A 55490-nucleotide genomic window follows, 5' to 3' on the forward strand; every position below is an offset into this window, starting at 1 on the left:
TGGAGCGGCTGAACCGTCATTTCCACCGCACCCTCAACCGCGCGGGAGACTCCCCCAAGCTCAGCTGGTTCCTCGCCCAGTCAGTCCGCTATGCACCGAGCCGCTTCTACCATCGGATCGGCGGCTGGGCACAGTCCTCTGTGAACGATCACTGGCCGATCCTGGAGGCGCTGAAGGCCCGCGACCCTGAGGCGGCCCGGGAGGCAATGCGCAACCACATCGTGAACGCGGGCGATCTGCTCGGCCGCCATGTCGACGACCTGCCGGGGGGAAACCACCGTACAGATCGGTGAGGTTCCGTGATCGGCCTCGCGCAGTCGCCTCCCTGGCACCGAAACGGAACACCGGATAGTGGGTTCACCCGTTGGTGGATCCAGTGACATCCTGCGGATGCCTCGCCAAGGCATGGTCACCTCCTGACATTGGACATTACGGTCGTGGAGGATGCGATGCCCGCAGTCAGTGGAGACACCGGTAGCCAGTTCGGTCGCAGACGCTTTCTGGAACTCGGTGGAGTGAGCGCGGCCGCGCTCCTGGTGGGCACCGGTGCGATGCACAGCGGCAGCGCCCGCGCGGTGCCCCCGGCTCTCGGTGAGTTGTTCACACTCGGCGTGGCCTCCGGGGACCCGCTTCCGGACGGGGTCGTGCTGTGGACACGGCTGGCACCGGACCCACTGGCCGCCGACGGCAGCGGAGGTATGCCTGCCGAGCCGTTCGCGGTGCGGTTCGAGGTCGCCGAGGACGAACGGTTCGATCGGATCGTCCGGCGCGGGGCCGTCGAAGCCACCCCCGAACTGGGGCACAGCGTGCATCCCGAGGTCTCCGGGCTGCGGCCGGGCCGCGAGTACTTCTACCGCTTCAAGGCCGGCTCCGCGGTCAGCCCGGTCGGGCGGACCAGGACCGCACCCGCCGCGGGCGCTCGGGTGGACAAGATCACCTTCGGCCTCGCGTCGTGTCAGGCGTGGACCGGTGGCAGGTACGCGGCCTATCGGCACATGGCCGCCGACGACCTCGATTTCGTCGTCCACGTCGGTGACTACATCTATGAGGGAGGCGGCACCCGCTCGCTTGCCGACTTCCGGGTGCTGCACGCCCGGTACAAGTCCTCCCCGGACCTTCGCGCCGCGCACGAGGCCTTCCCGTTCGTCATGACCTTCGACGACCACGAGGTGGACAACAACTGGGCGGGCGACGTGCCCCAGGACTCCACCCCGAGTTTCCTCGAACTGCGGGCGAACGCGTTCCAGGCCTACTACGAGCATCTCCCGCTGCGCATCGGCGCCCGGCCCTCCAGTGCGGACATGGCACTGCACCGGTCACTGACCTTCGGCGACCTGCTCTCGCTCACCGTGCTGGACACTCGCCAGTACCGCAGCGACCAGGCCGAGGGCCGCTTCATCGCGCCACGCGACCCGGGGGCGCTCGACCCGGCTCAGACGATGACCGGTCCGGAGCAGGAACGCTGGCTGTTCGACACGCTCGCCGGGTCGAAGACACGGTGGAACGTCGTCGCCCAGCAGACGATCATGGCCTTCTACGACTACGACACCGGCGACGGCGTCAGCATCAACCACGACCAGTGGGACGGCTACGCCGCCGCCCGCGACCGGCTGTTCGATTTCATCTCCGCGAAACGTCCGTCCAATGTGGTGGTCGTGTCCGGTGACTGGCATTCTTCGTGGGTCAACGACCTCAAGGCCGACTTCACGAACCCGGCGTCGGAGACCCTGGCCACCGAGTTCGTCGGCACATCGATCAGTTCCGGGTGCGGCTGGCGGGACAGTGTGGCCGCGGCACTCGACGTCAACCCGCACGTGAAGTTCTTCGACGGGGATTTTCGCGGCTACACCCGCTGCACGGTGACCCCCCAGGAGTGGCGTACCGACATCCGGGTGGTGAACGCACCGGGCGATCCTGCTGGGCCCGCCTTCACCCTGGCGTCGTTCGCCGTCGCCGACGGAGTCGCTGGAGCGCGCAGGATCGACGACGCGGGTGACGGGGTCGCGGGCAGGGTCACCGACGGTACAGACGGTGCGCCGCTGGCGAACGTCGTGGTTGAGGCGCGTTCCACGGACGGCAGGGTCGTCAGCGGCCGCACCACCAACGCGGACGGCGAGTACCGGCTGCTCGTAGAACCAGGCACGTACGACGTGATCGCGACCGCGGGTTGCTACCAGAACTCGAAGCGGAATGTCACGACCCGGGCAGGAGAGCAGTCGCGGATCGAGTTCGCGCTACCCCGGATCACCGGCGCCGCGGCGGGAACAGGTAAGCGGCTCGCCGGCTCGCTGGCCCAGGCCAGCGCCTCGGACATCGTGATCGAGAACGCGGCGCTGGCTCTGGCGGTGGCGGCGGTGACCGAGGACGGACAACTTCTGGGCACCACGCGCGGCAAGGTCCTCGATATGGCGATCCGCGGGCAGGCCGACCAGCTCGACTGGATCAATCTGACCTACGCCTCGGCGGCGCAACCCGCTGGCACCGAGGCCTGGCAACAGGTCACCGTCCTCAACGACAGTGTCAGCGTGGTCGAGAAGGGCCCGCAGCGCGCTGTGGTTCGCGCGAGCGGGTCCTCCACCGACTTTCCGGCACTGACCGTGACCACGACCTACACCCTCGAGCCGGACAAGCCGTGGGTCATGGCCGAGTCGGTCTTCCGCAACACGGGTACCGACACGATCTCGGCCTGGCTCGGTGACGCCATCGACCATGACGGCGGCGGGCAACGCAGCGGGATCGCCGGACACGGCACGATCACCACGTCGTACGGCAACCCCCGGCAGTACACACCGACCGAACCGTGGATCGGGATGACCGGAACCGATCCGCAGACCTATGGCCTCATCTACGACGCGAACCCGTCCGGTCTGGTGGCCCTCGCGACAGGAAACTGGGTGATGAGCGCACTCCCAGCCGAGCTGGCGCCGGGCGCCGAGCTGGCCCTCAACCGCAGAATCGTCGCGGTGGACAACGGCGGAGCAGCTGATCCGTTCGCCGCCCTGTCGCAGCTCTACCGCGAAGGCCGGTGATCTCCGGCCGGTCCGGCTGACCATCCGCGTTTTCCCGGGAAAGCGCGTCCCCGCGCCAGGTCTCGCACTTTCCCGGGAAAGTGCGAGACCTGGCGCGGCTGGTCAGGACCTCTGCCCGCCGCCCGCGCCGGGCAGCAGAACCTCAGCGCGCACCGGAAGGTGGTCGGAGCCGTCACTGGTCACGACGGTGGCAGACCGCGTACCGATATCGGCTGACGTCAGGATGTAGTCGATACGACGGTCCGGCGCCTGGCTGGGATACGTCCATCCCTCGCCACTGCCACCCGCTTCCCAGGTGTCCACCAGCCCTTCGAGGAGCGTGCGAATCTCGGGGGCGTCCGGCAGGGCGTTGAGGTCGCCGAGCAAGATGGCGGGCTCGTCTCGCTCCGCGATCAGCTGCTTGATCGCCTGTGCCTGCTCGAGGCGTTCGGCCGCGTCGTTGTGCTGCAGGTGCGTGTTGTAGATCTGGGCGACAGTGCCCCGGACGACGATTCGCGCACGCAGGAGGCCCCGTTGCTCGTGGCCCTCGTACTTCGGCAGCGAGATGTTCTCGGAATCGAGGATCGGCACGGCGCTGAGGATCGCGGTGCCGTACTGCCGTCGAGGCTGGCCCGCTTCGACCGGGTCGCGGTCGAGGTTCGCGCCGTAGACGGCGTGCATGTCCAACGCGTCGGCGAGCCAGGCGGCCTGATCGACGAACTCACTGCGCTCCGACCAGTGCCGGTCGACCTCCTGCAGTGCGAGGACGTCCACGCGCGCGGTCTTGACCACGTCGGCGATCCGGCGGAGATCGAGGCGGCCGTCGACGCCGGCACCGTGATGGATGTTGAAGCTCATAACGGTCAGGTCGCGTTCAGGAGATGATCCCGATGCCGTAGCGGCACCGATCACCCCACTCAGGGCGAATATTGCGACGGCCAGAACACTCGCGATTCGACGGAGGCGCACAGCTACGTTCCCTTCGGTGACACCAGCGGGTCCGCCGATCCTCATCCGGGAGAATGACCGCCGGATGAATTCACGCCGATCGCCTCCGCAACATTGACGAAGCGTGCGAGTAACTCCGTGCGCGGCCCCGCCGCCGGAAAGACGAGCCTCGGGTGAGGGATTCGATCCTGACCGATAGACGCGTAGCGTGTCCGATATGGCTGAACTGCTGCAGACCGATCGTGTCAGTGTGCGGGACTGGACGCCTGACGATGCCGAAGCCGCGTTCGCTGTCTACGGGGACACACAGGTCACTCACTGGCTCACCCCTGCGATGCACCAGGTACACGATATCGCCGCGATGCGCTCAGTGCTGCAGGCGTGGGCCGAGGCGCAGCCGAACCTGCTCCCGCCGCGCGGGCGGTGGGCGATCGAACGGCGTACCGACGGACAGGTCATCGGCGGTCTGGGGATTCGGCTGCTGCCACCCTACGAGGAAGACCTCGAGCTGAGCTGGCAATTGCGTGCCGACGCCTGGGGGCAGGGTTATGCCACGGAATCGAGTATCGCACTCGTTCGCTGGGCGTTCACCCAGGACGTCGACGAGCTGTTCGCGGTGGCACGGCCGAGCAATGAGCGTGCTATCGCGACCGCGAAACGCATCGGGATGAGCTGGGTCGGCGAGACCACCAAGTACTACAACCTGAGACTGCAGGTTTTCCGGATCCGCCACAGCGATTTCGACTGACCGATCGGCAGCCCAGAGGGGTGCGGATCTCACCGTTGCCGTCCGGCTGGCAGCCGCGGGCCGCCACACGGCCCCGGCTGCTCACGGCCGTGGCAGAAGCGCGGCGATCTCGGCCACCGTGTCGAGGTCATCCGCGCTGAACTCCCCCGTCAGCGTCTCGGTCTCGGCGACGGTTAGCACGGTCCGGGTCCGGTCCAGCCGGGAGTCGTAGTTGTGCCCGCTGAACTGGATGCCGGCCGCGCCGATGAGTTCGCCACCCAGCGGCGCGATGTCCCCGGTCGCGTGCACGTCCATGAGGTCCTGGAACTGTCTGGTCTGCGCCCGAGTACGAAAGGCGACCCAGGCCACCGAAACCACCACCGAGGCTTTTCCGTCACCAATCGTGAACAGCATCCGATTCAGGGATGTACAACGGGTGCGGACGAGGAACCGCCGCACATCGCCGAACGAATGGCTGACACATTCCGCGTGCTCCCTGGCCGTCTTTCTCAGGGTGCGCATACCCAGGCGACTCCATGCCTCTTCGGGCCTCCCGGCGCGGGCCGACCTCTTGCTGTCGGCCTTGCGCGCCATCAGATTCTTGCCCACGCTCGAGCTCGTGCCGCTGCCCAGCGAACCGGCCGTACCCCCGACACCACCAGTGGTCGCGCCGAAGGCGACCACTCCGGCCGTGGCAACCGCCGCCAAGCCCTTTTTCGAAGTGAATCGGCCCTTTTTGTCACGCGGCTGACTGTTCCCCGCCATTCTTGACGTCCCTCCCCAGATTCGCCCCCTCGATGATCACAGTCGCGGGCGAGAAAAGTCGTCGTCCGGTCAGAGACCCCCTATATGGACCAACCGCCGCGCCGGCAGCGGAATCGCGGCTGCGATACGTCCGAGCCGACGGCGACGCCCCCAAGGTCCCGATCGCGCGTTCTGGATGGCCCTCGAGACGGGCTGCGTCACGCGGGTGCGACAGTGAGCCGCCCGCCGTTGCCGTCAGCGACGGCGACCAGTCCTGTGCTGCGGGCCCTCTACCGAGGTGGTTCGGGTGGGCTCGTCTTGGCCGTCTGCCGGAGCAACGGTGTGATGCGGTAGTCCACGAGTTCGCGCATCACCAGGGCGGTGTTGGTGCGTTCGACCCCAGGGATGGCGAGAATGCGGCCTGCGATGCGGTAGAGGTCGTCGGCGTCACGGGCGACGACCTGGATCATCAGGTCGACCGGCCCGGAAATGCCCTGTACCTGCAGCACCTCGGGGACGTCGGCGAGAGCGGCGGCGACTTCGTCCAGCAACCGCTGGGTGACCTGTGCGGTAATGAACGCGGCCAGCGGGTGTCCCAGCGCGGCCGGCGAGATCCTGCGCTCGAACGAATCGAGGGCATCCTTCTCCAGTCGCCCGAGCCGGGAGTGGACGGTGTTGCGGGAGACTCCGACTCGGTCGGCGACCGCGAGGGTGGTCGCGCGCGGGTGCTCGGCCAGCGCGAGCAGGATGCGCGCGTCGACCACATCAACGGTTCCGTCATCGGGCATTGTGCTTACCTCTTCACCGATCCGAGGCCCACGATTGCGCAGAATGCTCAACTTCGGGCGGGGGTGTTGAGAATCAGTCCAGCAGATTGCTTCACTGTGAGCAACCTGCACCCCGGATCGAGGACGGCCCGATGAGCGACCCTGTCACCGGCACACCCGCCACCGACGTACTACACGCCGTGGAGGACCGGGTGCTGTGGCTGTCCAGCGCGATCATCCACCACGCCAACCGGGTACGCCCCAATCCCTCTGGTCTCAAGGTGGGCGGGCATCAGGCCTCGTCGGCGTCGATGGTCTCGATCATGACCGCGCTGTGGTTCCACCACCTGCGTGCCGAGGACCGGGTGTCGGTGAAGCCGCACGCCTCGCCGGTGATGCACGCGATCAACTATCTGCTCGGCCGTCTCGACGCGTCCTATCTGCCACGACTGCGCGAGTACGGCGGGCTGCAGAGCTACCCCAGTCGCACCAAGGATCCCGATCCGGCCGACTACTCCACCGGCTCGGTCGGAATCGGGGCCACCGCGCCGATCTGGGGCGCGATCTCCCGCCGCTACGTCGACACCGCGTTCGGCGGCGCCGGAACCGGTCGCCAGTACTCTCTGGTCGGCGACGCCGAACTGGACGAGGGCGCCGTCTGGGAGGCCGTGCTCGATCCCGGCGTCGCCGACCTCGGTGAGGTCGTCTGGATCGTCGACCTCAACCGTCAATCGCTGGATCGGGTCGTCCCGAACATCGCCGCGGACAAACTGCAGGGCATGTTCGCCGCCGCGGGCTGGCAGGTCATTCCACTCAAGTACGGACGCCTGCTGGAGGAGCTGTTCACCCGGCCAGGCGGCCCGGATCTGCGCCAGCGCATCGACGTCATGACCAACCCTGAGTACCAGCGGCTGCTGCGCTGCGACGCCGAAGAACTCCGCCACCGTCTTCCCGGGGACGGCCCCGCAGCCGCGATGATCACCGACCTGCTCGGGGGCATCGACGACGCGACCCTGGTGGAGGCGATCGCCAACCTCGGTGGTCACGACCTGGCCGCACTCGACGACGCGTTCGACGCCATCGACGACACCCGCCCCACGGTCATCTTCGCCTACACCGTCAAGGGGTACGGCCTGGCCACCAAGGGGCATCCGCAGAACCACTCCGCCCTCCTCACCGACCCGCAGCTGCGCGAGCTCGCCGACCGTGTCGGCACCGACCTCGACGACCCGTGGCAACTCTTCCCCGAGGGCGGTCCCGAACACGAACTCTGCCAAGCGACCGCGAAACGCCTGCACCGTCCCGAGATCCCGAACGCCACTCCCCCGGCGATTCCCGCCGACTTCGGCCGCACTCCGGCAGGCACCGCCACCACCCAGGCAGCGCTCGGGCGGGCACTGCTCGACCTCACCAGGGACGCGCCGGACGCGGCCCGGCGCGTCGTCACCGTCAGTCCCGACGTCAGCTCCACCACCAACCTCGGCGGTTGGGTCAACAAGGTCGGCGTGTGGTCGGCACGCGAACGGCAGGACTGGTTCGCCGACGACGCCGAGACCATCCTGCACTGGCGCGAGAAACCGACCGGCCAGCACATCGAACTCGGCATCGCCGAGGTCAACCTCGTCAGCCTCATCGGCGAACTCGGCGCCACCTGGAGCCGCTGGGGCGAGCCGCTGCTGCCCATCGGCGTGCTCTACGACCCGTTCGTCGAGCGGGCCCTGGAACCGTGGTCCTACGGGATCTACGCGGGCGGGCAGTCCATCCTCATCGGCACCCCCTCCGGGGTGTCACTGGCCCCGGAGGGCGGCGCGCACCAGTCGATCAAAACCCCGTCGATCGGGTTGGAACAACCGGACTGTGTCACCTACGAACCCGCGTTCGCCCTGGACACGGAATGGGCGCTGCTCGCGAGTCTCGCGCAACTGGGCAAACCCGGCGGCTCGTCGGCCTACCTGCGGCTGTCCACCCGCCCGGTCGACCAGACACTGGCCGTCGTGCCCACCGACCCTGCCGCCCGCGAACACCGCCGCGGGCAGGTCGTCGCGGGCGCATACCTGCTGCGCCACACCGAAAGCCCGAAGGTGACCATCGCCGCGATGGGTGCTGTCGTCTCGGAGGCGCTCGCCGCCGCTTCCCGGTTGGAGCGGATCGGGGTGGCGGCCGACGTCGTCTGCGTGACCAGCCCCGACCTGCTCTACCGCGCGGTACGGGCCCGGCAGGGCCACGAACAGGCGCCGTCCTGGATCCTCGACCAGGTCTTCCCCGCCGACCGTGCCACCCCGCTGGTCACCGTCCTGGACGGGCACCCGCACACACTCTCCTTCCTGGCCACGATCAACCGCGTGGCCACCACAGCGCTCGGTGTGACCCGGTTCGGGCAGTCCGGCTCGCTGGAGGACGTCTACCGCCATCACGGCCTCGACACCGACAGCATCGTCCGGGCCGCCCTCGACCTCAGCTGAACATCCCCGTGTTCATCCACCACCTGGTCCGGCCGGTCTTCGGTCCTCACAGGCCGGCTCCGACCCGTTTCACGGTCAGACCAGGACGGCGTCGTGATCGGCGACTCGGCCGAAGAGCGCCTCCGAACGCAGAGCCGCGTATCCGGGCTTGATCACCTCGTTGATCAGCGCGAGCCGCTGGTCGAATGGGATGAAGGCCGATTTCATCGCATTGACGGTGAACCACTGGAGGTCATCGAGGTCGTAGCCGAACTGGCCGGCGAGGCGGTCGAACTCGTTCGTCATCGACGTCTGGCTCATCAGCCGGTTGTCGGTGTTCACGGTGACGCGGAAATGCAGCCGCCGCAGCAGGGCGATCGGATGTGTCGCCAGCGAGGTGACCGTGCCCGTGTGCAGGTTCGAGCAGGGGCACATCTCCAGCGGGATGCGCCGGTCGCGGACGAACGAGGCCAGCCTGCCTAGCGTGGCGGTGCCGTCCTCGGCGATCTCGATGTCGTCGACGATGCGTACGCCGTGCCCCAGCCTCGCCGCGCCGCACCACTGGATGGCCTCCCAGATCGACGGCAGCCCGAAACCTTCACCCGCGTGGATGGTGAAATGGCAGTTCTCGCGCCGCAGGTACTCGAAGGAGTCCAGGAAGCGGGTGGGTGGGAAGCCCGCCTCTGGCCCCGCGATGTCGAAGCCGACCACACCGGCGTCGCGGTACCGCACCGTCAGTTCCGCGATCTCCTTCGCCCGGCTCTGCTGACGCATCGCGCACAACAGCAGGCCGATGCGAATCCGGCGGCCCGTCTTTGCGGCGTGCGCCGCGCCGCGGTTGAACCCGTCGAGGATCGCCTCCACGACCTCGTCCAAGGTCAGGCCGCGCTGCGTGCTCAGCTCCGGTGCGTACCGGACCTCGGCGTAGACGACGCCGTCGGCGGCGAGGTCCTCGACGCATTCCGCGGCGACCCGGCTGATCGCGTCGGCGGTCTGCATGACACCGACGGTGTGCGTGAAGCGTTCCAGGTACTCCTCAAGCGAACCGGCGTCGGCCGCTGCGGCGAACCACTTGGTTATTCCGTCCACATCGGAGGCCGGGAGTGCGTCATAACCGGTCTGCTCGGCCAGTTCCAGCACGGTCGAAGGTCGTAGTCCACCATCGAGATGGTCGTGGAGCAGCACCTTCGGTGCGCGCTGGATCTGGTCGGATGTCGGTACGTCCTGCACGGACTACCTCCTGATCTCGGTGTTGTTGTTGCGGTGGGCAGGTTTGATCAGCAGTGCGGACACGAGAGCCAGCACCACGAACGCGGCGGAGGACCACAGGGCGGCGTGCAGCCCGTCCGCGGTCGCGGCGCCACCGGTGGTCGCCGCGTTGACGACGCTGGCGGCCACCGCGATGCCGAGCGAGGCTCCGACACCGAAGCAGGCGCCGTTGATGCCGGGAAGCGAACCGGGCTGGTCCGGGGGCGCGGATTCGACCGCGAGTCCGTTCAGCGCGGTCAGGCTGTAGCCGGTGTAGGTGATTCCCAGAATCGCGAGCACGGTGAACACGAGCCAGTGCGCCTGCGGGAACAGCACCAGTGGCGCGAACACGACCGCGGTCCCGACGGCACCGACCAGGACCGAACGCCGCCAGCCGATACTGGGTCCGAAGTGCCCGGCCAGCGGTGCGGCGATGACGCCGAGCAACGACGCGGGCGCGAGGAACAGCAGCGCCGAGGTGGTCGCCGACATCTCGTACCCCGCGCCGGGGGTCTGGGTGAGCAGCGGGATGGTGAAGTTGAGCATCCCGAACACCCCGGCCAGGGTGAACACGGTGCTCAGCAACAGCGGCCAGACCCGCCTGGAAGCCAGAGTGGAAAGGTCGATGATCGGGTTGGCGGTGCGCTTCGCGGCCCTGCCGAACAGTCCAAGGCAGAGCAACCCGCCGAGCAGCAGGGTCAGCGTCGGCAGTGCGGTCCAGCCCCAGTTGCCGCCCTCGTTCAGGGCCAGCAGCACGCCGGTCAGGCCGAGGCCGAGCAGGGCCGCACCCTTCCAGTCCATCTTCCCGGTCGCCACACCGGTGTCCGGCACCGAGAAGTACACCGCGACGATCGCGATCAGGGTCAGCACGAGCGTGATCAGGAAGATGCCGCGGAACCCGATGGTGTCCGCCACGAAGCCACCGATGATGGTGTCGATTCCCGCGATCCCGCCGTTGACTGCCGTGACGATCCCCAGGGCCCTGCCGAACTGCCGCGGCGTGAGGGTTTCGTGCAGGATCAGGTAGGCCAGCGCGAACGCGCCCGCCGACGTGCCTTGCAGCATGCGGCCGACGACGAACACCTCGATGTTCGGAGCCAGTACGCACACCACTTCGCCCACTACCAGGACCGCCAGCGTGATCAGCAGTATTCGCCGGCGGCCCACGTGGTCGGACAACCGGGCGAGGGTCACCTGCCCGACCGCGGCGAACAGGAAGAACAACGTCTGCGCCAGTCCGGCGGTTCCGCTGCTGGTGTTCAGGCGCTCGATCACGTCCGGGAGCGCGGGTGCGAGCATTGTGGCGTTGATCTGGTATCCGGCGACAGCCAGCACCAGGGCTGTGAGCAGCCAGGCGTGCCGAACCGGTGGCGCGGCGACAGCCGACGGGTCGTAGACCTTCGTCATGAGAACCTCCACCTCGACGATGAGGTCGGACAGGAAAGGGGGTCGGCCGCGGCTTGGTGGGCGGCCGGAAGCTGGTGACCGGCCTCCGGGGATGTCCCGAGCCGCCACATGTCTGACAACTGCACGATGTTGAGTGAAGGGTCTACCGATCCTGAGGTCCAGAAGTCAAGAGGTTCACGCAGCTTTTTGCGGAGAATCGGGCACTTCCGGCGAAACGCGGGGAGTTGACGAACATCCCTGACTTCTCTAACTTGTCTGACATCAAACGAACCGAGGGAGTGGACCGTGGCGCTGAGACGACCGCAGCGGCGACCTGTCGTCGAGCTCTACGAACGGATCCTTGACGCGGTTCGGTCGAACATCTATCCCCCGGGTTCGACGTTGCCGTCCGAACCGGAGCTCGCAGCTTCGCTCGGCGTGAGCCGTCCAGCACTGCGGGAGGCCCTGATCCTGCTGCAGGAAGACGGCATGATCACAGTTCGGCGCGGGGTCGGTCGCACCGTGAGCGAGCGCCCCGCCCGCCGGGGTTTCGAACGGTTGCAACCGATGGAAGCGTTACTCGGCGAGGACAGTGCCAAGGTACGGCCGCTCACCCGCGCCGTGGAGGAGCCGACCGATCTGGTGATGCAGCACCTGCCGGTCCCGGCGAGCTGCGAAGTGCGGTTCTGGGAAAGCGTGATCGACGTCGACGGCATACCGGCCTGCCTCGTGGAGGAATGGTGTGTCCCGGACGAGGCACTCGCCGAGATCGACCCGGCGCTGCCGGAGGCCTTGCGAGCGGGCGAGCACCGCCCGCACACGATGCTGCACACGCTGGCCGCCGCCGACCCGCATCTGCCGTTGACCGGTGCGAGCACCGTGACCGCGACGGTGCTCGGCCGCCGCCGGGGCACCGCGTTCGAACGCTCCTCGGACACCCCCGTCGTACTCGTCACCCAGGTCGTCTCACTCGAGAGTGCTCCGCTGCTGGCCGCGAAGTACGTGCTGCCCAGTGGCGCGCCGAGTATCGCCGTACGTCAGTCCCGCTGATCCGCTTTCACGCGGACCATCCCGAAAGGCACCGATGACACCGAAGGATCCGTTGCTGGTCGACTGCGATACCGGCATCGACGACGCACTGGCGTTGCTGTACCTCCTCGGTGACCCCGACGTCGACCTGCGCGCGGTCACCGCGGTGTTCGGCAACACCGACGCCGGCACCGCCGCGGAGAACACCCTGCGCGTGCTCGAACTCGCCGGACGTCCGGACATTCCCGTGGCGGTCGGAGCGCGCAGCAACTGGCGCGGGACGGTGCACCTCGCGCCCCATGTACACGGGCACGACGGTCTCGGCGGTACCGGTCTCCCCGCACCGGCCCGCTCCCCCGGCACCGAGCCGGCGGCCGAGCTGATCGTGCGCCTTGCCAGGGAGAACCCCGGCAAACTGCACGTGCTGGCCATCGGCCCGTTGACCAACCTCGCGACCGCCCTACTGCTGGAACCGGAACTCCCGGAACTCGTCGGGCACGTGACGATCATGGGCGGCGCGGTCCACCACCCCGGCAACGTCACACCGGCGGCGGAGGCCAACGTCCACAATGATCCCGAAGCGGCGCGAATGGTGCTGCGCGCGGGCTGGGACGTGACACTGGTTCCGCTGGACGTCACCATGAACGAGGTGCTCACCGAGCAGCACTGGCACCGGCTCCGAACGGGCGGCACGGCGATCGCCCGTTTCGCGGCCGAGATCCTGAAGCACTACCTCGACGTCTACCAGCGCGACGTGTTCGGGGTCCGGTGCGCGGCCTGCCACGACCCGCTCGCCGCCGCCATCGCGGCCGGTGACGTCTCACCGGTACTGGCGCCGAAGGTCACAGTCGACGTGGACACCGGTGACGGTCCCGCACGCGGCAGCACCATCGCCGACACTCGCGGCCGCCACCGCGGGTTTCCGGACCAGGACGGCGCCCGCGTGCGTGTGGTGCTGCAGACGGACGGGACCTTCGCGGACCGGTTGGTCGAGCGGCTGGGCGGCGCTGCCGACCGTTCCCTGGACGTCGCGTGACAAGGAGGGACCAGCGGTGAGCTCAGTTCCGGCACACGGTGACGTCGACGTCGCCGTGGTGGGCTCGTTGAACATGGACCTCACGGTCCGCGTGCGGCGGCACCCCCGTCCCGGGGAGACGGTGTCCGGCTCCGCGCTCACGCTGAGCGCGGGCGGCAAGGGCGCCAACCAGGCGGTGGCTGCCGCCCGGCTCGGTGCCCGCACGGCGATGATCGGACGGGTGGGCAACGACGCACACGCGGATACGCTTCTGGACTCACTGACAGCTGACACCGTCGACACCACGCACACGGTGCGGGACACGGAAGCCCCGACAGGGACCGCGCTCATCACCGTCGCCGACAGCGGAGAGAATCACATCATCGTCTCCGCGGGAGCGAACGCACATGTGTCCTCCGTGGACATCGATGCGGCTCGCGCGCTACTCGCGTCGGCGCGCGTGGTGTCGCTGGTCCTGGAGATCCCCGTCGACACCGTTGTCGCTGCCGCACGCGCCGCCCGGAGCTCCGCCAGGATCGTGCTGAACCTCTCCCCTGTCACCGAACTGCCCACCACGGTACTGGCACTGGCCGACCCGCTGATCGTCAACGAGCACGAGGCGCGGGAGCTCCTGCGGAGCCACGGGATCACCGGCGAACGCGGTCCCGGCCAGGCCGGGGGCCTGCTGGGACTGGGAGTCAGATCGGCAGTGGTGACCCTCGGCGCGGACGGTGCGGCGATAGCGGAAGCCGACCGGGTCCAGCACATCCCGGGACTGCGGGTCGACGTGGCCGACACGACGGGCGCGGGAGACGCCTTCACCGCGGCACTGGCCTGGCGCCTCAGCCGGGGCGACACCCTGGCGGATGCGGCTCGCTACGCGATCCATGTCAGTGCGTACAGCGTCGGCAGGGCAGGCGCGCAACCGTCCTACCCGACGGCGGATGTGCTCGCCGCGGGCGGATCACCCATGATCTCGCCGTCGAGTTAGCCGCCTTCGGCAAGTCAGTCCGATTTGGACGTCCGCAGCGGTTCGGCCTTCTGGTTCCGGCGATGTGGCCGGCCATACCATCTCCGATATGAACTACATCGCTTCATGGATCCGGGTGAGGCCTTTGAGGACACAGGTCGCAGGGAGGTTCGTGAAGAGATCGGCGTCGACATCGACGAACTCGAACTGCTCGGCGTGTTCTCCGGCCCCGAATACTACTATCGCTACCCGCACGGCGATGAGGTGTTCAATGTGACCGTCGCGTACACCGCACGCGTGGCCGGTGGTGAGATCAGGCCGGACCACGCCGAGATCGGCGAGGCGACGTTCTTCGAGCCGGCCGAGCTCCCTGCCGACATCCTCGGCCCCGAAAGGCCCATCGTGGACAAATACCTCGGCATGGCGGAAACGAGCTAGTCGTCACCGGTGGCAGTGCGGCTGCTCCCAGCGCCGGTCGTGACCATTCGCTTCGGCTTGGCCATCCCCGCTGACCACGGAAAGAAGATCTCGCGATGCGTTGAACCGCCGACGCGATCCGCTCGTAGACCCGAGTGAACGCAACACACGCTCGTGTCGAAGGAGAGAACGATGCTCGCAGGTAAGGCCCGTCGCGTGCTGGTCACCACCGGTGCCCTGGCGGCGACCGCCACCGCCGTCGTATCCGGATCGGTCGCGGTCGCGGATTCCGATTCCGATGACACCCCGGTGGGGCTGGAGGTGTTCTCCCCGCGCGGCGGTGACAACGCGGGGGTCGGCGGTCGCGGCTGGTTCGTGGATCTCGCGGTCGACTACCCGAGTCTCGACGCCGCCGGTTTCTCGGGCCCGCAGTTGTCCGGGCCCGCCGCACACGACAACACCGCACCCTTCCCCGGTACCTTTTCGCCCGGCCGGGACGACCGCCTGCCCGGCCTCGTCGTGCTGGTTTCGACGACCAGTGCCACCCAGCCCGGCTTCTCCGGTCCAGGAACCAACCTGGCGAACCTGTTCAACACCACTGGCGTCACAGACCGCACCGAGGACGTGGCGCAGATCTGGGACACCTGGATCGTGGGGGCGCCCGCGGGCAGGCGTCACGGCGTTTCGGCGGAGCCGGCTCGCCGGTTGTGATGGTCCAGGAGTGTGGACAGCAGCTCGGTCAGCCGCTGCCGCTCCTCGAGTGACAGCGGCGCAAGCAGCGTGTCCTGGCATTCGGCCAGTTGCTTCTCCAGTCGCCGCAGCCGCCGCCTGCCCGCGCCGGTCAGCGAGATGATGTTGCGCCGTCGATCGGCAGGGTCCAGGGTGCGCTCGACCAGCTCGAGTTCGGCGAGTTCGTTGATCGCCGCGACCATATCGCTGACGTGGATGCCGCTCCTGCGGCCCAGTTCGGTCTGGCTCGCCGGGCCGAACTCCTCCAGCGTCGCCAGCAGGCGGAAGTGGTAGCCGCGGGCGTGGACGGACGAGAACCCGTCGGCCACCAGTCGGTGCGCGTGGTTGGCGGTCTGGGTGAGCAGCCAGCTGGGCAGGCTCTTCCACCTGGCGGACGAGTCCTCGGATGTGTTCTCCACGTGGCGAGTCTAGCGGATCGTTGGGTGGACCAATGATTGTGCTATCGTTTGGCAAGTAAATGTTTGGCGAACAAATATTTATCCACCAAATTACTTTCCCTGGAGCGCAGATCATGATCAAGCCGTTGCTCATCGACATCCCCCAGGCCGACCTCGACGACCTCGCCGACCGGCTCTCACGTACGCGTTGGCCCAACGAGGTCGCCGGCGCGGGGTGGGACTACGGCTTTCCACTGGCCCGGCTCAAGGAACTGGCCGAATACTGGCGCACCGGTTACGACTGGCGCGCGCACGAGGCCGAACTCAACGAACTCGCGCACTTCACCACCGCGATCGACGACCAGAACATCCACTTCGTCCACGTCCGATCGTCGAACCCGGACGCGCTCGCACTGATCCTCACCCACGGCTGGCCGGGTTCGTTCCTGGAGTTCCTCGACGTGATCGAGCCGCTGTCACGCGACTTTCACCTGGTGATTCCGTCCATCCCGGGTTTCGGGTTCTCCGGGCCGACCCAGGAGCGCGGCTGGGATATCGTCCGGGTCGCGCGGGCATGGGCCGAGCTCATGCGCCGCCTGGGGTACGACCGCTTTGGCGCGCAGGGTGGCGACTTCGGTTCTGGCATCTCAATGGCGCTCGGCGCGGTAGCTCCCGAGCGGGTCGTTGGTGTGCACGTCAACTACCTCCCGGCAAGGCCGGTTCCGGATACCGGCATCGAACTGTCCGAAACGGATGAAGCTCGACTGGACAAGGTCAGACAGCTGATGGCGAATCGTCCGCCGTACCAGGCTTTACAGGCCACCACCCCGCAGACCATCGGTTACGCACTGACCGACTCGCCGGTCGGCCAGCTCGCCTGGATCGCCGAGCGCTTCGCACAGTGGACGGGCCCTCGCTCGCACATCAGTGACGACCGGATGCTCACTGACATCTCGCTGTACTGGCTGACCGCCACGGCGGCCTCCTCGGCGCGACTACATCGCGACACCCCGCGCCGCACCGAGCCGTGCCCGGTACCGGTTGGCGTGGCGGTGTTCGCGCACGACATCACACAGTCGGTGCGACCGCTGGCCGAGCGGCTGTACGACATCAGACACTGGTCGGAGTTCGATCGCGGCGGCCACTTCGCCGCGATGGAGGTGCCGGATCTGCTCGCCGAGGATGTCCGGAACTTCTTTGTCACCCTCATCAAGGACGCCGACATCCTCCCGACGTACTAGTCGCCGCCGGCAGCAGAATCCGCTCGGTCCCGGTGGTGTGTCTGACTACCGGTCCGGGCCCGGTTCGCTCAGGTGCGGCGTGCTGACCACGCGGTGCGTTCCGTACGAACCGCGAGGTCTTCGCGGCGCAGGATGCTGTGGGGGCTGTTGGTGTCGAGCAGCTGGTCCAGCGCGACGAGGTCCTCGGCCGATACCGCTTCGGCCACGGCCTCGCGAATGCGCCGCAGACCGCTGAGCGCGTAGTGGCCGACCGCGGCGGAGCGAGAGTGCTCGAGGTTGACACTGATCGTGCGTTCGCTCTCCACGGTGAAACCGGCGGCGGTCAGCTTGGGGCCCCAGTTGGCGCCTCGATGGGGTAAGTGCTCGGTATGCGAACGCTCGCTCGCGAGGTGGCAGCGTTCCTCGAGGCCGGGACGGTTCTCCGGAGCGTCGGCAGGCAGGAACCGGGGAAAGCCGGCGAGTTCGACGACGGCGAGCAGACCACCGGACGCGAGCATGTCGTGGACCTGGTGCAGGGCAGCCTCGGGATCGGCCAAGTGATGCAGAGCTGCGGATGCCCAGACAAGATCGGGCTTGCCCAGGTCGGGCCACGCCGCGTCGAGATCGGCCTGGACCGTGCGCACGCGGTCGGCGACCCCGCGTTCGAGGGCCTTCTCCCGCAGTCGGTGCAGGTGCTCGGCCGAGACGTCGATGGCGGTCACGTGCGCCTCGGTGAAGCGTGCGAGCAGGGCGAAGGTACCCGCACCGGTCCCACAGCCCAGATCCGCGATCTCGCGGGGACTCGTCCCGACGGGCAGCGAAGCGATGATGTCCGCGATGTGCTCCGCGAGCACTTCCGCGTCGAGATCGAGAATTTCCGTCTGGCCGTCGACGTCGTGCCGATACCCGTGGTCGTGCGTGTCGGATTGCATGACGCCACGGTAAGAGCGTCATGCGCGTGATGCACCAGTGCTTGCCGATACGGCAAGGCGATCGGTGTTCCAGCGGCTGGAGACGCAAGTGACCGTAGGCCGGAAGCTGGTCACTGTGCACCGCGCTCTCCCGGAGCGGACTTCTCGTCGGTTTGGTGCCCCCGACGGGCGTCGCGATCGAAGATGCCCAAGATCTCGCACGGACCGCCCTCGGCGCCGATCGCGTGCGGAAGCATGGTGGGAAATTCCGCGGCTTGGTTGGGCTCCATCCGGAAGCGGCGGTGCCCGAGCAGCAGGACGGCGGTGCCGGAGAGGACGACAAGCCACTCCCGGCCCGGATGGGCGCGCATGCGCGCGGGGTTGTCCGGAGGCGGGTTCGTCATGCGCTGACGCACGACGGTCATTCCGGGATCCGCCTTGATCGGCCACCGCATCAGCCCGTGGGCCCCGTCGATCATCGGGTGCGAGATCACGTCGTCGGTGTCCGTCTCGACCAGCTGGTCGAGAGATGTGTCCAGAGCGCGGGCGAGCGTGACGAGTTGATCCAGGGCGAGGCGGCGCTGTCCGGTCTCGATCCGGCTGAGCGAGGACGGACTCAGCCGCGCGCGGGTGGCCAACTCGTCCAGGGACCAGCCCTGCGCCACCCGCAGGGCACGGATCCGTTTTCGTACCAGGCTGTCCAGCTCACCGTCGCCTTGCGTCATAAACATGAGTCTATGCCGACGACGCAAGACGATCCCGGACCTCAGACGAGACCGGCATCCGGTGACACCTTGCTGTACATGTAACGGCTGACCGTCTCCGGGTGGATGACGAGACGGACCTTGTCCATGGCCAGGATTTCGGCGAGGTCGTCGGCGCGTTCAGGGGCGTCGGGGCCCCAGTAGCGAGCGGCCAGGCGAGCGCACAGTTCGCCTGCTCCGTCGGATTCCACGGTGGTGCGGCCCGTAACCGACACCCAGCGCTCACGTTCACCCACCGGGGCGGTCACGACGATCGAGGCTCGGGGGTCACGGCGCAGCCGCCGGATCTTCAGTGAGTCCGGCTCGGTGAACAGTTGGATGGTGCCCTCGCCGGTGGCCTCGAACCACACCGGCCGGGGCTGTGGCGGGAGCGGCCCCTCGGCCACCGACAGGAAACCGTGCAGCGGGCGATTGAGGAACTCGAGGTCCTCGGTCGTCAGTGAACTGGCTTCGGCGCTCATCGCGGGCCTCCGTATACGAGCGGAATGTTTCCGAGGTCATGAGTCCGGCGCCGACTCATCGGTTGTTCCGAAGGCAGTGGCGCCGTTACCCATGAGCCGATTGAACACGGCCTACTCGGACGCGCCCATAGGCGAGAAGCCGGATCACCTGTGTCTTCGTCTAATCTCGTCGAGATGGACGTGTTCAGCGACCTCATCCGCCGCGTACGAGCTCACGGATCGTTGTTCGGCACCTCGACACTGTCCCCACCCTGGGCGCTGCACTTCGTGGACGGCGCGCCGCTGACCCTGTGCACCGTTCTCAGCGGGGCGGGCTGGATCGTGTCGGAGCACCATCCACCCGAGCCGCTTCGCGCCCGCGAAACGATCGTCGTGCGCGGTCCTGCGACGTTCACCTTCGTCGACGAGGTCGATACCCGGGCCGAACCGGTGGCGTACGGCGAACACTGCGCGACCTCGGAGCAGGGCGGCACCCGGCACCGGCGCGGCTGGAACGACCGCGGCGAGAACACTCGCGGCATCCCTGGTGCGACGACCTTGATCGTCGGCGCCTATCCGGCCAGCGGCGAGATCAGCCGCCGGCTGCTCGACGTGTTACCCGTCGTGCTGCGCGTGGACGCCGGGGGCACGGCCGACCCGGTCCTGGACCACCTCGCCGCCGAGGTCGCCGTCGACACCCCGGGCCAGCAAGTAGTACTCGACCGGCTGCTGGACTGGATGCTGGTCTGCACACTGCGCGAATGGTTCGACCGGCCCGACAGTGGGTCCCCTCCCTGGTGGGCCGCCCAGCGGGACCCGGTGGTCGGCGGCGCGCTGCGCCTGCTGCATGCCGATCCGGCGGCACCATGGACCGTCGCCGGACTGGCCGAACACACCGCGGTGTCGCGCTCGACCCTGGCCAAGCGGTTCGCCGACCTCGTTGGCGAACCGCCGCTGACCTATCTCACGCGCTGGCGTATGACGCTCGCGGCGGAACTACTGGTCGAGCAGCAGACCGCGACGATCGCGGACGTTGCCCGCAAAGTGGGCTACTCCGACCCGTTCGGGTTCAGCGCAGCGTTCAAACGTGTCCGAGGCGCCAATCCAAGCGAGTTCCGCCGCAAGGCGACCACCGCTGGCCAGAGCTGACGAACGGCTCTCCGCGGCGCCGCGCTCCAGACAATTCTTGACTCACTCCAGACAAGAGCATTAGGCTGGTCGCGTGACGTCCGGTTTCGAGACGCAGTTGCGGGCGGTCTCGTTGCGCGTAACCCGCCCCCGGTTGGCGGTGCTCGCTGCGCTGCACGACCACCCGCACGTCGACACCGAGACGGTGATCGCCCTGGTGCGGGACGAGGTTCCCACGGTTTCCCACCAGGCGGTCTACGACGTACTGCGGGCGCTCACCGATGCCGGCCTGGTTCGGCGCATCCAGCCTGCCGGCGCGCTCGCTCGCTACGAGTCCCGCGTGGGCGACAATCACCATCATGTCGTGTGCCGCTCCTGCGGTGCGATCGCGGACGTCGATTGCGTCGTCGGCCACTCCCCCTGTCTCACCGCCTCGGATGACCACAATTACGTGATCGACGAGGCGGAGGTCGTCTTTTGGGGCACCTGCCCCGACTGTGCGGCCAAACCCGCCCCTCGATGATCCGCCAGTTCGGAAGGAATTAGATGAGCGACACCCCGGACAACGTCCCATCCAGCGCGCAGGGAGTGGACCAGAAGGCGGCGGCCGGCTGCCCGGTGGCCCACGACTCCGTCACCGCGCAAGGTAGCGAGAGCGAGAACCCGGCGATCGACTCGCCGACGCCGAAAACGGGTGGTCGTCCGCGCACGAACCGGGACTGGTGGCCCAACCAGCTCGAACTCTCGGTGCTGCACGCCCACTCCTCGAAGGTCAACCCACTGGGCGCGAACTTCAGCTACGCCAAGGAGTTCGCCAAGCTCGACGTCGAGGCACTCAAGCGTGACATCGCCGAGGTGCTCACCACTTCGCAGGACTGGTGGCCGGCCGACTTCGGCCACTACGGCGGTCTGATGATCCGGATGAGCTGGCACGCCGCGGGCACCTACCGTATCCATGACGGGCGCGGCGGCGCCGGCGACGGCGCCCAGCGTTTCGCCCCGCTCAACAGCTGGCCCGACAACGCCAACCTGGACAAGGCGCGTCGGCTGCTGTGGCCGGTCAAGGAGAAGTACGGCCAGAAGATCTCCTGGGCCGACCTGATCGTGCTCGCCGGCAACGTCGCCCTCGAATCGATGGGGTTCAAGACCTTCGGCTTCGGTTTCGGCCGCGAGGACACCTGGGAGCCCGAGCAGATCTTCTGGGGCCCTGAGGACGACTGGCTCGGCGACGAGCGCTACGTCACCAACTCGGAGATGGTGCCCGACCTGGGCGCGACCGAGATGGGCCTCATCTACGTCAACCCCGAGGGACCTCGCGGCAACGCGGATTTCCTCGCGGCGGCCCACTTCATCCGGGAGACCTTCGGCCGGATGGCGATGAACGACGAGGAGACCGTTGCCCTCATCGCCGGTGGCCACACCTTCGGCAAGACCCACGGCGCGGGCAACGCCGACGACCACGTCAGCGCGGAGCCCGAGGCCGCCCCGCTTGAGGCACAGGGCCTCGGCTGGCTGAGCACCCACGGCAGCGGCAAGGGTGCCGACACGATCACCAGCGGTCTCGAGGTGACCTGGACCGACCGGCCGACCGAGTGGAGCAACCGCTTCTTCGAGATCCTCTTCGGCTACGAATGGGAACTCAGCACGAGCCCGGGCGGCGGCAAGCAGTACGTCGCCAAGGACGCTCCGGAGATCATCCCGGACCCGTACGACCCGAACAAGAAGTACAAGCCGACCATGCTCACCACCGACTTGTCGCTGCGCTTCGACCCGACGTACGAGAAGATCTCCCGCCGCTTCCTGGAGAATCCAGACGAGTTCGCGCTGGCGTTCGCCAAGGCCTGGTACAAGCTGCTGCACCGCGACATGGGCCCGGTCGACCGCATTCTCGGACCGTGGGTCCCCGAGGCACAGCTGTGGCAGGACCCGGTGCCGGCCGTCGACCACGAACTCGTGGGCGATGCCGACATCGCGGCGCTCAAGGCGAAGGTGCTCGAGTCCGGTCTCTCGACCGCCCAGCTGGTCACCACGGCCTGGGCTTCCGCGGCGAGTTTCCGGTCCACCGACAAGCGCGGCGGTGCCAACGGCGCCCGGATCCGCCTCGAGCCGCAGCGCAACTGGGAGGTCAACCAGCCAGAGCAGCTCGCCGGAATCCTGGAGACCCTCGAGGGCATCCAGCGCGAGTTCAACGACGCGGGTGGCGCGAAGATCTCGCTCGCCGACCTGATCGTGCTGGCCGGCTCGGCCGCCGTCGAGAAGGCGGCCCGGGACGCCGGTGTCGAGACGACCGTGCCGTTCCACCCTGGCCGCACCGACGCCAGCCAGGAGCAGACCGACGCCGAGTCGTTCCAGGTTCTCGAGCCGCGAGCCGACGGATTCCGCAACTACCTGCGTTCCGGGGAGAAGCTCCAGCCGGAAACGCTGCTCGTCGACCGCGCCTACATGCTCAACCTGACGGCGCCAGAGATGACCGTCCTCGTCGGTGGCCTGCGTTCCCTCGGGGCCAATGCCGGTGACACCAAGCACGGTGTCCTCACCGAGCGGCCCGGAGTGCTGACCAACGACTTCTTCACCAACCTGCTCTCGCCGGGCACCCGGTGGAAGGCGGCGGAGTCCGAGGAGCACGTATACGAGATCCGCGATGCGGCCACCGACCAGGTGAAGTGGACCGCCACCGCGGTCGACCTCATCTTCGGCTCCAACTCCCAGCTGCGGGCCCTCGCTGAGGTCTACGCCAGCCAGGACGCCCGCGAGAAGTTCGTGGCCGACTTCGTCGCGGCCTGGACCAAGGTCATGGAGCTCGACCGGTTCGATCTCGCCTGATACGGCCGCAAAGAGAGGAGCCCGGTCGACCCACCAGTGGTCGACCGGGCTTCTCTCTGTCGCCGCAGAGCAGCTCGATACACGATCGACGGCACGCCGGGCCTGTGCCTCTCCGCGGGTTTTGTCCTCGTGCGTGCAGGCGAGGGAACAGGAGAAAAATCCAAGAGCGATGCCGTATAGGTCGTTATACGCCTGATCGAGCGGCATCTCCGGTCGCCGATCAGAAGGGTGCGAGTCCGAATCGGCCCCAAGCCAGGAAACCGGCGAGGGCGAGGTAGCCAAGGTCCACCGCCATGAACCTGAACTCGCGACGCCGGATTCTGGTGAGTACCGCGCCGGTCATGAGCAGCACCAGCCCGACAGCCGCCAGCGGCACCAGGACCGGTGCGATATCGAGCGCGGCCGGCAGGATCAGCCCCACCGCGGCCAGGACCTCGAGCGCACCGATGCCCCTGACGCCGCCGGCGCTGAAGTCGTCGACCCATCTCGCGCCCGATGACACGGCCGCGATCCTCTCCTTGGGCATGATCAGTTTGCCGCCACCTGCGACCAGGTAGACAACGGCAAGCAGTCCGGCGATGATCCACAGACTGAGGTTCATGAGGCGTCTCCTTGACGTTGCGGGCGACTCTCGTGTGGCGGCAGTGCCGATCGGTGCCGCTTCGGGTCGCGGTCAGCTGTTCGGACACCAGATGCCCGCGGCGCGACGCTTGTGACAGCACCCGTACATGACGCGCGTCACGAAGCGGCGTTGTCACACAGGAGCGGGATCCGGCGTCTTGTGGTCGGCACACGCAAACCGATGCGACAGGAGCCGCTATGAGCGAGGGTGATCGTCCGGATCTCGCGACCGAGGCGTTCGTCGTCCACCGCAACCTGCTGTTCACCGTCGCCTACGAGATGCTGGGCTCGGCCGCCGACGCGGAGGACGTCCTGCAGGAGACCTGGCTGCGGTGGTCAGGCGTCGACCTCGGGACCGTACGGGACCAGCGCGCTTACCTGGTCCGGATCACCACCCGCCAGGCGCTGACCCGGCTGCGCACACTCGGCCGCCGCAAGGAGTCCTACATCGGCCCCTGGCTGCCCGAGCCGCTGCTGACCACGCCCGACGTGGCCGAGGACGTCGAACTCGCCGACAGCGTTTCGATGGCGATGCTGCTCGTACTGGAGACGCTCACGCCGACCGAGCGGGCGGTGTTCGTACTGCGCGAGGTCTTCGACGTCCCCTACGACGAGATCGCCGAAGCCGTCGACAAGGCCCCGGCCACGGTCCGCCAGATCGCCCACCGGGCCCGGGGACACGTCGCCGCGCGCCGCCCGCGCGAGGTTGCCACCCCGGCCGAGACCAGAGCCGCGCTCCAAGCCTTCCAGTACGCGGTCCAGACGGGCGACCTGCAGAGCCTGGTCGACATCCTCGCGCCGGATGTCGTCGCACTCAGCGATGGCGGCGGAGTCAGACAAACGCTGCCACGACCCATCGTGGGTGCGGACAGGGTCGCGCGCGTGCTGGCCGCGGGCCTGGCGAAGGTCGGCGCCCAGATATCGCTCCACCCGGTACAGGTCAACGGCCATCCGGCCCTCGTACTCCAGCTCAACGGCGAACTCGACACGGTACTGACGATGCGGGTCGAGAACGGCCTTGTCACCGGGCTCTACTTCGTACGCAACCCGGAGAAGCTGTCACGGGTGGAGCGGGAGACCAATCTGAGCCGTTGAGAGTTTCTGGCCTGCGACGCCGTGAAACCGCTGAGCCACGATCATGACGGAGGGAAGCTGCGTGAATAACCGCGGGACATGGGCAGGGTGACACTGACACGATGATCAGATGCGAATCGATCCTGAACCCGCCGGCTCGGAAATCTCCCTGCTCGGGCAGTATCTCGACTGTCAGCGCGAGACGATGCTGGCCAAGGCCGACGACCTGACCCAGGAGCAGCTGGCGCAGGAGCACGCGCCTTCCGAGCTGACCCTGGCCGGGTTGCTGTATCACCTGGCGCTGGTCGAGGAGAATTGGCTGGAGGTCCGCTTCGCCGGGCTGCCGGAGCGCGAGCCCTGGCGCGGCGTGGACTGGGATGCCGACCCCGATTGGGAGTTTCGCACGGCCCGTGACCTGCCACCGGAAGAGGTGCGGCGACGCTACAGGGAAGCCTGTGAGCGCAGCCGCCAGATTCAAGCCGAAGCGACCGGACCGGACCAACTGTCGGTACAGCCGCTTCGCGACGGCCGCCGCTTCTCACTGCGCTGGGTGCTTCTCCACCTCATCGAGGAGACGGCACGCCACGCCGGGCATGCCGATCTCCTTCGGGAGGCGATCGACGGCAAAGTCGGCGAGTAGCGAACCGGCTGTCCCATCACGGGACCCAGTCAGACACGCCTTAGTCCTGTTCGGACGTACTACCGGAAGCCGGAGGCAGGTGGACGCCGTCGGCGAAAGCGGCCAATCGATGCTCGTCGTGGATGATGATCTTGCCTCGGCGCAGATTGATCAGGTTGTGTTTCGCGAGCTCACCCAGTGCGGTGGTAGTGCGTTCGCGGGTGGCGCCGACCAGCGCACCCAGTTGCTGGTGGGTCAGCCGAATCGGATCCTCGGGTGTGTGCCGGGCCAGCTGGCAGAGGGTGGCGGCCAGACGTTCACCAAGGGCTTTGCAGGTCAGGTCCGTCAGGCGGTCTTCGAGGTCGGCGATGCGGACGGACAGTTGTTCGGCGACGCGCAGGGCGATGCGGTGGTCGGTGAACACCAGCTCCCGGACGTCGTTCCGACTCATCAGGCACAACTCCGTGGGTTCCAGGGCCTCGGCCCAGGTCGCACGCATTCGTAGCCCCAGCAGATCCATCTCGCCGAACACCGTGCCAGGGCCCAGCACGGCGGTGGTGACACTTCTGCCGGCCCTGGTGATCCGATGCAACCGGATCCGCCCGCGTTTGATGATGAACAACACCGGGGTGGGCTGCACCGGGTTGTAGACGATCTGTCCCGCCGGAACGGCGCGCATCGGGGCATGCGCGCCGAGCGCGGCGATCTCGCGGCGCGACAGGTCGCGGAACAGGTCGACCTCGGCCATGCAGTAGTGCTCGTCGGCCGGAGGTTCTGCGGGTGGCATCAGATCAGTCATCGTGACCTTTGGCGTCATGGGTGTCCAGCCGGCGGAGCAAGTCCGTCAGATCCGGATTGCCCAGTGAGATCACCTCGCCGCCCAGCACGTAGGTGGGTGTGCCGATCACCCCTGGCGGCAGCGGCTCATCCGGCTGATCCGACAGATCGATCACCTCGATGGGATGGTCGGGGCGGGCCTGCCGCACCGCCTCGGCGAGATGGCGGGCGGTGCGGCAGCCTGCGCAACCGGGGGCGACATAGACCCGCAGTGCCGCTTGTCCACTGTGGATTGTCACGAGTGGGCGCGGCGCCGCAGTCCGTAGAGCACGGCGGCGGTGATCAGGCCGAAGATGGCGTGGCCCATCAGGCTCATCCACTGATCCGTCTCGACCACGAACACCATGTCCCGCATCATCGGATCCGCGGTCACGCTGAGCCAGAGCGGCATGAGAATCAGCGCACCGAGGACCCACCAGATGACGCCGTAAACCATGCCGGCACCGAGCACCGGGCCGATCTTTCCGGCGAAGTTCCAGGCAAGCAGCCCGAAGACAGCTCCGATGACCGCCGAATTGACCAGATGCACCAGGAACCCGACGACGGCGTTCTCGACACCGACGAGCATCCCGATCATCGGCAACATGTCCATCATCGCCATGAGCATCCCGAACACGACGCCCCCGACGATCCCGGCGACTGCTCCGCTGCCTGCCCGTGAGACCAAATCAGACTTCGTCGGATGTGCGGTTGTGGACACGATCGACTCCCTTCATCTCCACCGCCGGGAATCGGCGGTGGATTGCGAGCCTTGTCCAGTCAGCGGGCACGGTCGGTTACCTCGGTTACACAACGAACCGCCGTCATACGATCGTGACTAGTCCAGCGGGAGTTGCGACCATCTTCGGTTACCGGCAGCTCAACGACTACCCGAGACCGCGGTCGGCTTCCAGCATGCGCAGCCACACCTCGCTCATCGTCGGGAACGCGGGAACAGCGTGCCACAGCGTTTCCATCGGTACTTCGCCGACGATCGCGATGGTGGCGGCGTGCAGCAGCTCGCCTGTCCCCGGACCGACAAAGGTCGCCCCCACGACGACACGACGTTGCTGGTCGATGACGAGCTGCGCGCTGCCCTGCACACCCTGACCGTGCAGGGCGCCACCGGCGACGCTTCCGACGTCATGGCGCACGGTTCGCACGTCGATCCCGGCGTCGCGGGCCTGCTGCTCGGTACTCCCGACAGCGGCGATCTGCGGGTCGGTGAACGCGACCCTGGGTACCGCCCGGTGGTCTGCCCATGCCCGCAGGTCCTTGCCTGCGATGATGTCCCCGACCAGCCTGGCCTGGTACTTGCCCTGATGAGTGAGCAGTGCCCTGCCGTTGACGTCACCAGCGGCGTAGAGCCATCCACCGTCCACGCCCTGGACCCGTAGCTGATCGTCGACCTCGAGGAAACCGGCGGCTCGCACGCCGACCGTGTCCAGACCGATGTCCTCGGTGCGGGCCCTGCGTCCCACCGCGACCACCAGTTCGTCACCCACCAGCTCGGTTCCGTCATCGAGGACGAGTGTCACCGGCCCATCGGCAGCCTCTCGCGCCGCACGCGTTGCCTTCGCCCCGGTCAGCACCCGGATACCTTCCGCATCGAACGCCCCCGCGAGCTCCTCGCCGACGAACGGTTCCTCAGCCGACAACAGCCGATCCGCCATCTCGACGATCGTGACCTCTTCGGCGCCCAAGCGGCGATAGGCCTGCGCCATCTCCGAGCCGACCACTCCCCCGCCGAGCACGAGCAGCCGGGGCGGTATCCGCTTCGCCGCGGTCACGTCCCGGTTGTCCCAGCTATGGATGTCGCGCAAGCCCTCGATCGGCGGCACCGCGGCCGCCGAACCGGTGGCCACCACCACCGCGTGTCGCGCGGTCAGAACGATCCGGGCTCCGTCCGCGGCCTCCACCTCGACCGCACGCGCACCCGCCAGCCTGCCATGACCGCGGACCACGTCGACATCGACGCCGGCCAGCCACTGTGCCTGAGACTCGTCATTCCAATTGCTCGAGAACTCGTCCCGGCTGTGCAACGCGGCCTCGACATCCACCGAACCGGTCACCGCCGCGGCCGCCGCCGGAACCCGCCGCGCCGCGGCCAGTGCCTCGCCGGGGCGCAACAGTACCTTGCTCGGAATGCATGCCCAGTACGAACATTCACCGCCGATCAGTTCGCTCTCCACCACCACCGCAGTCAGCCCGTTCTCCCGGGCGTAAGCTGCCGCGTTCTCTCCGGTGGATCCACCCCCGATCACGATCACGTCGTACTGCCGCTGCTCAACCATGCCGTTCCTCCCGTCATCGCCTCGCCGGCGTCAGCACCGAAACCGGTACCCACGCCCGCATGTTCCCCCCGCCCGAGGCTAGGCCGCGACGAGGACCGGCGCACCTCAGTCACTACCGGAGCAGCCGGACGAGACCAGCCGGAACTCGATCACGCACCGGTATTCCTCGATCGGGTCGGTATTTGGCGTTCGTGCTCGCGGGTACTCACGCTTGGTCCGGATCGATGATCGATGTTGTCAGCGAGCGGAAGGATGATCGAACGTGGTCGAACGGTATGACACGGTGGTGATCGGCGGCGGGATGGCCGGACTGCCGATGGCCCTGCGGGCGTCGCGACATGGGCGGGTCGCGTTCGTGGAGAAGGAAGAACTCGGCGGTACCTGTCTCAATCGTGGATGCATTCCGACCAAGACGATGATCGCCTCGGCCGATCTGGCCCACCAGGTCCGGCGGGCCGCGGAGTTCGGTGTACGGGTGGGTGCCGCCAGCGTGGACCTGGCCGCGGTGGTGTCCCGTAAGAACGAGATCGTCACCTCGATCCGCAACGGTTCCTACCGGGCGGTCGAAAAGGCGGACAGCCTCGACTTCTACCCAGCGGAGGGCCGGTTCGTCGGCGGGCGCCGATTGCGGGTCGAGCAGACCGAGTTGGAGGCTGATCGGATATTCCTGGTCACCGGCACGCGAACGAGCAGGCCACCGATCGACGGGCTCGCCGACGTCCCGTATCTCACGTCCCGGACGTTACTGGATCTCACCGAGCTTCCAGAGCACCTGATCGTGGTCGGCGGCGGCTACATCGGCAGCGAGTTCGCGCAGATGTTCCGGCGCTTCGGCGCCCGCGTCACCATCATCCAGCGTGCCGATCGGCTGCTGCCAGGTGAAGACCCGGACATCTCCGCGGCCGTTGCCGAAGGTTTCGTCGCCGACGGCATCGACGTACGCACCGGTACCAGTTGCGTGGCGGTCAGCGGGCGTGCCGGCGATATCCGCGCCGGATGTTCCGGGGACGCGACCGAGGAGGTCAGGGGGAGCCATCTGCTCCTCGCCGCCGGTCGAAGTCCCAACATCGACCACATGGGACTCGACCACCTCGGCCTGCAGCCCGGCCCCTCCGGATTCCTTACCGTCGATTCCACGTTGCGCACCACGGCCGAGAACGTGTGGGCGCTCGGCGACATCCGCGGCGGGGAGATGTTCACCCACACCGCCCGCGACGACGCTGACGTCGTCTACCGCCAGACCTACCGTGGCCAGGACCGCAGCATCTCCGACCGGATCGTGCCCCACGCCGTGTTCGTCGACCCCGAAGTCGGCTCGGTGGGACTGACCGAACCCCAAGCCCGCGCCGCGGGCTACGACGTGATCGTCGGACGGCAGGAGTTCAGCGGCGTGGCCAAGGCCCGCGCGATGGGCAACACCCGAGGTCTGATCAAGTTCGTCGTCGACGCGACGACCGACCGCATCCTCGGCTGTCACATCGCCGGCCCCGACGGCGGCAATCTCGTCCACGAGGCAGTGATCGCGATGAACACCGGCGCCCGCTACACGGATCTGGCCAAGGCCATACACATCCACCCCACCCTGGCCGAAGGCGTCAACTCCGCCGCGGGCGGAGTACACCGGCCCGCGGGATGAGCGAAACCTCTCTACCTGTCACCCCGCTGACAATCCACGTGCGACCCACCGCCTGTCCATGCTGTTGTGGACACTGTCGGTCTATCGAGGAGGCCAGTGATGCTGCGTGCTGTGTTGAACGGGATAGTGCTGGCCGAGGCCGCGAACACGGTTCGCATCGAGGGCAACCACTACTTCCCGCCGGGTTCGGTGAACCAGGAGCAACTGACCAAGAGCAGGATGAAGTCGCTCTGTCCGTGGAAGGGCATCGCCAGCTACTACCACCTCGCCGCCTACGGCGAGACACTGCGCAACATCGCCTGGCACTATCCGCATCCCAGTCCGCTCGCGCGGGGGATCAAGAACCACGTCGCCTTCAACGGTTTCGTCACGGTCGAAGGACAGCCCGAGGTCCAGCCCGCCGGCGACCAGGACGAGCACCACGGTCTCCGGCGGTTGTTCGGGCGCACCAAGACACGGTGACCGGCGAATGACCCGGTCAGTCACCGTCTACTGGCGCCCCGGGTGCCCGTACAGTTCGCGCCTGCTCAATGACCTCGACCGGATCGGACTGCCGATCCGGAAGATCGACATTCGGCAGGACCCCGTGGGGGCTGCCCACGTGCGGTCGCTGGCAGTTGGGAACGAAACCGTCCCGACCGTCGTCATCGGCGACGAGCACGCGATGGTCAATCCCCGGCCGGCCGAGGTCGTGGAAGCAGTCCGCGCGCAAGCTCCTGGCCTGTTCGACGAGATCAGTTCTGCCGGCCTCGCGAGGATCGCGAACGGCTCCTGGCAAGCCGGTCTGGGCTTTTCGGCCTTCATGGCAGTGATCTGGCTCGCGCTGGCCATGTTCAACCCCACGACCACGTATCACTTCGCGCCGGTGATCGTGGCGGCCGCATGGCCGGCGGGCCGCCGGCTACACGCCGCCCGAGCGCTACCGGACCGGCCCGCGGTGACGACAGCACTCGGTGGCGGCCTGCTCGCCCTTGCCGCCACCGCGCTGCTGTCGACCCTCGACGCATTGGCGGGCCCCGCACTCTTCGGCCTGCCCGATGGGCTCAGCGAAACCCTCGCCGCTGTCGCGTTGGGAGTGTGTATCGGTGTCACGTTCGCCGTCGTCCGGCGTGGCGGTAAACCAGCCCAGCGGGGGCACGAAAAGCCCTGAACCCGCGGCACGAGCAGGCCTCCCGGTTATCCGTGCCCGAAAGGCCTGCCGCCGGGGCGGAGTCTGGTCACCTGCTCTCGCAGTACTGTTTCAGCCCCTGCAGCCCCTCCTCGATGACCGGGCCCAGTGTGTCGGCGATGGCGTCCGGCCGCACCTCCGTGGTGTAAACCACCATGGACTCTCCGCCGTCGGCGAGCACGTCCACGGTACCGAGGTGATCCTCCGCCGGAACTCCGCCGGTGATTCGGTATTGGAAGCGGCGCAGTTCCGGGTCATTGCTGACGATGTCTTCGGTGAGGCGCGTGCCGTCGGCGAGTTCACAGTTTCGCGCCGACTCCGATGCGGATGAAGTCTTGATCGCCGGAAACCATGCGGCGATGTTTCCGGCGTCGCTGACCACGTTCCAGACATCCTCGGCTGGACGATTGATTCGGGTATGGGAACGTACAGTCGCCATTGCTACTCCTTTGTGGTGATTGATGATTCGTGTTCGCCGCCCTCAAGGGCGAGCAGCCCGTGTGCCACTTCGACCAGATCCTTTCCGACGACGTCAGGCGGGGCGAACACGTCGGTGAAATGTTCTTCCAAACGGCTGGCCCAGCCAGTGGTGAGCCCAGCGCGTCGTGCTCCGTGACAGTCGAACGCGTGTACAGCCACAAGTGCCACCTGTGCTCCACGGCGGCCGATCTTCTCCTGGGCGTACTCGTACACGACCGGTGAAGGCTTCCAGCAGTGCACATCCGCCACGCTGATCACCTGTTCGATATACGACTCCAATCCGGCACGGGCCAGGAAGTCGCTGGTGGTCTGGGCGGCACCGTTGGTCAGGCAGACCATGTTGATGTCGTTGTCGGCCAGTACCCGCATAGCCGGTTCGACGTCGGGGTGTGCGGGGAGTTCACTGAATCCGGAGAGGACATGGCCGACCTCGTCGCTGGTGACACTCCGATCGGTCAGTCCGCGCAATGCCGCGGCCGCAACTGTCGGAAACGGTTCGTAGTCCCCGGCCAGTGTCAACGCCATCCCCGTTGCGCAGGAGCCGGTCGAACCATTGTTCCAGCAGTTCGCCACCGAGGCCGATGTCGAGGAAGCGAGCCCGCAGTGGTTCCAGCGACATCAACGTCTCCACCACGTCGAACGCCACGACGGTGGGACGGGCGGGCATCACGCCCTCCAGTTGTGCGACACCAGAACCGGTGTTCGCCTGGCCGGCGAGCGACGCTCGTCCTGAACGATGAACTCCGTCATCAGATTCCTCTCCTCCATGGGCGATGGCTACCGGGGCCACGTGTCGGCGAGCACTCCAGGACCGCGCAGAGCGTTCAGCGCGGCAGCGACCGCACTGCGCAAGGTCGCCTCGTCCGCACCGGTCCGCGAACGCAGGTTCACGCCGTGCGCGAGCAGTGCCAGCTGCTCGGCGGCACCGTGGAGATCCACATCCGCCCTGAGCTGTTCGCGATCAGTCGCGGCTCGTAGCGCCGCGCTCAGCGCGGAGACGAGCCGGTCATTGTGTTCGACCAGCACATCGGCGATCGCGTTCTCCTGCCCCTGCGCATCGGCCAGCAGGTTGGTGATCAGGCATCCCCAACGTGCGCGCGGACCCACACAACGTGCCGTGATCAACCCACCGAAGAAATCCGCGATGGCCGGTAAGCCTCGTCGGTCGGCTTGCAACGCACCGAACACAGGCGCGGCCTGTTCGGCCAAATACCGCTGGATGGCGGCAAGACACAGATCCTGCTTGCTACCGAAAGTCGCGTACAGGCTCGACCGGCCCACGCCAGTGACGTCCACAATGTCCTGGACGCCGGTGTTGGCCCAGCCTCGTTGCCACAGCAGCTGCTGCACCGTGCCGACCACCGCCGATGGATCGAAATGCTTCACATCCGCCACGGCGTTCACCTCCAAGCTGGACCGCTCGTTTCAAGTTAATCCTCAATCCGGCCAAGGGCAACGGCACGATCGCGCCGCATAAGGGAAACTCGCAGGTCGAACGGTCGAAATCGACCACGCGGAGGTGGCTCACACCAGGCAACACTGTCGGCGTGCGGACAGTCTCCCTGGACACCATCGCCTGTCGTGGTCTCCTTACCCTGTCGTTGTCCCAATGGGAGGTTGTTCATGAGCGCGTCCGTCGAACCAGTAGTCAAGTTGACGTCGCTGTCCCGCGGCGCGGGCTGCGCCTGCAAGCTGCCACTGGCGAAGCTGGAGTCCATGTTCGCCTCGCTGGGAGCGAATCTCGACTCCGCCGACGGGGATCTGCTCGTGGGGGCGCTGGAAGGCGATGACGCAGCCGTCTACCGGCTCGATGACGAACGGGCGATCATCCTCACCACCGACTTCTTCACGCCGATCGTCGACGACGCGTACGACTGGGGCCGGATCGCCGCGGCCAATGCGCTCTCCGACGTGTACGCCATGGGCGGTCGGCCGCTTATCGCGGTCAACCTCGCCGCATGGCCCGGCAGTGACCTGCCGATGGACCAGCTCGCCGATGTCCTGCGTGGCGGCGCGAGCGTCGCGGAGGAAGCCGGCTGCCTCGTCGTCGGTGGCCACACGATCGACGACCCCATCCCGAAGTACGGCATGGCGGTGGTCGGCCTAGCCCATCCCGATCGCTTGTTCCAGATCGACGCACTCGCCCCCGGGGACAACCTCGTACTCACCAAGGCCGTGGGCACGGGGGTGATCTCGACCGCGATCAAGAACGGCAGCGCGAAGGACACCTGGATCGCCGCCGCGATCGCCTCGATGACCAGCCTCAACGCGGATGCCAGCACGGTCGCCTCCGAGATGGGCGTACGCGCGGCGACCGACGTCACCGGATTCGGACTGCTCGGTCACCTGCACCGGATGGCACGCGCCAGCGGTGCCGCCGCCGAGATCGACGCGTCCGCGGTACCGGTGCTCCCTGGCGCGCGCGAGGTCGTGGCGGCGGGATTCGTCCCAGGCGGTACGCGCGCGAACACCGAACACCTCAGCGATGTGGTGCACCTCGACGAGGATGTCCCCGCTGATCTCGCGGTATTGCTCCACGACGCACAGACCTCCGGCGGCCTGCTTCTGGGCGTGCCGGCCGGGGTCGACGTGGCGGGTGTCGTGCGGAAGCTGACGGAACGGAACCTTCCCGCCGCACACGTCGGGCGAGTGACCGAAGGCGCGCCCGGACACGTCAGCGTCCGCGCGGAGTCGCGGAGCTAGCCGACGCCTTCGGAGTTCTAACGGAGTGCTCGACGCAGGGCCGCACTGGTGAGGTCGACGGCGAACGTCAGAATGATCAGTGCGGCCAGAGTCGTGAACGCGCCACCGTAGTCGAAGCTGGCGAGCTGGTGGTCCAGCAGCAGCCCGAGGCCACCAGCACCCACCACGCCGACGACCACGGTATCGCGGACCGTGACCTCCCAGCGGTAGAGCCCGTAGGCGACGAAGCGAGGTACGGCCGCGGGCAGCACTCCGTAGCACAACACCTGTGCACCCGAGGCGCCCTGCGCTCGCAGAGCACGCAGCGGCCGGTCGTCGAGATTCTCCGTCGTCTCGGCCATCAGCCGGCCCAGCACGCCCATGGTGTAGACGCCCAGAGCGAGCGCGCCGGGAACGATTCCCGGGTACAGGACGAACAACAGCAGCAGCGCCCATACCGGTGCCGGAATGGCCCGCAGAATCACGAGTACGAGTTTGCTCGCCATACGCGACAGCCCCTGACCGGCACGACCGATCCTGCTTCGGCTCGATCGCCTGCCCGCAGCGGGAATCGCGAGCAGGGCCCCACCGGCGAACGCGACCATGACCGCCAGGATCGACATGGCCACAGTGACCCCGGCGAGTTCGAGGAGGCCGGTCATCCCTCCTTCGGCCAAGTGGGGCGGCCACGCCTGGGCCAGCAGTCCCATGCCCGATTCCCACACCTGGCCGCTCCAGAGCGTGGCGAGGTCGAGGCCGACCCACCACACGGAAAGCCCGATCAGCACCGCCCCGAACAGCAGGGACCCCGCCAGCACCGGATCGTGACGGAGCGCGAGTCCACGATCCCCCGACCTGCGGGCACGAACCCTGGAACTCCAGTAGTCCGCGGCGACACTGAGCAGAATCAGTGCGTAGAGCAGGGTCCAGATCTCCTCGTAGCGCAACGCCTGGAAGCTCAGTGCCAGTTGGAACCCCAGTCCCCCTGCACCGACCAGACCGAGGATCGCCGCGCTCCGGATGGCGCATTCGAACCGGTAGAAACCATAGGAGAGAAGATCACCCATCGCGGGCGGAAGCAGTCCGTACAGGATCGCCGAACGACGCCCCGCTCCCCCGCCGAGCAGGGCGATGTACGGCTTGCGGGAGGTCTCGTCGAGCAGTTCCGCGAAGACCTTCGCGGTGACAGCGCCGAACGGGATTCCGATCGCGAGAACCGCCACGATCGGGTCCAGGCCGAAGATCGCCAGAAAGAACAGTCCCCAGACGACCTCGTGGATGCCACGGGGTACGACCAGCGCCGCCCTGGCGAGCCCCCAGCCCACCGCCGACCGCCGACGGTTCGACCACCACCAGACCTGGGAACCGAGAACGCCACCGACGATCCCGATGACCAGGCTGAGCGCGGTTCCCAGTACCGCGTAGGCGAGCGTGGTGAGGGCGGCGGTCGCGGTCAGAAGCAGGAACTCTCCGTCCAGCCTGGGCTGGAGGGCAGCGCCGAAGAACTCCAGGAACTCGGATCCCCCGCCCTTGACCACCTGCTCGGTGCCGATCCCCGAAGCCAGTACGGAGACGGCCATGGCCAGCGCGATCAGCAGCCCCCACACCCACCTTCGCCGTGAGCGCCTTCGCGGACCGGCCCCCTTGCCCGCGGCCGGACGGGGCGAACGCTCGAGGGCTTCCGTGCGTGCGGTCGTCAGAGTCATCGTGGTTCCCGCTCGAACGCGTACAGGTCATCCACTTCGGACTCGGTCAGGTCCACCCGGGGCTTGTCGAAAACGATTCGCCCGGCTCGTAAACCGATGACGCGGTCGAAGGACGCCAACGCCATGGCGACGTCGTGCAGACTCGCCAGCAACGTCACTCCCGCGTCCATCGAAAGGTCGATCAGCAGGTTCATGATTTCCTGGCCACGGGCGGGATCCAGGCTGGCAACCGGCTCGTCGGCCAGGATCGCGGATGGCTGCTGCAGCAGTATCCTGGCGATGGCCACCCGCTGCTGCTCGCCACCCGACAGGTCCCCGGTCCGCTCGTGGAGCTTTTCGCTGATGCCCACCCTGTCCAATGCCGACTGGACGCGGTCGACATTCATCGGCAGCAGCAGGGACAGCGCGGCTTTCCAGAACGGCCACGTGCCGAGCATTCCCGCGTTGACGTTGTGTACCACCCGGAGCTGGTCCACCAGATCAAACCGCTGATGGATCGTGCCGATCCGCCGTCGCGTCGCCCGCGCACGGCGTGGCGACGCATGGGCGTAGTCGCAGCCGAGCACACGGACCTGACCTTTGGTGGCGACGGCGGTACCGTTCAGCAGTGCGATCAGGGTGCTCTTCCCCGCACCGCTCGGTCCGATGATCGCCACTCGCTCACCGTTGCCGATGGTCAGCTCCACGTTCGTGAGCGCACTCGTGTCACCGAAGCGCACATCAACGGACCTGAGCTCGAATACCTTGTCGTCCGCGGAGTCCATCAGTTCAGCAACCCGAGCGCGCGGGCGACCGACTCGATCTGTGTGTAGTTGGCTGCCTCGGTCGGAATGAAGCGATTCGCCTGGAAGAGGTCGAGGATCTGGCGGCCGGCTTCGTCGCCGTCCATTCCGAGGAGGGTTTCGGTCACGCGCTGCGTGAAACCGGTACCAAACCGTTCGTCGAGGTCCGGGCGCGCCAGCCAGTGGTAGTCGTGATACGGCGGTGTCCGGAAGACTTCCCGAACCTTGTCGGTGTCGATCTCACCCGCGCGGACCCGTTCATCCCACACCGCCGCGTTGAGCGTGCCCACCTGGTAGCTGCCTGCCTCCACCAGCTTGGCCGTGGCATCGTGCGATCCGGAGTAGCCGACGTTCCCGCTGAACTGTCCCGGCTCGACTCCCGCCTCCGAGAGGAAGTGTTGTGGCATGAGCCTGCCCGAAGTCGACGTCTCACTGCCGAACGTGAACGAGTGGCCCGCCAGCGCCCGCAGGCCGCTGACATCGTCGATCTGATCGATTCCGGTGTCCGTGCCGGCGACGAAGACACTGCGGAACGATGCGTCGATATCGCGCTGCGCGATCGGTAAGGCTCCCGGTACCTGCGCCCGCGCCTGGACACCGGTCAGCCCGCCGAAGAACACCAACTGCAAACCGCCCTGCCGAAACGCGGTCACCGACGCGGTGTAGTCCGTCACCGGGACATAACGCACCGGTACACCAAGCCGGTCACTGAGGTACTCCGAGACCTCGCCGTACGTCCGCTGCAGTTCCTGCGGATCCTGGTCCGGAATGGCTCCGATGATCAGCGTGCCTTCGCGGGATGCCGCGTCGCCGCGCGGATCTCCGGGCGAAGACGCACAACTGGAAGCGAGCAACGCGATCGCCACGAACACCAGCAGTCGATGCATACTCTCCCTCTTCATTCGACGACGGGAACGGACAGTTCGTTCAGCAGGGACGCCCAGGCATCGCGTTCACGCCGGGGATCGATCGTCGTTCGCAGGCGGTCACAACGATCCCAGAGTGCACCGTAGAAGCCCCCTCGGTCGACCTCTGCCGCAAACATCAGCTCCGCCAGGCCTGCCGTGTCGCCGACGGCGAAGTACCCCGGGTAGTCGTCGCCGAGCAGGCCCTGCGACCCCGCAATGGCCGACGACAACACCGGAACCCCCGCCGCCAGTGCCTCGGAGATGACATTGGCCCCGCCCTCGTGCTTGGAGGTGACCAGCAACAGCTGAGACCTGGCCAGCACGGAAAGGGCATCCGCCCTGTCGAGGGCGCCCAGCCATTCGTACTTCGGGTTGTCCCTCGTCTCGCTCCTGGCCCGCTCGACGAGTTCGGGTTCAAGGCCGGCGCCGGCGTGCGAGACCCGGATCCGCGATCGCTCGGGCAGCATTCGCGTGGCCGCGGCGGCGCGCGACGGGTCCTTCACAGCACGCAGGTTCGCGAGCACCGCGACCTCGAAGACACCTGGCCGTGGCCGTCCACGCGGTATCGAAGACATCGATTGGACCATCACTGTCGCGCGAGCACGGAGGGTGATGTCGAGTTGCCGTAGTCCGTGTGGCTGCAGCACGATCAGCCTACTGGCGATCCGCAGGACCGCGGGATCCACACCGGCGGCGGCAAGATCGGGATACAGGTCGGTTCCGGTCAGCGCGACCACTACCGGCGCGGCCGGGTGCTCGGCGTGGAACGCCCGAATCGCCGCCTCGCTCTTGCGGGCATGCAGCGCCACCAGCGCCGCGTACTCACCGCCTCGGTACCGCTCGGCGACGTCCACTTCATGACCGAGCGCGCGCAGAATGCCCGCCCACCGTTGTACCGTGACACTGTTTCCGTTCGTCGCGGCCGACGTGGCTGGACTGACCAGCAGAATCATCGCGCACACGTACGAAACCCCGCGAGTACGTCGCGGCGGTCGGGTGTGAAGTAGTTGCGCATCGTGGAGCGCAGGTAGCGGCCGCGGGTGGCCCATCCCCCGCCGCGCAGTACTTTCCGCCGGCCGAAGAACTGCTCGGAGTTCTCGTGGTAGGCGTCTCGTTCGAAGTTCGGGTATGCGCGGAAGTCACTGGCCGTCCACTCCCATACGTTGCCGATCAGCTGCCTGCAGCCGTCGGTCGAATCGCCGGCCGCACAGGCACCCACGTGGATGGGCCCACTGGACTTCCAGTCCGTCGCCGCCAGTGTGTGCGACGGCGGCCGCTCGCCCCAAGGATAGGTGTCTTTGGGCCGGGCACCGGCGGTGGCGGCGAACTCCCACTCCGCTTCGGTCGGCAATCGCCTGTCTGCCCATCGGCAGAACGCGTCCGCCTCCCACCAGCTGACATGACTGACCGGCAAGTGTGGTTCCAGCTCGACCCAGGTATCGAACTGCCTGCGCTGCCAGCCATTGTCGCTTTCACGCCAGTACACCGGATGCCGAGCCCCGGTCTCGTTCAGCCACTGACCACCGTCGGACCACAAACCGGGGGTTCGGTACCCGCCGTCATCGACGAACTCGGCGAACTCGCTCTGGGTGATCGCCGCACGCGCCATCTGGAACGGTGCCACGTCCACGGGATGCGCCCACTTCTCGTTGTCGTAAACGAACGCGTCCGACCTCATCGCACCCAGCAGATACCGTCCCCCACTGAACTTCACGTCCCCCCGCCAGTCGTCCTCGGGCGCGGGGAAGGACGATCCGGCGTCGGTCAGCCCAGGCAGCACCGGCATCGGCAGACCGAGAGTCTGCCGGGTGTGAGTCAGCGCTTCGCTGTGGGTGTCGTGGTGGTGGACCGTGTACCGGGCGAAATGGCGGACCACATCGGTCGAGTCACCCGCCGTCACCTCGTCGGCGACCCGCTGCGCGACCGTGCGCACATAGCGGAACGTCTCGTCCCGGTCCGGCAGAACCAGGCGCCACCGGGTGTCGTGCGGGATCGCCCCCGAGTCATAGATGGCGTCGCCGAAGGACAGGATCGGTGCGTGTCCACACGCCCGGCGCAGCACGAACAACTCCTGGAACCAGGCGATATGACCGATTTCCCAGATCAACGGGTTCACCGTGGGCAAGAGCGGCCCCGTCAGTTGCTCGTCGGGCAGATCGGCGATCAGCTCCAGTACGCGCCGCGCACCGTCGAGCGTCCACGTCGCCAGTTCGTCATCCGAAACATTCACGCGGGCCACGTTAAGGTGCCGAAGCCATCCGGGCGCGTTCTTTGTCAGCACGCCGACACAGCTGATCGTCAGCGGGCGCCCCGGTCCGGGCAGTCACCGCTGCTGCGTCCGCACCTCGTCCGGCAGGTGGGCGACGACCCTGCGTAACGGGAGTGGCAGCCACCGGCCGGGTCGCGCCCAGTTGCCCAGCATCCGTCGGGCCGCAAGAATCCGGCCCTGCCGAATCTGTGGCAGATACAAGCTGTCCACCAGCAGCGCACCCTCGGACCGATCCGTGACCGCGCGCCGAAAAACCCGCCGGTCGTCGGAGTCGATGACGAATCCGTGCGCACGAAGAATCGCGGCGAGACCGTCCTGGGCCTGCGGATTCGGCCACGGCTGAGTACGTATTCCCAGTACCCGCATCACTCGCCACCAGCGAAACAGGCCGCGTGCTATGCCCAGCCTCGAAGGCACCAGTGCCACGAACACGCCGCCGGGGCGCAGTACGCGCTGCACCTCGCCAAGCACAGCATCCAGCGGGGTGAGCACCTGCAACGACATGGCTGAGCACACGGTCGCGATCGTGTCCTCGCCCATCGGCAGGGCGTCCGCACGCGCTCGGACGAGCGGTCCCCTGCCCACGCTCGCGCCGAGGGCGAGCTCTCCTGCCGACGCGTCCACGCCGAACCAGCGAGCCTGCGCGAGCAACGGACGGGTGGGAGCGGAGCCGCAGGCGAGGTCAAGGATCGGCCCTTCTGTGTCCCGCAGTGGCTGTACCAGCCAGCTGTAGGGCGTCGCATGCTTGCCCGCGACCGATCGGGTCAGCACGGCCTCGGTGATTCCAGGCCGTTCGTCGTGGTATCCGGCCAGGTAGGCGGGCCAGTCCGCCGCGTCGGTACGTACCCGGCGGGCCAGCAGAAAGCCGATGCTGGCGACGACGAAGGGCACGGCGTAGTTCACCGCCACCCGGGCCCATGTGCCGGTATCCGCCGTGCCTTCGACGATCACCGTGCCCTGATTCACCAGCGACAGCACGGTGCCGACCACCACGGCCACCGGGACAGCCGTTCGTGCCGTCCGGCCACGGGCCACCAGCAGCAGCGCGTCCCTTGGCAGTTCCCACGAGCAGCGTTCACACATGTCGCCGCCCGCGTGCTTGCAGACCTTGCCCACTACGCCGCGCTCCGATCGATCAGCGGGCCACCAGGACGAGCGGAGACGCTTCGATACCGGTCTTTTCGGACCGCCATCTCCTGTCCAGGCACACAGTCGCCGACAACCCGCCCGCGCATTGTTCCCCTCCGGCCGGATTCACTGTCACAGGTGACGTGGAGCGACGGCCTCGACCACGGAAGGGACGGATGCCGAGATGGGTGTCGTTCCACATCCAGGCATCCGTCCCTTTCAGCCGGAACGGTTCCGGTCCCCTGGCCTACAGCCCCGGCGCGGCGGGGATGTCCAGTTCCGTATGGGCGTAGTGGTTGAAGTAGTTGGTGAAGAGGTTCGTGGCGACGTGGACGAACAGTTCGGCCAGTTGCTCGACGGTCCAGCCTGCGTCCAACGCCTGCTGCCAGGTGCCCTCGTCGACCTCGCCGACCTTTGTGGTGATCTGCCGCGCTACCGCGAGCAGTGCGTCCAACTCGCGGTCGGAGGTCGCCTCACCGGATCGAATGGCCACGGTCTCGTCCAGGGTCCACCCGGCCTGCCTTGCGCCGCCGGTGTGCGCGGACTGGCAGTAAGCGCAGTTGTCGGCGTTACCGACCACGAGTGCGATGGCCTCCTGAGCACGCGCATCGAAGCTGCCGTGTTCGGCGATGGCCTGCTGCAAGCCGGTGTAACCGGCGAGCACCACCGGGGCGTGCGCCATCTCGCCGTGGATGTTTAGCACCTTGCCGAACTTCGCCTCCAGCTGCCGCAGGGTTTCCTGCGATCCCTTGGGAGCGTCATCCACGGAGTGCACGGGTATACGGGGCATCCTCGATCATCCTTTCTCGTTGGTACTCCGGCGTCAACGCCGGCCTGCACCCGCCCGATGGCGCGACTGTCATCGAACGGACAGTGTTGACCAATGCCGGTGCGCCGACCGGCGGCCCTGCCGCGGGTGTGACACGGATGAGCGGGTGTGAAACTGGTTGCCGAGCCCGGAACCGCCGGAGGAACTGCCGGAGTTTGTCCGGTACCTGACACTGTCCGTGCGGTCCGGTCGAGCACTGCGCTGAGATCGTCCCGACCGGACCGGAAGGACCACTGTGACCACCTCCGAACAGCAGACCTCTTCGACTTCGAGTACGCGATCCGACAAGCTGCCCATGTGGCGGATCGGCCTGAGCGGCGGACTGGTCGGCATCCTCTGCTGTGTCGGTCCGACGGTCCTCGCGGTGCTGGGGATCGTCAGTGCTGGCACCGCGTTCGCGTGGGCGACCGATCTCTACGACGGCTATGCCTGGCTGTTCCGTCTAGGTGGGCTGGCAGTGCTGGCGCTGCTGGTGTGGTCGTCCCTGCGGCGGCGTTCGCAGTGTAGTGTGGCAGGAGTACGTCACTGGCGGTGGCGGCTGGCAGGTGTACTCGCTATCGCCGTACTCACCTACGTGGCGCTGTACGCACTCACGACCTGGCTCGGAACCTTCGCCTGACGGTCCGATTCGGACAGCTAGCCGATTTCCCCGAGCACTTCCGTGACAGCGGAGGCGATGCGGTCCGGATGGTCCTCAGGAGTGAAATGTCGTCCGCGCTCGATGCGACTCAGCTCGCATCCGAGGTCCCGGGCCATACGCTCGCCGTAGGACACCTTCTGGAACTGATCCGCGTCGCCCCATACGACGCGGGCCGGAATACCCAGCTCTGGCAGCCGAGGGGCTACCGCCAGGGTGTCGCGGACATCGAGTGCTCGCACCTGGCGCAGGAGGCTGCGGGCGCTACCGTGAGCGGCGTAGTGCCGCCAGTGCGTGCCGATCGACTCCGCCGCCATCGCCTGGTCGTCGTGACCACGCCTGAGCAGGGCCACGAACATCGGGTACATCGCCACGTCGGGCAGCAGCCGGAGGACACTGTCCGCGCGTTGCATCATCCGCACGCTGGGTATGGGCCACGAGTCGTACCCGATCGAGTTCGTCAGGACGATTCCGGCGACGCGATCCGGTTCGCGTACCGCCAGGGTCTGCACCACACCTCCGCCGAGATCATGGCCGACCAGCACGACCCGATCAAGGCCGAGGTGACGCAGCCATTCCAAGAGGTAGTCGGCCTGCCGCGCCACGGAGACATCCCGATCAGCACCGGCGGGAATGCTGCCGCCGTAGCCGACCATCTCCCAGGCCAGTCCGCGTGCGCCGGGCACGAGGGGTATCACGTGCCGCCACAGCTCCGGCGAGGTCGGAATGCCGTGGACGAACACCACGGGTGTTCCTTCCCCCTCCTCGATCCAACGCATCGGCATAGTCCCGACGTGCGAGCTGGCCTCGAACATGCCCGCTCCTTTCCGGTCTCAGGCGCCACCGTAGTCCCGCACCCCATCGGCCGCAGTCCGTAGTGGAGCGACTCGGGATTCGGATGAAACAGCGCCTGCCCGGGACTGTGTCAGTTTTCTGACAGTCCGCCGAATCAGGTGTTTGGCCCGTGGCCACACCGTCGAACCAGTCGGAATCACTCGTTCCGACCGTAATGCGGTGACACGGACTACGGAGTAGATTGAGAGTTCAATCGTTCACGTTCCCGGGAAAGGATTTGGGCATGTCCTCAAGCACGACCGGCGTCGATCTCAGCGGCACCTACGACCTGGACCCCGCGCATTCCAGGATGGGTTTCGTCGCCCGGCACGCGATGGTGACGAAGGTCCGCGGTGCGTTCACCGAGTTCGACGGGCAATTGCATATCGACGGGCAGGATCCGACGAAATCCAGCGGACGGTTACGGATCACGACCACCAGTATCGACACCGGCGTGCAGCAACGCGACGAGCACCTGCGCAGCAACGACTTCTTCGACATGCCCACCTATCCGGAGATCACCTTCGCCAGCACCACCGTCGAGCAGGTCGACGGTGAGAACTACCGGGTTACCGGGGATCTCACGATCAAGGACGTCACCAAGCAGGTCACCCTGGATGTCGAGTACACCGGATCGGCACTCGATCCGATGGGGAACAACCGGATCGGTCTGGAGGCCACGACCACCATCAACCGCAAGGACTGGGGCATCACCTGGAACGCGCCACTGGAAACGGGCGGGGTGCTGGTCAGCGACAAGATCGTCCTGGACATCGACATCTCCGCGATCAAGCGCTCCGACGGCTGATCCGCGCGCGTCCGGACGGGGTGGCCGGAGTACGCGGCCCCGGAGCCAAGTGGAGACGTGGATGACGGACCTGGCCGGACGCCGTGGCTGCTGATCGCGAACTACGAACTCTGTGGCGCACACCGGGTTTCGCCCGCCTGCTGTGGGTACGGGTGGTGTCGCTGACAGCCGACGGGCTGTTCCAGACCAGTCTCGCCAGCGCTGTCTTCTTCAACCCGGAACGGGCTACGACCGCGGCTCAGGCAGCGGCGGGATTCACCGTCCTGCTGCTGCCATACAGCCTCGTCGGGCCGTTCGCCGGACCACTGCTCGACCGCTGGCGACGTACCCGAGTACTGGCGATCTGCAATCTCGTTCGCGCCGCACTTGTGCTTGCGGTCGCGGTGTTGCTCCTGGTCACCGGCCCGAGTGGTCCCGCGTTCTTCCTGACCGCGCTCGCCGCCGTCAGCGCGGGTCGGCTGCACAGCGCCGCGGCCTCGGCTGCCCTGCCTCATGTGGTCGCCGTGGATCGACTGGTGCTGGCGAATTCCGTGTGGACGGTCTCCGGCCTGGCCGGAGGAACCGCGGGAACCGTTCTCGGGCTCGCTGTCCGCCATATCGGGGATGCCGGCAACGGGGCCGCCGGCCTCTCGGCCCTCATCGCGACCGTCGTGTACGTCGCCTCTTCGTCGCTGGCGCTCACCTTCGCCCTGGACCAGCTCGGGCCGAGGCGCGCGGCCGGACCCGCTCCACGCATCCTCGTCGATACCGTGCACCAACTCGTCGACGGGGCACACTACGTGGCGCGACGACGTCCCGCCATGGCCGCGCTCGTGGCCGTCGGCGCGCATCGTTTCCTCTATGGCCTCTCGACCATCGCCACGCTGCTGCTGTACCGGAACTACTTCACCGACGCCGGATTCCTGCGGGCCGGACTCGCCGGGGCCGCCCAGGTCGTCGCCGCCGCAGCGCTCGGCACGCTCCTCGCGGCGATCGTCACCCCGGCGATCACCCGGCGATGGTCCTCGCGCTCCTGGATAGTCGTCCTGTTCGCCCTGGCCGCGGTGGTCCAGGTCGCGCTGGGGCTGCCCTACCGGATGGCCCCGCTGCTCGTCGCGGCCGTACTCCTCGGAGCGGTCGCCCAGGGCAGCAGGATCTGCGTCGAGAGCATCCTGCAAGCCCATATCGCGGACCACGTCCGGGGCAGGGTCTTCTCCTTCTACGACGCGCTGTTCAATGCCACTTTCGTCGCCGCCGCGGCCGCGGCCGCACTGACCCTGCCGGACAGCGGCAAGTCCTATCCCGTCCTCGCGTTCATCGCCGCGGGCTACGCACTGACCGCCGCCGGCTATGCCCTGGCCAGCCGTCGTCAGACCGAATCGCACCCTTCCGCACTTTCCCGGGAAAGTGCGCGAACTGAGTCTAGCCGGCGCCTAACGCGGTTTCTCGGCGACGAGTAGTGCGTAGCCGATCTGGCCGTCCTCGACGGCCTTCCTGGCGAGGGCCGTGTAGCGCAGAACGGCTTCGACGTCGACTCCTGCTTCGGTGAGGCGGGTGGGTGCTGTCATGCGAAGCAGTCGTATCCGAGCGTCGATCTCGTCGATCATCCGGGTGAGTGCGTGGTCGTGATGTTCGGTGTGGATGGTGTGTAGCCCGGCCTGCCGCAAGATCTCGGAGTATTCGTCGAGCGGGCGAGCGTCGGCGATGCATGCCACCCAGGCCGCGAGCGTGGTCAGGTCACCGGGCAGTCCGTCCTCGGCGAGGACGACGTCGGTGATCCCGACCCGGCCGCCGGGACGCAGGACCCGGGCGATCTCGGCAGCGGCGGCGTGCTTGTCGGGAAAGGTGCAGAACGCGCATTCACAGATCACCGCGTCGAACTCGGTGCCGGACAACGGCAGGCGTTCTGCGTCGCCGAGGTGGAACCGGGCCTTTGCGGTCAGGCCCGCGTCGCCGGTCAGCTGACGGGCCCGGTCCACGCTCGCCTGGCCGAGGTCGACGCCGTCGACGATGACGTCGTAGTCGGTGGCGAGCAGGCGGGCAGAGGCTCCTGGCCCGGCTGCCACATCCACCACACGTTGCCCACTGCGCAGCCGCAACCGCTCGGCCATCCGCCGGGTCAGCGACGGGCCACCGGGGTGATAGGACTCGCCGAGCAGTAGCGCTACCGCGTCGTTGCCGTAAGTGGCCGCACAACACGCCTTGATCTCCGCTGGAGTGTTGCTCATGCCCCTTGCCTCACTCGCCGGCAGGCTGCCCATCGCTCATCGCCGTACCCGGTTCGCTCACGGTGCCGATCGCTCACTGCTCCACCGCCGGGCGGCCGACGTTGGTGGCGTCCGGCGCGACGACCGCCGGACGCCCATTGCCACCGCCGTTGCCATTGCCACCGCCGTTGCCAGTGGCGGTATCGGGGGTGCCCACGACCTTCGAGCCGTAGGGTGAATCGACCACGAGGGGCTGGAGTTCGATGGCGTTCGGCACGACTCCGGCGACCTTGACCCCGGACATCTGTTCCCGCACCTGCTCACGATAGCCGACGGAGTTGTAGGCACAGAACGGAATCATCCGCCCGTCCGGGGTGATCTCCTCGACGCAGCACTTCATCAGTTGTTTGACGTTGAGGGTGTACGGGTCCTGGAAATCCTGTACGACGATCATGAATGCGCGGTCGGTCAGATCCGCCAGCGCCGCGGGCAGGTTCACCCCGCAGGCATCGGCACAGTCCAGCGCCTCCGCCGTGATCCGCAACTGTTCCTCGGAGGTCTCCGTGCCCATGAACGCCGACGCGCTCCACAGCTTCTCCAGTGCCTGGCGCACCGCGTAGTCGGGCACCACTCGGTTTGACACGTAGTCCAGGTAGTCCTCCACCCGGATCAGCCGGGGAATCGGGACGACCCCGAAGTCCGGTTCACCAGGGGTGCCCTCGGCGAGCAGATAGGTGATCGAACGACACGTGGGAAAGCAGCAGGGCACCGGGAAGAAGTCGTCCTTGCGGAACCAGTCCGGGCGTTGGTCGGTGATCAGCCTGATCACGTCGGGATTCGTCAGCCGGGTCAGCGGGTCGAACTCCACATGCCTGCCCGAATGCGTGACCGGCTGGAACGACACCGACCGCACCGCGGGATGCGCCAGCCCGAACTCGACGATGTCACCCAGCTCGTGCTCGTTCAACCCACGTTCGACGGCGGCCACCAGCGTCACCGTCAGCCCCACCTCGGCGCAGTTGTCGAGGGCCTGCCGCTTGCGCGCACGCAGGTCCTTGCCCCGGATCTCGCGGTGCGTGCGCTCGTCGAAACCGTCGAACTGCAGATAGATGTTGATCGACTTGCCACCCCGGCCGTTGCGTTCGGCCAACGCGGCCACGAACCGCTTGTCCGTCGCCAGCCGGATCCCGTTGGTGTTGAGGTTGACGTTGCGAATCGGCTTCGCCTGGGCCAGATCGATGAAGTCGAGAATGTGCTTGTGGATGGTCGGTTCCCCACCGGAGAACATCACCACCTCGGCCTCGCCCTCGGACTCCACGAACACGTCCAGCATCCGATCGCACTGCTCCAGCGTGATCGAGTAGCCATCGGGCTGATGCCCGGAATCGGCGAAGCAGATCGGGCAGTCGAGATTGCAGTTCGTGTTGACCTCGATGATCCCCAGACACGCATGTTGCTTGTGCTCCGGGCACAATCCACAGTCCGAAGGGCAGCCGTCCTTCACCTCGGTCTGGAAGGTCAGCGGAATCGTCCCCGGCTTGTTGAACCGCGCGGAATCCAGATACGCCTGCGCGTCGCTGTACACCAGAGCCTCGAACCAGCCGTGCTCGCGGCACCGTTTGCGCAGGTACACCTTCTCGTCACGAATGTTCACCTGAGCGTCGACAACCACCTTGCACACCGGGCAGATGCTCTTGGTGTACTCAAGAAACACCTCGTCCCGATCCTGCTTCTGCTCCGCCACTGGCCGCTCCTGCCTCAAGTCAAGCGATCGGGTTCAGCTTGTACTCCACCAGTGGTGGCGGTCCCTCGCAGCCCCAGTGTCAGCAGACCGACACTGTGCAGGGCCGGGCCGAGGTGCCGGCTAAACGACCGGCGTCACCGCGGGCACTTCGCTTTGGCGGGTCATGGTGTCGCTGTGCTCGTCTCGATGACGACCTCGGAACGTAGTGTCCGGTGTACCGGGCATTTGTCGGCGATGTCGAGCAATCGCTGTCGCTGGTCCGCGTCGAGGTCACCCTCGAGGTGGATGATCCGGTCGATCCGGTCCACCCTGCCGGTCCTGGTCCCACACTCCGCGCAGTCCTCGGCATGACCACGCGAGTGCCGCAGGGACACCCGCACCCGGTCCAACGGCCAGTTCTTACGCTGGGCGTACATCCGCACCGTCATCGACGTGCAGGCACCGAGCGCGGCCAGCAGAAGGTCGTAGGGCGAGGGACCACTGTCGGCCCCGACCGGTTCCGGCTCGTCGGCGACCAGCACATGTGAGCCCGCCGTGATGTGCTGCCCGAACGGGCCGGCACCGCTGTCGGAGACCACCACACGACCCTCCTCCCGGTGGTGCACCCGGGCGGTGTCGGCGTCGAAGGCATACCGGCTGGCCCACGCCGCGAGGACGGTGGCGACATAGGTGGCATCCCCGCGGTCGGTGAGCAGGTGATCGGCGCCGGGAACCGCGACGAAGGACTTGGGATGGCGGGCGGTGTCGAAGATGCGCCGGGCGTTGTCCACCCCCACGGTGTCGTCGGTGGGCGAATGCAGCACCAGCAGCGCCGCGTCCAGTGTCGCGATGCGATCGGCCTGCGGCTGGGTCGCGGTGTCGTCGAGGAACTCCCTGCGCAGGCGGAACGTGCGGCCCGCCAGGCATACCTCGGCCTCGCCGTGCCGTTCGATCTCCGCCCTGCTGTCACCGAGCAGATGCGTGACATGATCAGGGCTGGCCGGAGCGGCGATGGTCGCCACCGCCCGCACCTCGGGAATCCGATGCGTCGCGGCGAGGACCGCCGCCCCACCGAGCGAATGTCCGATCAGGACCGCGGGCGGCGCGAAATGGTCACGAAGATAGTCCGCCGCGTGCACCAGATCGGTGATGTTGGCACTGAAATCGGTATTCGCGAACTCCCCACCCGACTGCCCCAGACCGGTGAAATCGAAACGCAACACCGCGATCCCGAACTCCGTCAACGCCCGAGAGATCCTGGCCGTGGCGAAGCCGTCCTTGCTGCAGGTGAAACAATGAGCGAACAACGCATACGCCCGCGGCTCCGTATCCGGAAGGTCCAACCGCGCCGCGAGACGCACACCCCCCGACCCCGGAAAGTCGATCTTCCTGCTCCGCATCGCCGCCAGCTCCATTCCTATGCCGTTCGGAAGGCCCCAGACCGGTAACCCACACAGAGACCAACCACACGCCACACACAGACATCCACGACTGTCACGAAGCAGACAATTGTCGAGGTAATCGCGAGCAGCCATCCGCCAAAACCCCTTGCCGGGTGCTCCCTCGTCGACCGGTGATGTCACCTCGCTGACACTCTCCATTCTTTACCGGTGGGCCGCTGTTGGAATGGCCACACAGCAGCGAGGAGGCCGAGATGCTACGAGCGGTATGGCACGGGATTGTCATCGCGGAGACGCCACGGACGGTCCGGATCGAAGGGAATCACTATTTTCCACCGGAATCGGTGGACAAGAAGTACTTCGTGGCGAGCAAGAGCAGAACTCTCTGCCCCTGGAAGGGTGTCGCCAACTACTACGACCTGAAATCCGGGCAGCGGACCAGCTCCAATGGCGCCTGGTACTACCCGCACCCCAGCCCCATTGCCCGCCGGATCAAGAACCACATCGCCTTCTACGATGAGGTGCGAATCGACGGTGAGCGCGAACCCGGTCCCGAGAACGGGAACGGGTTACGTGGAGCACTCAGCAAGCTGTTCGGCCGTAACGAGGCGCCGTGACCGACGGAGGAGATGTCATGAGCACGGAATCGACCGGGGCGGCGGACCTTGGTGAAACGACCGCGATCGAGTTCTACTTTCGGCCGGGGTGCCCGTTCTGCAGCGCGCTCCGGCGTCCACTGCGACGCAACGGCCTTCCCGCGCGGGAGATCAATATCTGGGACGATCCGGCAGCCGCCGCGAGGGTGCGCTCGGTCGCGAACGGCAACGAGACCGTGCCCACTGTGTTCATCGGCAAGCACGCACTGGTCAACCCCAGCTACCGCGAACTCGATGCAGCGGTCCGCAAATACGCACCCGAGCTACTCGAACAGACAGAACCGGCCGAATCCCGGCCGAAACGGGCGCTGTGGCCGTTCCGCCGTAGAAGCTGAACTGTTTCCCGGCCATCTGGGTCACTTCGCTGACACTTCGGCTTACCCCGGACGTCCGGGTCTGCTCGACTCACCGGCAACCCCTTACCCCGAAGGAGATGCCGGTGAAGGCTTACGTCCGTACTCTCGGCCTGGCTCTCGCCACGGCCGCGGTGGTCGCCAGTTGTGGCACGAACCCCGGCGGAGGTGAACAGACCGGTACGTCTGCGGTCAGCGGCGAACAACGCCCGGCTTCGGACAACGCCTCGGTGGCGGAGGAACTGCGGTTCACCGCTAAGACCATCGAAGGGGCGGAGTTCTCCGGCGAGAGCCTGGCCGGAAAGCCCGCCGTGCTCTGGTTCTGGGCACCCTGGTGCCCGGTGTGTCAGCGCGAGGCGCCGGACGTGGCCGAGGCGGCCCGGACGCATCAGGACATCTCCTTCGTCGGGGTCGCGGCGCAGGACGAGGTGCCGGCCATGCGTGAGTTCGCCGACACCTACAAGATCGGCTCGTTTACCAACCTGGCCGATACCGAAGCGGCGGTCTGGCAACGGTTCGGGATCACCGCCCAGCCCGCGTTCGCGTTCATCAGCGCCGACGGCGCCGTCGAGGTGGTCAAGGGCACGCTGTCCGCGGAGGACCTCACTGCCCGCCTGCGGCAGTTGACGGACCAGTAAACAGCAGTGGATACCGAAACGCTGGGCTTCGCACTCGCCGCCGGCCTGGTCGCCGCGCTCAACCCGTGTGGCTTCGCGATGCTGCCGAGCTACCTGACCCTGGTGGTGCTGGGCAACGGTGAACAACGAAACCGTTCGGCCGCCGTGCTGCGTGCGCTGGTCGCCACTGCCGCGATGGCCGCGGGGTTCCTCGTGGTGTTCGCCGTATTCGGGTTGATCGTTGCTCCACTGGCCAGTGAGGTACAGCGATATCTGCCGATCATCACCATCGTCATCGGTGTCGCGCTGATCGCGCTCGGAGCCTGGATGCTCTCCGGCCGGGAGATCACCCTGCTGCTTCCCAAGTCCGGAAAGGGCGCACCGACCGAGCGGCTCGGCTCGATGTTCGGATATGGCCTGGCTTACGCGATCGCGTCACTGTCCTGCACCATCGGACCGTTCCTTGCCGTCACCGCCGCGACGTTCCGCGGCGGTTCCGTGCTCGAGGGCGTGTTCGCCTACCTCGCCTATGGCATCGGCATGACCGTCGTCGTCGGCGTACTCGCCACAGCCATCGCGTTGGCAGGTGCCGCCGTCACCGCCCGTGCGCGACGAGTCCTGCCCTACGTGAACAGGGCGGGAGGTTTCCTGCTCGTCATCGTCGGCCTCTACGTGGGCTACTACGGGATCTACGAGACCCGGCTCTATCTCGGCGAGGGCGACGCCGCCGACCCGGTTGTCGAGGCGGCCGGAGCGATCCAGCAGACCCTGGCACGATGGGTCGACACGGTTGGCGTTCTCCCGTTGGTGCTGGCACTCGTGGCGATTGTGCTCGGCGCCGTCGCGATCAGCCGGCGCAGGGCGCGCAGGGCACGCAGGACCGCTACGCCCGCACGGAACTGACATGTTCGGCCCTGCGCCCGCCGTCAATGGTCGTTCTGGCTGACCAGCACCGCATTCCGGATCCGGTCGCTCTTCTCGCCTACCGCCCTATGGCCGGTGCTGACCAGGCCGGCGCAGGACTGCGCGGATGGCGAGCACGGCCTGCAGCAGGGCCGCCGGACGAAGCAGGATCGGCCGTGGAGCATCCACCATCCGCCCGCGGCCCACGCTGACGCCGGTCACCGTGAGCACCGGTGCCGCCCAGGCGAGCAACGCCACGGCCCGCAGTCGCCGGCTCGGCTCGTGCCGGACCGCGACCCAGGACCAGAACGCGGCGTCGGCCAGTGAGTCGGCGGCAGCTCCGAAAGGTGACGTGTCCTCCAGCGCGCGGGCGAGACGCCCATCGGCGATGTCGGTGGCCAGCGCGAGCGCAGGCACCCACCGTCCCGCGGCGAATACAGGCAGGTTGGCCCGAACCAGTGTCAGCACGGTCGCGTAACCGATCGAGCGGCGGTGCTCCAGCAGGCCAAGGTGGCTGGCTGCCAGCAGCCAGCTGACCAGGGGCCACCGCCGCCTGCCCCGGCCGGCGCTCGCCACGAACAGCAGGTGCAGCGCGGTGAGCTCGGCCAGCGCGCGCTGATGCGACCGGGCCTGACCCACTGATCTCAGGCCGGCGTGGGCCAGCAGTCGGCCCCAGGCCCGGGGCCGCCACCGTCCGGCGCGTACCTCGGTCAGCAACTGATCGGTCGCCGCGCGACTGTCCGGTTCGTCAACCAGCCGCCGGACCGCAGGCTTCACCCGGCCTCCAACGATGCCTCCGTAGTCGGACCCGTCCACCGCACTGGGTGGCCGCTGGACCTTGAACGTCGTTGCCCATGAACCATTCGGCGACCAGCCCTCCGTGCCCGCGAGGCGGCGCGGCTCGGCGTCAGCCGGCGAACCGTTGCGCTGACAGGGTCAGCAACTCGTCGACCGACCATTGATCAGCGGCATGCGCCCCGTACTTTCGAGCGACGATCCTGCCCTGGGGATCAATCAAGAAGTCAGCGGGTAAACCCAGATGCTCATCCCGGCCGATGGTGCCACGGAGGGAACGGGCAGCGGCGACACCTCGGCCGAACGCCAGCCATGACCGGGGATGCAGGATCGACCGGAACGACGACTCCACGCCGAACTCGATGTACAACCGTTTGCGGGGATCCGCCACCGCGGCGAACGGGAGCTCCGCCTGGTACTGCCGCATCGTTTGAACGTCGGAATGGAACACGACGAGTTCGCTGATCCCTGCCGCGGTGATCTCCTCGTATCTCTGGGCCACCGACCGGAGATGGACATTGCAGATCGGGCAACCGGAGAACCGGCGGAACTGCAGGTGCGTCAGCGACCCTGGATCAGGCAGGCGCACACTGTCGCCATGAATGGTGGCCAGCTCCCGTGACACCACCGCGTCGCCGATACCGAGCCTGGCACCAACTCGGCCGTTCATGCCGTGCCCGGCAGGTCGATAATGGCCAACTGCTGCGACGCCACCGGCTGCTCCCCTGCTTTCGCTCGATCGTGCTTGTCCGAGATTTCACCAGGACGCTCGCCGATTCGCAGTACGACTGTCAGCCTCCCGACATTCAGCGATCTTCGACCGGCCAAAGTGAAGGTCTCGGCCGCGGCATACGAGCGCTTCGCATCAGGGCCCATCGGCGTGGCCGGCCCGCTCCAACAGGGCACCGAACTCGGCGACGCCACTGGCGAGGGCCTGGTCCTGATCCAGCAGGAAGCCGGATACCTCAGGATTTCGGGTGACCCAGTCACGGGCGGCATCGGATGAGGTGAAGAAGTTGATGTGCCCGCAGGTGCGGTCCACCGAAGGGCCGCAGGCATCGCCGGTACCGCCCGCGAAGACCACCGCGGTTTCGGGGTCCCAGCGCGCGGAGTCGCGGTCGACGCGGACACTCACGGCGCGGTCTGTGTCGGGCTCGGTGCTGGTGACGGTGACCGGCACGTCGAGCATGGCGGAGATCCCGAGGGCATCGACGGCACACATGGCGTACACCTCCGCGCCGCCGTCCCGGATGATCCGGTGCCTGGTCGGGATCGGCGAGAACGGGTACGCGGCACGGATTTCGCCGTTCTCGCCGAGGGCGACGAGGTCACATTCCGTCAGTTCGCCCAGAGCGGCGGCGGGATCGATACCCGCGCTGTCCGCCCTCCGCTCCCATTCCGCACGCATCGGCGCGCGGCCGGTCTCGGCGAACGAGTTCAGCACCATATGGTGCAGCCGTCGTGCCGGGTGAGTGAGCACGGTAGCGGCACGGCCCTTGTTCAGACTCAGATCAGGCAGCTCGGTCATCGCGACTCCTTCTCTCGTGGTGCGGGCGTATCAGTCTTTCGCTGGCTCAGGCTCCGGAGGTGATGCGCATGCAGGCCGCAAGGGCGGCGGCATTGTCCGCGGCCAGAGATCGTGCCTGCAGCACGAGATCCGCCACCCGTGGATCGGTCACCGAGTAGTAGGCGAACCTGCCCTGTCGGCGCACCTGTACGTATCCGCAATCCGCCAGGCAGGCCAGGTGGGTGGACACGCGTCCCTGCGACAGCCCGACGTGGGCCACGCACTCGGTGACGCTGTGCTCGGAGTTCAGCAGGAACTCCAGCAGCCGCAGACGCGCCGGGTCCCCCAGTGCACGGAAGAACTTGGCCATCAACTCCACGCCGTTGGCCTCGGCGGGCAGCAGCGCCGCCGTGGGCTCAGGTACCGCAGCCATAAGCTCGCGTCCTCACATCCTGTATACGACGTATGCGGATATCAAAATATTACGCTAGCATCGTCGTATCCGCTAGACCGAATGCGTTGGCGGTGGCCAAGGAACCGTGGAGAGGGGCACCGGCATGCGATACGACCTGGCGATCATCGGCTCGGGCGGAGGCGCGTTCGCCGCCGCGATCGCGGCTCGCAACAAGGGCCGCACGGTGGTGATGATCGAACGCGGCACCGTGGGCGGCACCTGTGTGAACACTGGATGCGTGCCGTCGAAGGCGCTGCTGGCTGCCGCCGAGGCGCGCCATGTCAGCCTGCACGAGCGGTTCCCAGGCATCGGTGCCGGCATCGGTGTCACCCCGGACGGCGCCGACCTTCCCCAGCTCGTCGAGGCCAAGCGTGAACTGGTGGATTCGCTGCGGGCGGAGAAGTACACCGACCTGGCCGCCGAATACGGCTGGGACATCCTCGAAGGCAACGCCACCTTCGACACCGACGAAAACTCCGGCCCGCTGCTCCG

General features: G+C 67.3%; 59 protein-coding genes (2 of these 59 only partly in view). 27 read left to right on the forward strand and 32 right to left on the reverse strand.

Annotated elements, in window-relative coordinates:
* Both D0C15_RS00265 and D0C15_RS33875 read left to right on the forward strand, forming a co-directional pair.
* A protein-coding gene (locus tag D0C15_RS00265) for a GntR family transcriptional regulator (RefSeq protein ID WP_116040374.1) crosses the window boundary here: on the forward strand, positions 1–293 show its 3' end. The gene continues 430 nt to the left of window position 1, outside the view; only the last 293 of its 723 coding nucleotides appear in the window; the start codon falls outside the window, past its left edge; the stop codon is at positions 291–293.
* A gap of 156 nt (positions 294–449) precedes the next feature.
* Positions 450–3029, forward strand: a complete 2580-nt coding sequence (locus D0C15_RS33875) for an alkaline phosphatase D family protein (protein ID WP_162829855.1) — start codon at positions 450–452, stop codon at positions 3027–3029.
* Between the two features lie 102 nt (positions 3030–3131).
* Here the strand turns inward: D0C15_RS33875 and D0C15_RS00275 are convergent, their stop codons facing one another.
* Positions 3132–4022 carry an endonuclease/exonuclease/phosphatase family protein gene (locus D0C15_RS00275; protein ID WP_116040375.1) on the reverse strand — a complete coding sequence of 297 codons (891 nt, stop codon included), beginning with the start codon at positions 4020–4022 and terminating at the stop codon, positions 3132–3134.
* A 151-nt stretch (positions 4023–4173) separates the two neighbouring features.
* On the opposite strand from D0C15_RS00275, the gene D0C15_RS00280 reads away from it, so the two are divergent.
* On the forward strand, positions 4174–4704 hold the full coding sequence (locus tag D0C15_RS00280) for a GNAT family N-acetyltransferase (protein ID WP_116040376.1): 531 nt from the start codon (positions 4174–4176) through the stop codon (positions 4702–4704).
* A gap of 81 nt (positions 4705–4785) precedes the next feature.
* On the opposite strand, the gene D0C15_RS33880 is transcribed toward D0C15_RS00280, so the two are convergent.
* Both D0C15_RS33880 and D0C15_RS00290 read right to left on the reverse strand, forming a co-directional pair.
* Positions 4786–5205, reverse strand: coding sequence for a hypothetical protein (locus tag D0C15_RS33880; RefSeq protein WP_162829856.1), 420 nt, complete (start codon positions 5203–5205; stop codon positions 4786–4788).
* A gap of 512 nt (positions 5206–5717) precedes the next feature.
* The gene (locus tag D0C15_RS00290) at positions 5718–6215 is read right to left on the reverse strand and encodes an Lrp/AsnC family transcriptional regulator (protein ID WP_116040378.1); all 498 of its coding nucleotides are present in this window, start codon (positions 6213–6215) and stop codon (positions 5718–5720) included.
* 131 nt (positions 6216–6346) lie between these two features.
* On the opposite strand from D0C15_RS00290, the gene D0C15_RS00295 reads away from it, so the two are divergent.
* A complete protein-coding gene (locus tag D0C15_RS00295; RefSeq protein ID WP_116040379.1) occupies positions 6347–8656 on the forward strand; it encodes a transketolase-like TK C-terminal-containing protein in 2310 nt (769 codons plus the stop codon).
* A gap of 75 nt (positions 8657–8731) precedes the next feature.
* On the opposite strand, the gene D0C15_RS00300 is transcribed toward D0C15_RS00295, so the two are convergent.
* Entirely contained in the window at positions 8732–9865 is a 1134-nt protein-coding gene (locus tag D0C15_RS00300; RefSeq protein ID WP_116040380.1) for an adenosine deaminase, read from the reverse strand.
* Positions 9866–9868: 3 nt separating this feature from the next.
* The gene (locus tag D0C15_RS00305; protein WP_116040381.1) at positions 9869–11290 is read right to left on the reverse strand and encodes an MFS transporter; all 1422 of its coding nucleotides are present in this window, start codon (positions 11288–11290) and stop codon (positions 9869–9871) included.
* Positions 11291–11575: 285 nt separating this feature from the next.
* Here D0C15_RS00305 and D0C15_RS00310 point away from each other — a divergent pair, with 285 nt between their 5' ends.
* The 5 genes from D0C15_RS00310 to D0C15_RS00330 all read left to right on the forward strand — a co-directional run bounded on the left by D0C15_RS00310 (position 11576) and on the right by D0C15_RS00330 (position 15411).
* A complete protein-coding gene (locus D0C15_RS00310) occupies positions 11576–12319 on the forward strand; it encodes a GntR family transcriptional regulator (RefSeq protein ID WP_116040382.1) in 744 nt (247 codons plus the stop codon).
* A 34-nt stretch (positions 12320–12353) separates the two neighbouring features.
* Positions 12354–13334: a nucleoside hydrolase gene (locus tag D0C15_RS00315; protein WP_116040383.1), complete on the forward strand. Its 981-nt coding sequence runs from the start codon at positions 12354–12356 to the stop codon at positions 13332–13334.
* A gap of 16 nt (positions 13335–13350) precedes the next feature.
* Positions 13351–14304, forward strand: coding sequence for a ribokinase (locus tag D0C15_RS00320; RefSeq protein WP_281270645.1), 954 nt, complete (start codon positions 13351–13353; stop codon positions 14302–14304).
* A gap of 105 nt (positions 14305–14409) precedes the next feature.
* A complete protein-coding gene (locus tag D0C15_RS00325) occupies positions 14410–14721 on the forward strand; it encodes an NUDIX domain-containing protein (RefSeq protein WP_116040384.1) in 312 nt (103 codons plus the stop codon).
* Between the two features lie 171 nt (positions 14722–14892).
* Complete coding sequence (locus tag D0C15_RS00330) at positions 14893–15411, forward strand: hypothetical protein (protein WP_116040385.1); 519 nt, start codon at positions 14893–14895, stop codon at positions 15409–15411.
* Here the strand turns inward: D0C15_RS00330 and D0C15_RS00335 are convergent.
* Positions 15375–15848: a MarR family winged helix-turn-helix transcriptional regulator gene (locus tag D0C15_RS00335; RefSeq protein WP_116040386.1), complete on the reverse strand. Its 474-nt coding sequence runs from the start codon at positions 15846–15848 to the stop codon at positions 15375–15377. The genes D0C15_RS00330 and D0C15_RS00335 overlap by 37 nt on opposite strands.
* A gap of 113 nt (positions 15849–15961) precedes the next feature.
* Between D0C15_RS00335 and D0C15_RS00340 the strand changes: the two genes are divergently transcribed.
* Positions 15962–17068: an epoxide hydrolase family protein gene (locus D0C15_RS00340; RefSeq protein ID WP_116040387.1), complete on the forward strand. Its 1107-nt coding sequence runs from the start codon at positions 15962–15964 to the stop codon at positions 17066–17068.
* 68 nt (positions 17069–17136) lie between these two features.
* Here D0C15_RS00340 and D0C15_RS00345 read toward each other — a convergent pair whose 3' ends face one another.
* The 3 genes from D0C15_RS00345 to D0C15_RS00355 form a co-directional block, all read right to left on the reverse strand.
* On the reverse strand, positions 17137–17979 hold the full coding sequence (locus tag D0C15_RS00345; RefSeq protein ID WP_116040388.1) for an L-histidine N(alpha)-methyltransferase: 843 nt from the start codon (positions 17977–17979) through the stop codon (positions 17137–17139).
* Between the two features lie 110 nt (positions 17980–18089).
* On the reverse strand, positions 18090–18683 hold the full coding sequence (locus D0C15_RS00350) for a helix-turn-helix domain-containing protein (protein ID WP_116040389.1): 594 nt from the start codon (positions 18681–18683) through the stop codon (positions 18090–18092).
* Between the two features lie 41 nt (positions 18684–18724).
* Complete coding sequence (locus D0C15_RS00355) at positions 18725–19183, reverse strand: pyridoxamine 5'-phosphate oxidase family protein (RefSeq protein ID WP_116040390.1); 459 nt, start codon at positions 19181–19183, stop codon at positions 18725–18727.
* 174 nt (positions 19184–19357) lie between these two features.
* On the opposite strand from D0C15_RS00355, the gene D0C15_RS00360 reads away from it, so the two are divergent.
* The 3 genes from D0C15_RS00360 to katG all read left to right on the forward strand — a co-directional run bounded on the left by D0C15_RS00360 (position 19358) and on the right by katG (position 23113).
* Entirely contained in the window at positions 19358–20311 is a 954-nt protein-coding gene (locus tag D0C15_RS00360) for an AraC family transcriptional regulator (protein ID WP_116040391.1), read from the forward strand.
* Positions 20312–20384: 73 nt separating this feature from the next.
* Positions 20385–20813, forward strand: coding sequence for a Fur family transcriptional regulator (locus tag D0C15_RS00365; protein WP_116040392.1), 429 nt, complete (start codon positions 20385–20387; stop codon positions 20811–20813).
* 23 nt (positions 20814–20836) lie between these two features.
* A complete protein-coding gene (katG, locus tag D0C15_RS00370; RefSeq protein WP_116040393.1) occupies positions 20837–23113 on the forward strand; it encodes a catalase/peroxidase HPI in 2277 nt (758 codons plus the stop codon).
* 220 nt (positions 23114–23333) lie between these two features.
* Here the strand turns inward: katG and D0C15_RS00375 are convergent, their stop codons facing one another.
* Positions 23334–23714, reverse strand: a complete 381-nt coding sequence (locus D0C15_RS00375) for a DoxX family protein (protein WP_116040394.1) — start codon at positions 23712–23714, stop codon at positions 23334–23336.
* Between the two features lie 218 nt (positions 23715–23932).
* On the opposite strand from D0C15_RS00375, the gene D0C15_RS00380 reads away from it, so the two are divergent.
* Both D0C15_RS00380 and D0C15_RS00385 read left to right on the forward strand, forming a co-directional pair.
* Positions 23933–24829 carry an RNA polymerase sigma-70 factor gene (locus tag D0C15_RS00380; RefSeq protein ID WP_116040395.1) on the forward strand — a complete coding sequence of 299 codons (897 nt, stop codon included), beginning with the start codon at positions 23933–23935 and terminating at the stop codon, positions 24827–24829.
* Between the two features lie 109 nt (positions 24830–24938).
* Positions 24939–25448, forward strand: a complete 510-nt coding sequence (locus D0C15_RS00385; protein WP_116040396.1) for a DinB family protein — start codon at positions 24939–24941, stop codon at positions 25446–25448.
* Positions 25449–25488: 40 nt separating this feature from the next.
* Here the strand turns inward: D0C15_RS00385 and D0C15_RS00390 are convergent, their stop codons facing one another.
* From D0C15_RS00390 to D0C15_RS00405, 4 genes are all read right to left on the reverse strand, one after another.
* Positions 25489–26226 (reverse strand): Crp/Fnr family transcriptional regulator, encoded by a 738-nt coding sequence (locus tag D0C15_RS00390; protein ID WP_211323031.1) that lies wholly within the window; start codon positions 26224–26226, stop codon positions 25489–25491.
* Positions 26219–26503, reverse strand: coding sequence for a thioredoxin family protein (locus D0C15_RS00395; RefSeq protein ID WP_211323032.1), 285 nt, complete (start codon positions 26501–26503; stop codon positions 26219–26221). The genes D0C15_RS00390 and D0C15_RS00395 overlap by 8 nt, the downstream gene beginning before the upstream one ends.
* Positions 26500–26964 (reverse strand): hypothetical protein, encoded by a 465-nt coding sequence (locus D0C15_RS00400; protein ID WP_116040397.1) that lies wholly within the window; start codon positions 26962–26964, stop codon positions 26500–26502. Before D0C15_RS00400 ends, D0C15_RS00395 begins: the two co-directional genes overlap by 4 nt.
* Positions 26965–27130: 166 nt before the next feature.
* Positions 27131–28537, reverse strand: coding sequence for a dihydrolipoyl dehydrogenase family protein (locus D0C15_RS00405; protein WP_116040398.1), 1407 nt, complete (start codon positions 28535–28537; stop codon positions 27131–27133).
* 262 nt (positions 28538–28799) lie between these two features.
* On the opposite strand from D0C15_RS00405, the gene D0C15_RS00410 reads away from it, so the two are divergent.
* The 3 genes from D0C15_RS00410 (at position 28800) to D0C15_RS00420 (ending at position 31323) form a co-directional block, all read left to right on the forward strand.
* Entirely contained in the window at positions 28800–30173 is a 1374-nt protein-coding gene (locus D0C15_RS00410; RefSeq protein WP_116040399.1) for a dihydrolipoyl dehydrogenase family protein, read from the forward strand.
* Between the two features lie 99 nt (positions 30174–30272).
* Positions 30273–30635, forward strand: coding sequence for a DUF427 domain-containing protein (locus tag D0C15_RS00415; RefSeq protein WP_116040400.1), 363 nt, complete (start codon positions 30273–30275; stop codon positions 30633–30635).
* Between the two features lie 7 nt (positions 30636–30642).
* The gene (locus D0C15_RS00420) at positions 30643–31323 is read left to right on the forward strand and encodes a glutaredoxin family protein (RefSeq protein WP_116040401.1); all 681 of its coding nucleotides are present in this window, start codon (positions 30643–30645) and stop codon (positions 31321–31323) included.
* 67 nt (positions 31324–31390) lie between these two features.
* Here the strand turns inward: D0C15_RS00420 and D0C15_RS00425 are convergent, their stop codons facing one another.
* The 3 genes from D0C15_RS00425 to D0C15_RS00435 form a co-directional block, all read right to left on the reverse strand.
* A complete protein-coding gene (locus tag D0C15_RS00425) occupies positions 31391–31780 on the reverse strand; it encodes an SRPBCC family protein (protein WP_116040402.1) in 390 nt (129 codons plus the stop codon).
* Between the two features lie 2 nt (positions 31781–31782).
* Positions 31783–32346, reverse strand: a complete 564-nt coding sequence (locus tag D0C15_RS00430) for an HAD-IA family hydrolase (RefSeq protein ID WP_245975492.1) — start codon at positions 32344–32346, stop codon at positions 31783–31785.
* 252 nt (positions 32347–32598) lie between these two features.
* Positions 32599–33216, reverse strand: a complete 618-nt coding sequence (locus D0C15_RS00435) for a TetR/AcrR family transcriptional regulator (RefSeq protein ID WP_116040562.1) — start codon at positions 33214–33216, stop codon at positions 32599–32601.
* A gap of 228 nt (positions 33217–33444) precedes the next feature.
* Here D0C15_RS00435 and selD point away from each other — a divergent pair, with 228 nt between their 5' ends.
* Positions 33445–34524 (forward strand): selenide, water dikinase SelD, encoded by a 1080-nt coding sequence (selD, locus tag D0C15_RS00440; RefSeq protein ID WP_116040403.1) that lies wholly within the window; start codon positions 33445–33447, stop codon positions 34522–34524.
* 17 nt (positions 34525–34541) lie between these two features.
* Here the strand turns inward: selD and D0C15_RS00445 are convergent, their stop codons facing one another.
* From D0C15_RS00445 to D0C15_RS00475, 7 genes are all read right to left on the reverse strand, one after another.
* Complete coding sequence (locus D0C15_RS00445; protein WP_116040404.1) at positions 34542–36209, reverse strand: PhnE/PtxC family ABC transporter permease; 1668 nt, start codon at positions 36207–36209, stop codon at positions 34542–34544.
* Positions 36206–36973, reverse strand: a complete 768-nt coding sequence (locus D0C15_RS00450; RefSeq protein ID WP_116040405.1) for a phosphonate ABC transporter ATP-binding protein — start codon at positions 36971–36973, stop codon at positions 36206–36208. The genes D0C15_RS00445 and D0C15_RS00450 overlap by 4 nt, the downstream gene beginning before the upstream one ends.
* Positions 36973–37893 (reverse strand): putative selenate ABC transporter substrate-binding protein, encoded by a 921-nt coding sequence (locus D0C15_RS00455; RefSeq protein ID WP_211323033.1) that lies wholly within the window; start codon positions 37891–37893, stop codon positions 36973–36975. The genes D0C15_RS00450 and D0C15_RS00455 overlap by 1 nt, the downstream gene beginning before the upstream one ends.
* Entirely contained in the window at positions 37890–38852 is a 963-nt protein-coding gene (gene senB / locus D0C15_RS00460; RefSeq protein WP_245975509.1) for a selenoneine biosynthesis selenosugar synthase SenB, read from the reverse strand. Before senB ends, D0C15_RS00455 begins: the two co-directional genes overlap by 4 nt.
* Positions 38849–40129: a selenoneine synthase SenA gene (gene senA, locus D0C15_RS00465; protein ID WP_211323035.1), complete on the reverse strand. Its 1281-nt coding sequence runs from the start codon at positions 40127–40129 to the stop codon at positions 38849–38851. The genes senB and senA overlap by 4 nt, the downstream gene beginning before the upstream one ends.
* A gap of 93 nt (positions 40130–40222) precedes the next feature.
* The gene (locus D0C15_RS00470) at positions 40223–41284 is read right to left on the reverse strand and encodes a class I SAM-dependent methyltransferase (protein WP_245975493.1); all 1062 of its coding nucleotides are present in this window, start codon (positions 41282–41284) and stop codon (positions 40223–40225) included.
* Positions 41285–41543: 259 nt separating this feature from the next.
* On the reverse strand, positions 41544–42086 hold the full coding sequence (locus tag D0C15_RS00475) for a carboxymuconolactone decarboxylase family protein (protein ID WP_116040406.1): 543 nt from the start codon (positions 42084–42086) through the stop codon (positions 41544–41546).
* Positions 42087–42360: 274 nt separating this feature from the next.
* Here D0C15_RS00475 and D0C15_RS00480 point away from each other — a divergent pair, with 274 nt between their 5' ends.
* A complete protein-coding gene (locus D0C15_RS00480) occupies positions 42361–42744 on the forward strand; it encodes a hypothetical protein (protein ID WP_116040407.1) in 384 nt (127 codons plus the stop codon).
* A 17-nt stretch (positions 42745–42761) separates the two neighbouring features.
* Here the strand turns inward: D0C15_RS00480 and D0C15_RS00485 are convergent, their stop codons facing one another.
* A complete protein-coding gene (locus D0C15_RS00485) occupies positions 42762–43577 on the reverse strand; it encodes an alpha/beta fold hydrolase (RefSeq protein ID WP_116040408.1) in 816 nt (271 codons plus the stop codon).
* A gap of 263 nt (positions 43578–43840) precedes the next feature.
* Between D0C15_RS00485 and D0C15_RS00490 the strand changes: the two genes are divergently transcribed.
* Positions 43841–44404, forward strand: a complete 564-nt coding sequence (locus tag D0C15_RS00490) for a YceI family protein (RefSeq protein ID WP_116040409.1) — start codon at positions 43841–43843, stop codon at positions 44402–44404.
* 83 nt (positions 44405–44487) lie between these two features.
* Positions 44488–45843 carry an MFS transporter gene (locus D0C15_RS00495; RefSeq protein ID WP_116040410.1) on the forward strand — a complete coding sequence of 452 codons (1356 nt, stop codon included), beginning with the start codon at positions 44488–44490 and terminating at the stop codon, positions 45841–45843.
* On the opposite strand, the gene D0C15_RS00500 is transcribed toward D0C15_RS00495, so the two are convergent.
* From D0C15_RS00500 to D0C15_RS00510, 3 genes are all read right to left on the reverse strand, one after another.
* On the reverse strand, positions 45817–46611 hold the full coding sequence (locus D0C15_RS00500; protein ID WP_116040411.1) for a class I SAM-dependent methyltransferase: 795 nt from the start codon (positions 46609–46611) through the stop codon (positions 45817–45819). The two genes, D0C15_RS00495 and D0C15_RS00500, sit on opposite strands and share 27 nt — an antisense overlap.
* A 73-nt stretch (positions 46612–46684) precedes the next feature.
* Positions 46685–48334: a radical SAM protein gene (locus D0C15_RS00505; protein WP_116040412.1), complete on the reverse strand. Its 1650-nt coding sequence runs from the start codon at positions 48332–48334 to the stop codon at positions 46685–46687.
* Positions 48335–48495: 161 nt separating this feature from the next.
* Positions 48496–49713: a bifunctional alpha/beta hydrolase/OsmC family protein gene (locus tag D0C15_RS00510; protein ID WP_116040567.1), complete on the reverse strand. Its 1218-nt coding sequence runs from the start codon at positions 49711–49713 to the stop codon at positions 48496–48498.
* 254 nt (positions 49714–49967) lie between these two features.
* Here D0C15_RS00510 and D0C15_RS00515 point away from each other — a divergent pair, with 254 nt between their 5' ends.
* From D0C15_RS00515 to D0C15_RS00530, 4 genes are all read left to right on the forward strand, one after another.
* Entirely contained in the window at positions 49968–50330 is a 363-nt protein-coding gene (locus D0C15_RS00515; RefSeq protein WP_116040413.1) for a DUF427 domain-containing protein, read from the forward strand.
* Between the two features lie 17 nt (positions 50331–50347).
* On the forward strand, positions 50348–50704 hold the full coding sequence (locus tag D0C15_RS00520) for a glutaredoxin family protein (protein ID WP_116040568.1): 357 nt from the start codon (positions 50348–50350) through the stop codon (positions 50702–50704).
* A 98-nt stretch (positions 50705–50802) separates the two neighbouring features.
* A complete protein-coding gene (locus D0C15_RS00525; protein WP_116040414.1) occupies positions 50803–51360 on the forward strand; it encodes a protein disulfide oxidoreductase in 558 nt (185 codons plus the stop codon).
* Positions 51361–51366: 6 nt separating this feature from the next.
* Entirely contained in the window at positions 51367–52242 is an 876-nt protein-coding gene (locus tag D0C15_RS00530) for a cytochrome c biogenesis CcdA family protein (protein ID WP_116040415.1), read from the forward strand.
* Positions 52243–52329: 87 nt separating this feature from the next.
* Here the strand turns inward: D0C15_RS00530 and D0C15_RS00535 are convergent, their stop codons facing one another.
* The 4 genes from D0C15_RS00535 to D0C15_RS00555 form a co-directional block, all read right to left on the reverse strand.
* The gene (locus D0C15_RS00535) at positions 52330–53019 is read right to left on the reverse strand and encodes a CDP-alcohol phosphatidyltransferase family protein (RefSeq protein WP_211323037.1); all 690 of its coding nucleotides are present in this window, start codon (positions 53017–53019) and stop codon (positions 52330–52332) included.
* Between the two features lie 130 nt (positions 53020–53149).
* The gene (locus D0C15_RS00540; RefSeq protein ID WP_116040416.1) at positions 53150–53707 is read right to left on the reverse strand and encodes a peroxiredoxin-like family protein; all 558 of its coding nucleotides are present in this window, start codon (positions 53705–53707) and stop codon (positions 53150–53152) included.
* A gap of 195 nt (positions 53708–53902) precedes the next feature.
* Positions 53903–54565, reverse strand: coding sequence for an alkylmercury lyase family protein (locus D0C15_RS00550; protein WP_116040418.1), 663 nt, complete (start codon positions 54563–54565; stop codon positions 53903–53905).
* Between the two features lie 46 nt (positions 54566–54611).
* Positions 54612–54977: an ArsR/SmtB family transcription factor gene (locus D0C15_RS00555; RefSeq protein WP_116040419.1), complete on the reverse strand. Its 366-nt coding sequence runs from the start codon at positions 54975–54977 to the stop codon at positions 54612–54614.
* 124 nt (positions 54978–55101) lie between these two features.
* Here D0C15_RS00555 and merA point away from each other — a divergent pair, with 124 nt between their 5' ends.
* A protein-coding gene (gene merA, locus D0C15_RS00560; protein ID WP_116040420.1) for a mercury(II) reductase crosses the window boundary here: on the forward strand, positions 55102–55490 show its start. The gene runs 1048 nt beyond the window's last position; only the first 389 of its 1437 coding nucleotides appear in the window; its start codon is at positions 55102–55104; the stop codon falls past the right edge of the window.

The organism is Amycolatopsis palatopharyngis (assembly GCF_003385185.1).
In the GTDB taxonomy this organism is placed as follows: Bacteria; Actinomycetota; Actinomycetes; order Mycobacteriales; family Pseudonocardiaceae; genus Amycolatopsis; species Amycolatopsis palatopharyngis.

Excerpts from the sequence above, each read along its gene's own strand:
- D0C15_RS00385 (WP_116040396.1), top strand. The coding sequence starts at position 24,939 with ATGCGAATCGATCCTGAACCCGCCGGCTCGGAAATCTCCCTGCTCGGG.
- D0C15_RS00475 (WP_116040406.1), bottom strand. The coding sequence starts at position 42,086 with ATGCCCCGTATACCCGTGCACTCCGTGGATGACGCTCCCAAGGGATCG.
- D0C15_RS00340 (WP_116040387.1), top strand. The coding sequence starts at position 15,962 with ATGATCAAGCCGTTGCTCATCGACATCCCCCAGGCCGACCTCGACGAC.
- selD (WP_116040403.1), top strand. The coding sequence starts at position 33,445 with ATGAGCGCGTCCGTCGAACCAGTAGTCAAGTTGACGTCGCTGTCCCGC.
- D0C15_RS00515 (WP_116040413.1), top strand. The coding sequence starts at position 49,968 with ATGCTACGAGCGGTATGGCACGGGATTGTCATCGCGGAGACGCCACGG.
- D0C15_RS00510 (WP_116040567.1), bottom strand. The coding sequence starts at position 49,713 with ATGCGGAGCAGGAAGATCGACTTTCCGGGGTCGGGGGGTGTGCGTCTC.
- D0C15_RS00490 (WP_116040409.1), top strand. The coding sequence starts at position 43,841 with ATGTCCTCAAGCACGACCGGCGTCGATCTCAGCGGCACCTACGACCTG.
- D0C15_RS00450 (WP_116040405.1), bottom strand. The coding sequence starts at position 36,973 with ATGGACTCCGCGGACGACAAGGTATTCGAGCTCAGGTCCGTTGATGTG.
- D0C15_RS00280 (WP_116040376.1), top strand. The coding sequence starts at position 4,174 with ATGGCTGAACTGCTGCAGACCGATCGTGTCAGTGTGCGGGACTGGACG.
- senB (WP_245975509.1), bottom strand. The coding sequence starts at position 38,852 with ATGATTCTGCTGGTCAGTCCAGCCACGTCGGCCGCGACGAACGGAAAC.
- D0C15_RS00350 (WP_116040389.1), bottom strand. The coding sequence starts at position 18,683 with ATGACGCAAGGCGACGGTGAGCTGGACAGCCTGGTACGAAAACGGATC.
- D0C15_RS00420 (WP_116040401.1), top strand. The coding sequence starts at position 30,643 with ATGACCCGGTCAGTCACCGTCTACTGGCGCCCCGGGTGCCCGTACAGT.
- D0C15_RS00325 (WP_116040384.1), top strand. The coding sequence starts at position 14,410 with ATGGATCCGGGTGAGGCCTTTGAGGACACAGGTCGCAGGGAGGTTCGT.
- D0C15_RS00445 (WP_116040404.1), bottom strand. The coding sequence starts at position 36,209 with ATGACTCTGACGACCGCACGCACGGAAGCCCTCGAGCGTTCGCCCCGT.
- D0C15_RS00290 (WP_116040378.1), bottom strand. The coding sequence starts at position 6,215 with ATGCCCGATGACGGAACCGTTGATGTGGTCGACGCGCGCATCCTGCTC.
- D0C15_RS00520 (WP_116040568.1), top strand. The coding sequence starts at position 50,348 with ATGAGCACGGAATCGACCGGGGCGGCGGACCTTGGTGAAACGACCGCG.
- D0C15_RS00275 (WP_116040375.1), bottom strand. The coding sequence starts at position 4,022 with ATGAGGATCGGCGGACCCGCTGGTGTCACCGAAGGGAACGTAGCTGTG.
- katG (WP_116040393.1), top strand. The coding sequence starts at position 20,837 with ATGAGCGACACCCCGGACAACGTCCCATCCAGCGCGCAGGGAGTGGAC.
- D0C15_RS00425 (WP_116040402.1), bottom strand. The coding sequence starts at position 31,780 with ATGGCGACTGTACGTTCCCATACCCGAATCAATCGTCCAGCCGAGGAT.
- D0C15_RS00405 (WP_116040398.1), bottom strand. The coding sequence starts at position 28,537 with ATGGTTGAGCAGCGGCAGTACGACGTGATCGTGATCGGGGGTGGATCC.
- D0C15_RS00430 (WP_245975492.1), bottom strand. The coding sequence starts at position 32,346 with ATGGCGTTGACACTGGCCGGGGACTACGAACCGTTTCCGACAGTTGCG.
- D0C15_RS00380 (WP_116040395.1), top strand. The coding sequence starts at position 23,933 with ATGAGCGAGGGTGATCGTCCGGATCTCGCGACCGAGGCGTTCGTCGTC.
- D0C15_RS00555 (WP_116040419.1), bottom strand. The coding sequence starts at position 54,977 with ATGGCTGCGGTACCTGAGCCCACGGCGGCGCTGCTGCCCGCCGAGGCC.
- D0C15_RS00330 (WP_116040385.1), top strand. The coding sequence starts at position 14,893 with ATGCTCGCAGGTAAGGCCCGTCGCGTGCTGGTCACCACCGGTGCCCTG.
- D0C15_RS00550 (WP_116040418.1), bottom strand. The coding sequence starts at position 54,565 with ATGACCGAGCTGCCTGATCTGAGTCTGAACAAGGGCCGTGCCGCTACC.
- D0C15_RS00485 (WP_116040408.1), bottom strand. The coding sequence starts at position 43,577 with ATGTTCGAGGCCAGCTCGCACGTCGGGACTATGCCGATGCGTTGGATC.
- D0C15_RS00295 (WP_116040379.1), top strand. The coding sequence starts at position 6,347 with ATGAGCGACCCTGTCACCGGCACACCCGCCACCGACGTACTACACGCC.
- D0C15_RS00415 (WP_116040400.1), top strand. The coding sequence starts at position 30,273 with ATGCTGCGTGCTGTGTTGAACGGGATAGTGCTGGCCGAGGCCGCGAAC.
- D0C15_RS00305 (WP_116040381.1), bottom strand. The coding sequence starts at position 11,290 with ATGACGAAGGTCTACGACCCGTCGGCTGTCGCCGCGCCACCGGTTCGG.
- D0C15_RS00360 (WP_116040391.1), top strand. The coding sequence starts at position 19,358 with ATGGACGTGTTCAGCGACCTCATCCGCCGCGTACGAGCTCACGGATCG.
- D0C15_RS00355 (WP_116040390.1), bottom strand. The coding sequence starts at position 19,183 with ATGAGCGCCGAAGCCAGTTCACTGACGACCGAGGACCTCGAGTTCCTC.
- D0C15_RS00315 (WP_116040383.1), top strand. The coding sequence starts at position 12,354 with ATGACACCGAAGGATCCGTTGCTGGTCGACTGCGATACCGGCATCGAC.
- D0C15_RS00390 (WP_211323031.1), bottom strand. The coding sequence starts at position 26,226 with ATGACTGATCTGATGCCACCCGCAGAACCTCCGGCCGACGAGCACTAC.
- D0C15_RS33880 (WP_162829856.1), bottom strand. The coding sequence starts at position 5,205 with ATGCGCACCCTGAGAAAGACGGCCAGGGAGCACGCGGAATGTGTCAGC.
- D0C15_RS00525 (WP_116040414.1), top strand. The coding sequence starts at position 50,803 with ATGCCGGTGAAGGCTTACGTCCGTACTCTCGGCCTGGCTCTCGCCACG.
- D0C15_RS33875 (WP_162829855.1), top strand. The coding sequence starts at position 450 with ATGCCCGCAGTCAGTGGAGACACCGGTAGCCAGTTCGGTCGCAGACGC.
- D0C15_RS00375 (WP_116040394.1), bottom strand. The coding sequence starts at position 23,714 with ATGAACCTCAGTCTGTGGATCATCGCCGGACTGCTTGCCGTTGTCTAC.
- D0C15_RS00455 (WP_211323033.1), bottom strand. The coding sequence starts at position 37,893 with ATGAAGAGGGAGAGTATGCATCGACTGCTGGTGTTCGTGGCGATCGCG.
- D0C15_RS00345 (WP_116040388.1), bottom strand. The coding sequence starts at position 17,979 with ATGCAATCCGACACGCACGACCACGGGTATCGGCACGACGTCGACGGC.
- D0C15_RS00500 (WP_116040411.1), bottom strand. The coding sequence starts at position 46,611 with ATGAGCAACACTCCAGCGGAGATCAAGGCGTGTTGTGCGGCCACTTAC.
- D0C15_RS00540 (WP_116040416.1), bottom strand. The coding sequence starts at position 53,707 with ATGAACGGCCGAGTTGGTGCCAGGCTCGGTATCGGCGACGCGGTGGTG.